The organism is Geodermatophilus sp. SYSU D00700 (genome assembly GCF_054050255.1).
On the sequence record NZ_JBJGZA010000024.1, the window covers coordinates 1 to 57,671 of the forward strand.

49 protein-coding genes and 1 riboswitch are annotated in these 57,671 nt (G+C 77.3%); of the genes, 27 read left to right on the forward strand and 22 right to left on the reverse strand.

The window, feature by feature from the left end; all coding sequences use genetic code 11:
• Positions 1-122: 122 nt before the first annotated feature.
• The 3 genes from ACI79V_RS16485 to ACI79V_RS16495 form a co-directional block, all read right to left on the reverse strand.
• Positions 123-1,004 carry a deoxyribonuclease IV gene (locus ACI79V_RS16485; RefSeq protein ID WP_456890840.1) on the reverse strand — a complete coding sequence of 294 codons (882 nt, stop codon included), beginning with the start codon at positions 1,002-1,004 and terminating at the stop codon, positions 123-125.
• Entirely contained in the window at positions 1,001-3,001 is a 2,001-nt protein-coding gene (pknB, locus tag ACI79V_RS16490; protein WP_456890842.1) for a Stk1 family PASTA domain-containing Ser/Thr kinase, read from the reverse strand. Before pknB ends, ACI79V_RS16485 begins: the two co-directional genes overlap by 4 nt.
• A gap of 205 nt (positions 3,002-3,206) precedes the next feature.
• Positions 3,207-4,664: a glycine hydroxymethyltransferase gene (locus ACI79V_RS16495; RefSeq protein ID WP_456890844.1), complete on the reverse strand. Its 1,458-nt coding sequence runs from the start codon at positions 4,662-4,664 to the stop codon at positions 3,207-3,209.
• Positions 4,665-4,690: 26 nt separating this feature from the next.
• Positions 4,691-4,775: riboswitch (ZMP/ZTP riboswitch) on the reverse strand.
• 52 nt (positions 4,776-4,827) lie between these two features.
• Between ACI79V_RS16495 and ACI79V_RS16500 the strand changes: the two genes are divergently transcribed.
• Positions 4,828-5,166, forward strand: coding sequence for an Rv2175c family DNA-binding protein (locus tag ACI79V_RS16500; RefSeq protein ID WP_456890846.1), 339 nt, complete (start codon positions 4,828-4,830; stop codon positions 5,164-5,166).
• A 58-nt stretch (positions 5,167-5,224) separates the two neighbouring features.
• On the opposite strand, the gene ACI79V_RS16505 is transcribed toward ACI79V_RS16500, so the two are convergent.
• The 3 genes from ACI79V_RS16505 to ACI79V_RS16515 are packed head-to-tail and all read right to left on the reverse strand — an operon-like array spanning position 5,225 to position 8,747.
• The gene (locus tag ACI79V_RS16505) at positions 5,225-6,154 is read right to left on the reverse strand and encodes a phytoene/squalene synthase family protein (protein WP_456890849.1); all 930 of its coding nucleotides are present in this window, start codon (positions 6,152-6,154) and stop codon (positions 5,225-5,227) included.
• Positions 6,151-7,641 (reverse strand): phytoene desaturase family protein, encoded by a 1,491-nt coding sequence (crtI, locus tag ACI79V_RS16510; RefSeq protein ID WP_456890852.1) that lies wholly within the window; start codon positions 7,639-7,641, stop codon positions 6,151-6,153. The genes ACI79V_RS16505 and crtI overlap by 4 nt, the downstream gene beginning before the upstream one ends.
• 2 nt (positions 7,642-7,643) lie before the next feature.
• Positions 7,644-8,747 carry a polyprenyl synthetase family protein gene (locus ACI79V_RS16515; RefSeq protein WP_456876107.1) on the reverse strand — a complete coding sequence of 368 codons (1,104 nt, stop codon included), beginning with the start codon at positions 8,745-8,747 and terminating at the stop codon, positions 7,644-7,646.
• A gap of 188 nt (positions 8,748-8,935) precedes the next feature.
• Between ACI79V_RS16515 and metF the strand changes: the two genes are divergently transcribed.
• The gene (metF, locus tag ACI79V_RS16520) at positions 8,936-9,868 is read left to right on the forward strand and encodes a methylenetetrahydrofolate reductase [NAD(P)H] (protein ID WP_456890855.1); all 933 of its coding nucleotides are present in this window, start codon (positions 8,936-8,938) and stop codon (positions 9,866-9,868) included.
• Between the two features lie 9 nt (positions 9,869-9,877).
• On the opposite strand, the gene ACI79V_RS16525 is transcribed toward metF, so the two are convergent.
• Positions 9,878-10,519, reverse strand: a complete 642-nt coding sequence (locus tag ACI79V_RS16525; protein ID WP_456890857.1) for a hypothetical protein — start codon at positions 10,517-10,519, stop codon at positions 9,878-9,880.
• A gap of 103 nt (positions 10,520-10,622) precedes the next feature.
• Between ACI79V_RS16525 and ACI79V_RS16530 the strand changes: the two genes are divergently transcribed.
• Genes ACI79V_RS16530 through ACI79V_RS16540 form a run of 3 tightly spaced genes read left to right on the forward strand, consistent with a single transcriptional unit; the run spans position 10,623 to position 13,443 of the window.
• On the forward strand, positions 10,623-11,723 hold the full coding sequence (locus ACI79V_RS16530; protein ID WP_456890859.1) for a transcriptional regulator: 1,101 nt from the start codon (positions 10,623-10,625) through the stop codon (positions 11,721-11,723).
• Entirely contained in the window at positions 11,720-12,637 is a 918-nt protein-coding gene (locus ACI79V_RS16535; RefSeq protein ID WP_456890860.1) for an ABC transporter ATP-binding protein, read from the forward strand. The genes ACI79V_RS16530 and ACI79V_RS16535 overlap by 4 nt, the downstream gene beginning before the upstream one ends.
• Positions 12,634-13,443 carry an ABC transporter permease gene (locus ACI79V_RS16540; RefSeq protein WP_456890862.1) on the forward strand — a complete coding sequence of 270 codons (810 nt, stop codon included), beginning with the start codon at positions 12,634-12,636 and terminating at the stop codon, positions 13,441-13,443. The genes ACI79V_RS16535 and ACI79V_RS16540 overlap by 4 nt, the downstream gene beginning before the upstream one ends.
• Here ACI79V_RS16540 and dapA read toward each other — a convergent pair.
• Positions 13,433-14,335 carry a 4-hydroxy-tetrahydrodipicolinate synthase gene (gene dapA, locus ACI79V_RS16545; protein ID WP_456890865.1) on the reverse strand — a complete coding sequence of 301 codons (903 nt, stop codon included), beginning with the start codon at positions 14,333-14,335 and terminating at the stop codon, positions 13,433-13,435. The two genes, ACI79V_RS16540 and dapA, sit on opposite strands and share 11 nt — an antisense overlap.
• A gap of 174 nt (positions 14,336-14,509) precedes the next feature.
• Positions 14,510-15,316: a lipase family alpha/beta hydrolase gene (locus ACI79V_RS16550; RefSeq protein ID WP_456890868.1), complete on the reverse strand. Its 807-nt coding sequence runs from the start codon at positions 15,314-15,316 to the stop codon at positions 14,510-14,512.
• A gap of 56 nt (positions 15,317-15,372) precedes the next feature.
• On the opposite strand from ACI79V_RS16550, the gene ACI79V_RS16555 reads away from it, so the two are divergent.
• Positions 15,373-16,056, forward strand: a complete 684-nt coding sequence (locus tag ACI79V_RS16555) for a CDP-alcohol phosphatidyltransferase family protein (RefSeq protein ID WP_456890872.1) — start codon at positions 15,373-15,375, stop codon at positions 16,054-16,056.
• A gap of 81 nt (positions 16,057-16,137) precedes the next feature.
• Positions 16,138-17,115: a carbohydrate kinase family protein gene (locus ACI79V_RS16560; protein ID WP_456890876.1), complete on the forward strand. Its 978-nt coding sequence runs from the start codon at positions 16,138-16,140 to the stop codon at positions 17,113-17,115.
• Between the two features lie 107 nt (positions 17,116-17,222).
• On the opposite strand, the gene ACI79V_RS16565 is transcribed toward ACI79V_RS16560, so the two are convergent.
• The 6 genes from ACI79V_RS16565 to ACI79V_RS16590 are packed head-to-tail and all read right to left on the reverse strand — an operon-like array spanning position 17,223 to position 22,585.
• A complete protein-coding gene (locus ACI79V_RS16565; protein ID WP_456890878.1) occupies positions 17,223-17,888 on the reverse strand; it encodes a flavin reductase family protein in 666 nt (221 codons plus the stop codon).
• A 19-nt stretch (positions 17,889-17,907) separates the two neighbouring features.
• Positions 17,908-19,008, reverse strand: a complete 1,101-nt coding sequence (locus tag ACI79V_RS16570; protein WP_456890880.1) for a glycosyltransferase — start codon at positions 19,006-19,008, stop codon at positions 17,908-17,910.
• Positions 19,005-19,811, reverse strand: a complete 807-nt coding sequence (locus tag ACI79V_RS16575; protein ID WP_456890882.1) for a carotenoid biosynthesis protein — start codon at positions 19,809-19,811, stop codon at positions 19,005-19,007. Before ACI79V_RS16575 ends, ACI79V_RS16570 begins: the two co-directional genes overlap by 4 nt.
• On the reverse strand, positions 19,808-21,451 hold the full coding sequence (locus ACI79V_RS16580; protein ID WP_456890884.1) for a phytoene desaturase family protein: 1,644 nt from the start codon (positions 21,449-21,451) through the stop codon (positions 19,808-19,810). Before ACI79V_RS16580 ends, ACI79V_RS16575 begins: the two co-directional genes overlap by 4 nt.
• 2 nt (positions 21,452-21,453) lie before the next feature.
• A complete protein-coding gene (locus tag ACI79V_RS16585) occupies positions 21,454-22,035 on the reverse strand; it encodes a GNAT family N-acetyltransferase (RefSeq protein ID WP_456890886.1) in 582 nt (193 codons plus the stop codon).
• Between the two features lie 13 nt (positions 22,036-22,048).
• Complete coding sequence (locus ACI79V_RS16590; RefSeq protein ID WP_456890888.1) at positions 22,049-22,585, reverse strand: YbaK/EbsC family protein; 537 nt, start codon at positions 22,583-22,585, stop codon at positions 22,049-22,051.
• Positions 22,586-22,804: 219 nt separating this feature from the next.
• On the opposite strand from ACI79V_RS16590, the gene ACI79V_RS16595 reads away from it, so the two are divergent.
• Positions 22,805-25,576 carry an AAA family ATPase gene (locus ACI79V_RS16595; protein ID WP_456890889.1) on the forward strand — a complete coding sequence of 924 codons (2,772 nt, stop codon included), beginning with the start codon at positions 22,805-22,807 and terminating at the stop codon, positions 25,574-25,576.
• Positions 25,577-25,789: 213 nt separating this feature from the next.
• Here ACI79V_RS16595 and ACI79V_RS16600 read toward each other — a convergent pair whose 3' ends face one another.
• On the reverse strand, positions 25,790-26,194 hold the full coding sequence (locus ACI79V_RS16600) for a hypothetical protein (RefSeq protein WP_456890890.1): 405 nt from the start codon (positions 26,192-26,194) through the stop codon (positions 25,790-25,792).
• Positions 26,195-26,629: 435 nt separating this feature from the next.
• On the opposite strand from ACI79V_RS16600, the gene ACI79V_RS16605 reads away from it, so the two are divergent.
• The 6 genes from ACI79V_RS16605 (at position 26,630) to ACI79V_RS16630 (ending at position 33,826) form a co-directional block, all read left to right on the forward strand.
• Positions 26,630-26,956 (forward strand): DUF6504 family protein, encoded by a 327-nt coding sequence (locus tag ACI79V_RS16605; RefSeq protein ID WP_456890892.1) that lies wholly within the window; start codon positions 26,630-26,632, stop codon positions 26,954-26,956.
• Positions 26,956-27,447, forward strand: a complete 492-nt coding sequence (locus ACI79V_RS16610; RefSeq protein WP_456890894.1) for an SAV_6107 family HEPN domain-containing protein — start codon at positions 26,956-26,958, stop codon at positions 27,445-27,447. Before ACI79V_RS16605 ends, ACI79V_RS16610 begins: the two co-directional genes overlap by 1 nt.
• Positions 27,444-31,196, forward strand: a complete 3,753-nt coding sequence (locus ACI79V_RS16615; protein ID WP_456890896.1) for a DNA polymerase III subunit alpha — start codon at positions 27,444-27,446, stop codon at positions 31,194-31,196. Before ACI79V_RS16610 ends, ACI79V_RS16615 begins: the two co-directional genes overlap by 4 nt.
• Positions 31,197-31,350: 154 nt before the next feature.
• The gene (locus ACI79V_RS16620; RefSeq protein WP_456890898.1) at positions 31,351-31,833 is read left to right on the forward strand and encodes a VOC family protein; all 483 of its coding nucleotides are present in this window, start codon (positions 31,351-31,353) and stop codon (positions 31,831-31,833) included.
• Positions 31,834-31,901: 68 nt separating this feature from the next.
• On the forward strand, positions 31,902-32,645 hold the full coding sequence (locus ACI79V_RS16625) for a class I SAM-dependent methyltransferase (RefSeq protein WP_456890901.1): 744 nt from the start codon (positions 31,902-31,904) through the stop codon (positions 32,643-32,645).
• On the forward strand, positions 32,642-33,826 hold the full coding sequence (locus tag ACI79V_RS16630; RefSeq protein ID WP_456890904.1) for an alkaline phosphatase family protein: 1,185 nt from the start codon (positions 32,642-32,644) through the stop codon (positions 33,824-33,826). The genes ACI79V_RS16625 and ACI79V_RS16630 overlap by 4 nt, the downstream gene beginning before the upstream one ends.
• Here the strand turns inward: ACI79V_RS16630 and ACI79V_RS16635 are convergent.
• The 3 genes from ACI79V_RS16635 to ACI79V_RS16645 all read right to left on the reverse strand — a co-directional run bounded on the left by ACI79V_RS16635 (position 33,823) and on the right by ACI79V_RS16645 (position 36,522).
• Entirely contained in the window at positions 33,823-34,794 is a 972-nt protein-coding gene (locus ACI79V_RS16635; RefSeq protein WP_456890906.1) for a sucrase ferredoxin, read from the reverse strand. The genes ACI79V_RS16630 and ACI79V_RS16635 overlap by 4 nt on opposite strands.
• A gap of 19 nt (positions 34,795-34,813) precedes the next feature.
• Positions 34,814-35,923: a cupin domain-containing protein gene (locus ACI79V_RS16640; protein WP_456890910.1), complete on the reverse strand. Its 1,110-nt coding sequence runs from the start codon at positions 35,921-35,923 to the stop codon at positions 34,814-34,816.
• A gap of 287 nt (positions 35,924-36,210) precedes the next feature.
• Positions 36,211-36,522 carry a BatC protein gene (locus tag ACI79V_RS16645; protein ID WP_456890912.1) on the reverse strand — a complete coding sequence of 104 codons (312 nt, stop codon included), beginning with the start codon at positions 36,520-36,522 and terminating at the stop codon, positions 36,211-36,213.
• A gap of 217 nt (positions 36,523-36,739) precedes the next feature.
• Between ACI79V_RS16645 and dinB the strand changes: the two genes are divergently transcribed.
• Together dinB and ACI79V_RS16655 are read left to right on the forward strand one after the other, a co-directional pair.
• Complete coding sequence (gene dinB / locus ACI79V_RS16650) at positions 36,740-37,951, forward strand: DNA polymerase IV (protein ID WP_456890913.1); 1,212 nt, start codon at positions 36,740-36,742, stop codon at positions 37,949-37,951.
• A gap of 129 nt (positions 37,952-38,080) precedes the next feature.
• Positions 38,081-38,482 carry a DUF3040 domain-containing protein gene (locus tag ACI79V_RS16655; protein ID WP_456876080.1) on the forward strand — a complete coding sequence of 134 codons (402 nt, stop codon included), beginning with the start codon at positions 38,081-38,083 and terminating at the stop codon, positions 38,480-38,482.
• Between the two features lie 146 nt (positions 38,483-38,628).
• Here ACI79V_RS16655 and ACI79V_RS16660 read toward each other — a convergent pair whose 3' ends face one another.
• Genes ACI79V_RS16660 through ACI79V_RS16670 form a run of 3 tightly spaced genes read right to left on the reverse strand, consistent with a single transcriptional unit; the run spans position 38,629 to position 43,454 of the window.
• Positions 38,629-41,079, reverse strand: coding sequence for a transglutaminase TgpA family protein (locus ACI79V_RS16660; RefSeq protein WP_456890915.1), 2,451 nt, complete (start codon positions 41,077-41,079; stop codon positions 38,629-38,631).
• Entirely contained in the window at positions 41,076-42,467 is a 1,392-nt protein-coding gene (locus ACI79V_RS16665; RefSeq protein ID WP_456890917.1) for a DUF58 domain-containing protein, read from the reverse strand. The genes ACI79V_RS16660 and ACI79V_RS16665 overlap by 4 nt, the downstream gene beginning before the upstream one ends.
• A 3-nt stretch (positions 42,468-42,470) precedes the next feature.
• The gene (locus ACI79V_RS16670) at positions 42,471-43,454 is read right to left on the reverse strand and encodes an AAA family ATPase (RefSeq protein WP_456890919.1); all 984 of its coding nucleotides are present in this window, start codon (positions 43,452-43,454) and stop codon (positions 42,471-42,473) included.
• A gap of 349 nt (positions 43,455-43,803) precedes the next feature.
• Here ACI79V_RS16670 and mraZ point away from each other — a divergent pair, with 349 nt between their 5' ends.
• From mraZ to ACI79V_RS16725, 11 genes are all read left to right on the forward strand, one after another.
• Entirely contained in the window at positions 43,804-44,238 is a 435-nt protein-coding gene (gene mraZ / locus ACI79V_RS16675) for a division/cell wall cluster transcriptional repressor MraZ (RefSeq protein ID WP_456876076.1), read from the forward strand.
• Positions 44,239-44,725: 487 nt separating this feature from the next.
• Positions 44,726-45,703 (forward strand): 16S rRNA (cytosine(1402)-N(4))-methyltransferase RsmH, encoded by a 978-nt coding sequence (gene rsmH, locus ACI79V_RS16680; protein ID WP_456890921.1) that lies wholly within the window; start codon positions 44,726-44,728, stop codon positions 45,701-45,703.
• Positions 45,700-46,335: a hypothetical protein gene (locus ACI79V_RS16685; protein ID WP_456890923.1), complete on the forward strand. Its 636-nt coding sequence runs from the start codon at positions 45,700-45,702 to the stop codon at positions 46,333-46,335. Before rsmH ends, ACI79V_RS16685 begins: the two co-directional genes overlap by 4 nt.
• Positions 46,336-46,337: 2 nt before the next feature.
• The gene (locus tag ACI79V_RS16690; RefSeq protein WP_456890925.1) at positions 46,338-48,323 is read left to right on the forward strand and encodes a peptidoglycan D,D-transpeptidase FtsI family protein; all 1,986 of its coding nucleotides are present in this window, start codon (positions 46,338-46,340) and stop codon (positions 48,321-48,323) included.
• Positions 48,324-48,426: 103 nt separating this feature from the next.
• A complete protein-coding gene (locus ACI79V_RS16695) occupies positions 48,427-49,992 on the forward strand; it encodes a UDP-N-acetylmuramoyl-L-alanyl-D-glutamate--2,6-diaminopimelate ligase (protein WP_456890928.1) in 1,566 nt (521 codons plus the stop codon).
• On the forward strand, positions 49,989-51,395 hold the full coding sequence (locus tag ACI79V_RS16700) for a UDP-N-acetylmuramoyl-tripeptide--D-alanyl-D-alanine ligase (protein ID WP_456890931.1): 1,407 nt from the start codon (positions 49,989-49,991) through the stop codon (positions 51,393-51,395). The genes ACI79V_RS16695 and ACI79V_RS16700 overlap by 4 nt, the downstream gene beginning before the upstream one ends.
• Positions 51,392-52,471, forward strand: a complete 1,080-nt coding sequence (mraY, locus tag ACI79V_RS16705; RefSeq protein WP_456876070.1) for a phospho-N-acetylmuramoyl-pentapeptide-transferase — start codon at positions 51,392-51,394, stop codon at positions 52,469-52,471. Before ACI79V_RS16700 ends, mraY begins: the two co-directional genes overlap by 4 nt.
• 95 nt (positions 52,472-52,566) lie before the next feature.
• Entirely contained in the window at positions 52,567-54,045 is a 1,479-nt protein-coding gene (gene ftsW, locus ACI79V_RS16710; RefSeq protein WP_456876069.1) for a putative lipid II flippase FtsW, read from the forward strand.
• The gene (gene murG, locus ACI79V_RS16715; protein WP_456890933.1) at positions 54,042-55,172 is read left to right on the forward strand and encodes an undecaprenyldiphospho-muramoylpentapeptide beta-N-acetylglucosaminyltransferase; all 1,131 of its coding nucleotides are present in this window, start codon (positions 54,042-54,044) and stop codon (positions 55,170-55,172) included. The genes ftsW and murG overlap by 4 nt, the downstream gene beginning before the upstream one ends.
• Positions 55,162-56,613 (forward strand): UDP-N-acetylmuramate--L-alanine ligase, encoded by a 1,452-nt coding sequence (gene murC / locus ACI79V_RS16720; RefSeq protein WP_456890935.1) that lies wholly within the window; start codon positions 55,162-55,164, stop codon positions 56,611-56,613. The genes murG and murC overlap by 11 nt, the downstream gene beginning before the upstream one ends.
• Positions 56,610-57,404: a cell division protein FtsQ/DivIB gene (locus tag ACI79V_RS16725; protein WP_456890937.1), complete on the forward strand. Its 795-nt coding sequence runs from the start codon at positions 56,610-56,612 to the stop codon at positions 57,402-57,404. Before murC ends, ACI79V_RS16725 begins: the two co-directional genes overlap by 4 nt.
• Positions 57,405-57,671 lie beyond the last annotated feature (267 nt).

Here is a 57,671-nt window from a genome sequence, read left to right on the forward strand (position 1 = left end):
CGGCCGGGGCCCCGCGGGGGGGGCGCCGCCCCGGCAAGGGGCCCCCCCCCGCCGCACGCCCCGCCCCCCGGCCGCCCCCCCCCCCCCCCCCCCCCCCCCCCCCGGGAGGGGCGGCCGCGGGCTCAGGCGGCGGTGGCCTCGGGGACGGCGCGGCCGTCGCGCAGGGCGCACAACAGGGCGATGTCGCGGGCGTGGCCGCGGTCGGCGCTGGGGGTCTCGACCACCACCGGCACGCCGGCCATCGACGGGTGGGTCATGAGCTCGGCGAACGCGGCCACCCCGATGGAGCCCTCGCCGATCGTGGTGTGCCGGTCGCGCTTGGAGCCGCACTCGTCGAGGGAGTCGTTGGCGTGCACCAGGCCCAGCCGGCCGGGGCCCACGGTGGCCTCCAGCGCGTCGAGGACCGCCGTCGTCCCGCCGGGGGTGGCCAGGTCGTGCCCGGCGGCCCACGCGTGGCAGGTGTCCAGGCAGACGCCGACCCGCGGGTGCATGTCCAGCGCCGCGAGGTAGGGGCCGAGGTCCTCGACGGTGGCCGCCAGCGACCGGCCGCCGCCCGCGGTGGGCTCGACCAGCAGCCGCGGGCCGTTGTCGGGGAGCGCGTCGAGCACCGGCAGCAGCCGCTCCCGCAGCTGCCGCAGCGCCGCCTCGTAGCGGTCCTCGTCGACGGCCGACCCGGCGTGCACGACGACGCCGCGCGCGCCGAGCTGCACGCCGCGGGCGAGGTCGGCGGCGATCACCTCGACGGAGCGGTCGACGGTGGCCGGGGTCGGGGAACCGACGTTGACCAGGAACGGCGTGTGCACGAACGCCGGCACACCGCGCTCGGCCAGCCCCGCGACGAAGGCCGCGTCCTGCGCGGGGTCACCGGCGCTGCGCCGCCAGCCGCGGGGATTGCCGACGAACACCTGCACCGCCTGCGCGCCGACGTCGTCGGTGTAGCGCAGCCCGCCGGTGGCCAGGCCCCCGGCCACCTGGATGTGCGCCCCGACGGGGGTCGCGCTCACCCGAAGCTGAGCAGCAGGCTGACCTCGCTGCCCTGGTCGACGACGGTGCCCCCGGCGGGGCTCTGCCGGTACACCCGGTCGCCGGTGATGAAGGTCGACGTGGTGACCTGCAGACCCGCCGCCTCGAGCGCGGCGGTGGCGTCGGCCGCCCGCTGCCCGGTCACGTCGGGGACGGTGACCTGCGGGACGCCGATCGACACCTGGATGGTGACCTCGCTGCCGTAGGGGGCCTCCTGCCCCGGCGCCGGGCTCACCGCCATGACCGCGCCGGTGGCGACGTCGGCGCTGCGGCCCTCGGTGCGCACGACGGTGAAGCCGAGGTCCTCCAGGTTGGCCTGCGCGGCGTCGGCGCCCTGGCCGACCACGTTCGGCACGCCGACCGGCGCCCGGCCGAGGCTGACCGAGACCGTGACCGGCTGGTCACGGCGCAGCTCGGTGCCCGGCTCGGGGTCGAAGCCGGTGACCGCGCCGGCCGGCACCTCCTCGTCGTACACCTCGGTCTCGGTGAGGACGATCGGGACGCCCCCCAGCCGGTCCCGGACGGTCTCGATCGGCTGGCCCACCAGCGCGGGGTCGACGGTGAAGCGCTCGGGACCCTTGGACACGACCAGCTCGACGTCGGTACCGCGGATGGCCTCGCCGCCCTCGGGGTCGGCGGAGATGACCACGCCCTCGGGCACGTCCTCGCTGAACTGGTCCTCGGCGAACACCGGGTCCAGGTCGGCGCCCTGCAGCAGGTCGACGGCGGCCGCGCGGTCGCTGCCCACGATCTCGGGCACCTGCGTCCAGCGGCCCGAGCCCATCCACCAGCCGACCGCACCGACGGTGACGGCGAGGAGCAGCACGACGGCCAGCGCCAGCCGCGCCCGGCGACGGCGCAGGTGCGGCGCCAGGCCCGGCCGCAGCGCCGGCGCGGGACGGCGGCCGCCGACGTCGGCGGTGGGGCCGGCGCCCATGCCGGGCAGCATGCTGGTGCGCCCGGCTCGGCCGCCCGCCGTCGATCCGGACCGGCCGCTGCCGAGCACCGCGGTGCCGGGTTCGTCGGACGCCGGCTCGCTCGGGTGCCGCCGGGCGGGCCGGTTGGTCGGGCGGATGGTGGCCGGGCCCGCCGAGCTGCGGCCGGTGGGCACCGGAACGCGGGCCAGGCCCAGGTCGGTGCGCACGTCCTCGAGGTCGGCGAGGAACGACCCGGCGTCCAGCGGCCGGACGGCCGGCTCGCGCCGGGTGGTGCGCTTGACGAGCTCGTCGACCTGCCACGGGACCGCCGGCACCTCCGAGGAGGGCAGCGGGACGTCGTGGTGCACGTGCTGGTAGGCCACCGCCAGCGGGGTGTCGCCGCCGTAGGGCGGGTGACCGGTGAGCATCTCGAACAGCACCAGCCCGGCGGCGTAGACGTCGCTGCGGGCGTCGGCGCGGCCGCGCTCGAGCTGCTCGGGGGAGAGGTAGGCGACGGTGCCGATGAGCACCCCGCCGGTGTGGCTGGTCTGGCCAGTGCCGGTGAGCGCCCGGGCCAGGCCGAAGTCGGCCACCTTGACCGTGCCGTCGTGGCCGATGAGCACGTTCTCGGGCTTGACGTCGCGGTGCACGATCCCGGCGCGGTGCGCCGCGGCCAGCCCGGCGAGCACCGGCTCGAGGACGGCGAACGCCTCGGCCACGGTGAGCCGGCCGCGCGCCTGCAGCAGGTCGCGCAGCGTGCGACCGCGGACCAGCTCCATGACGAGGAACACCAGGCCCTGGTCGCTGCCCTGGTCGCTGACCGAGACGACGTTGGGGTGGCTGAGCATCGCCGCGGCGCGCGCCTCGCGGGTGAACCGGCCGACGAAGGTCGGGTCGTGCGCCAGGTGCTCGGCCATGACCTTGACCGCGACGGTGCGGTGCAGCCGCAGGTCGGTGGCGGCGTAGACGGTGGACATGCCGCCGCGCGCGAGTCGCTCCTCGAGGCGGTAGCGCCCCTCGAGGACGAGGCCGACCACGGGGTCGGTCACGGCGGTGTCCACGCGACGAGTCTAGGAGCGACCGCCGCGGAAGCCGTCCGCACACGCGGACCGCCGTGCCGGTGGGCACCCTCCCGTCACACCGGTCACGGCAGGGCCCGCGGGGATCAGGGTCCCTGATCGTGCGGCGTCCTCCCTCACGGTGGAACGTGCGGGAGGACGCCCGACGATCAGGTCACCTGATCGTCGCGCGGGCGTCGTCGACGCCTCAGTCGAGCGTCAGGCCGGGGTAGAGCGGGTGGGCGGCGACCAGCTCGGCGGCGGCCGCGCGGGTCTTGTCGGCCAGACCCGCGTCGACGGCGTACTTCGCCTTCGAGGGCGAGCCGTCGCGTGTCGCCGTCGGGCTGGTGTGGGACAGCACGTCGACGACGAGCTCGGCGGTGCGGTCGAACTCGGCGGCGCCGAAGCCGCGGGTGGTCAGCGCCGGGGTGCCCAGCCGGACGCCGGAGGTGTACCAGGCACCGTTGGGGTCGGCCGGGATCGCGTTGCGGTTGGTGACGATGCCGGCGTCGAGCAGCGCGGACTCGGCCTGGCGGCCGGTGAGCCCGAAGGTCGACACGTCCAGCAGCACGATGTGGTTCTCGGTGCCGCCGGTGACCAGCCGGGCGCCGCGGCGGGACAGGCCCTCGGCCAGGGCGACGGCGTTGTCGACGACGGCCTGCGCGTAGCCGGCGAACTGCGGGCGGCGGGCCTCGGCGAAGGCAACCGCCTTGGCGGCCATGACGTGCGGCAGCGGCCCGCCGAGCACCATCGGGCAGCCGCGGTCGACCGAGTCGGAGTACTCCGGCTGGGCCAGCACGAACCCGCCGCGCGGGCCGCGCAGCGACTTGTGGCTGGTGCTGGTGACCACGTGGGCGTGCGGCACGGGGTCGAAGTCGCCGGTGAAGACCTTCCCGGCGACGAGGCCGGCGAAGTGGGACATGTCGACGACCAGCGTCGCGCCCACCTCGTCGGCGATCTCGCGCATCCGCGCGAAGTCGACCTTGCGCGGGTAGGCGGAGTAGCCGGCCATGAGGATCAGCGGGCGGAACTCGCGGGCCCGGGCGGCCACGGCGTCGTAGTCGAGCAGCCCGGTCGCGGCGTCGGTGCCGTAGGAGGACTGGGCGAACATCTTGCCGCTGATGTTCGGGCGGAAGCCGTGCGTGAGGTGACCGCCGGCGTCGAGGCTCATGCCGAGCATCCGCTGGTCGCCGAGGGCGTGCCGCAGGGTGGCCCAGTCCTCGTCGGTGAGGTCGTTGACGTGCCGGACGCCGGCCCGCTCGAGCGCCGGGGACTCGATCCGCTGGGCCAGCACCGCCCAGAACGCGACCAGGTTGGCGTCGATGCCCGAGTGCGGCTGGACGTAGGCGTAGGGGGCGCCGAACAGCTCGCGGGCGTGCTCGGCGGCCAGCGCCTCGACGGTGTCGACGTTCTGGCAGCCGGCGTAGAAGCGGTGGCCGACGGTGCCCTCGGCGTACTTGTCCGACAGCCAGTTGCCCATGGTCAGCAGCACCGCGGGCGAGGCGTAGTTCTCGCTGGCGATGAGCTTGAGCGAGGCGCGCTGGTCGGCCAGCTCGGCGCCGATCGCGTCGGCGACCCGCGGCTCGACCTCGGCGATGACCGACAGCGCGCTGCGGTAGGCGGTCGAGGCGGCGGTGGCGTCGAAGGCGGGGGTCACGTCGGTCATGGGAGGGCTCCTGCGCGGTCGGTGGTCGGCTCTGCCCAGGCGCCCGGCGGGGGAGGTGCAGGCCGCTCCCCGGTGGTGCCCCACCTCGATGCGCCAGTCACGGCCCGCTGCCGATCCTAGCCCGCGACGGCCCCGCGGCCGGGCTGCGTCCTAGGCTCGGACCGTGCCGTCCGACCAGATGCAGACGATGACACCGGCCGAGGTGGCCGACGTCCTGGGGGTCTCGCCCAACAAGGTCCGTCAGCTCGTGCGGGAGGGCAAGCTGCTGGCCGTGCCCGGCAGCGGCAACAGCCGCATCCCCGCGGACTTCCTGCAGGACGGCGCGGTGCTGCGGCACCTGCCCGGGCTGATCACCGTCCTGCGCGACGGCGGGTTCAGCGACGCCGAGGTGTTCGAGTGGCTCTTCCGCGCCGACGAGTCGCTGCCGGGGACGCCCGTCGAGGCGCTCCGCGGCGACCGGCACACCGAGGTCACCCGGCGCGCGCAGGCCCTGGCCTTCTGAGGACCAGGCACAGGAAGCTCTCCGCACGTATCGGCGACCGATACGTGCGGAGAGCTTCCTATGCCTGGCGGCGCCGCGTCCTGAGCCGCACGGCCTGGGCGCTCGCGAGCCGGCGGGCGAACACGCCGAGCCGGCGTGGTTTGGACACGGTCACCCGCCGGTCGAGCACCCGGTAGTCGGCCCGCTCGATCTCGGTGAGGATGCCGCCGTAGAGCGCGGTGGCCGCCCGTACGCAGTCGCGGGACTCCGGCGCGAGCATCGGCGTCCCGGGAGCGGCGTCGTCGTAGCGGCGGCGCACGATCGCGACCATCTCCTGCATCAGCGCCCGGAACCGGGCGTCGTACCGCTTGGCCTCGAGCTGCACGCGGGTCACGCCGTGAGCGGCCATGACGTCGGCGGGCAGATAGACCCGGCCGCGGTCGGCGTCCTCGGCGACGTCGCGCAGGAAGTTGGTCAGCTGGAAGGCCTCGCCCAGCGCGATGGCGTGCGGGGCGGCCTCCTCGCGGGTCACCCCGGGCGCGGTGCCCAGTACGGGGAGCACCTGCAGGCCGATCACCGCCGCCGAGCCCCACATGTACCGGTCGAGCGCGGCGATATCGGCGTAGCCGGTGACGGTGAGGTCGCTGGTCATCGCGGCGAGGAAGTCGACGAGGTGCTCGACCGGGATGGCGTACCGGCGGTAGGTGTGCACCGTGGCCAGCCGCACCGGGTCGTCGGACCAGCCGGCCTCCAGCTCGGCCAGCAGCGCCCGTGACCAGTCGGCGAGGTCGGCCTCGGGGTCGGCGCCGGGGTGGTCGACGAGGTCGTCGGCGGTCCGCGCGGCGGCGTAGAGCGCGTGGATCGCCGGACGGCGGTCGGCGGTGAGCAGCCGGGTGGCCAGGTGGTAGCTCTTCCCGTGCTCGGCGTTGACCGCCGCGCAGTACCGGTAGGCGGCGTCGAGCCGGGCCTGCCGCTCGGCCTGCGTGAGCGGCCGCTCGGTGGCGGTCATGCCCGCACCGGCCCGGTGATCCGCTCGGCGGCCAGCCGGCCGGAGATGACCACCATCGGGACGCCGACGCCCGGCTGCACCGACGAGCCGGCCAGCACCACGTTCTCCGGCCCGCGGCGGGGCAGCGTGGGCGTCCGGAACGGGCCGGTCTGCCCGAACGTGTGGGCCAGGGCGAACGGCGTGCCGGCGGCCATGCCCTGCCGGGCCCAGGTCAGCGGGGTGTCCACGTGCTCCACCTCGATCGCGTCGGTCAGTCCGGTCCAGCCGCGGGCCTCGAGCACGCCGAGCACCTCCTCGCGGTAGCGCGGGGTCAGCGCGTCCCAGTCGATGCCGGGGTTGCCGCCCGAGTGCGGGTCCAGGTTCGGCGCGGGCGCGACCACGCTGAGCACCTGCCCGCCGTCGGGGGCGAGCGAGCGGTCGGTGACCGAGGGCATGCTCACCAGCAGGCTGGGGTCGCTCATCGGCCGGCCGTCGCGGGTCAGCTCGTCGAACACCTCGCGCCAGGCGGCCCCGAAGCTGATGGTGTGGTGGGCCTGGCCGGGCAGCTCGCCGCGCACCCCGAGGTGCAGGGTGACGCAGGAGGGCGAGTACACCGGCCGGCGGCGGGAGAGGCCGGGCACCAGCCGCTCCGGGACGTCGGCGGTGACGACGACGGCGTCGGCGGGCAGCCGCTCACCGCCCGCGAGGCACACCCCGGTGACCCGCCGGCCCCGGACCTCGAGCTGCTCGACGGTCGTGCCGAACCGGAACACCACTCCGGCGTCCGCGGCCGCGGCGGCCATCGCCCGCGGCACCGCGCCGATCCCGCCCACCGGGTGCCAGACGCCGGCGCCGATGTCGAGCTGGGCGATGACTGCGTAGGCGGCGATGGCGCGGAACGGCGAGACCCCGGCGTAGAGGGCCTGGAAGCTGAACAGCCGCCGCAGCCGGTCGTCGTCGAAGAAGCGGGCCACGTGCGCCGACAGCCGGCCGAACCCGCCGCGCCGGACCAGCGCCCACAGCTGCGGGCCGAGCAGGTCCAGCGGGGTGTCGAGGTTGCGGTCGATGAAGGTGGTCAGCTGCAGCCGGTAGAGCTCGGCGAGGTCGGCGAGGTACCGGCGCAGCGCGGCGGCCTCGGCCGGGCCGGCCAGCGCCTCGACCTCCGCGGCGAACGCGTCGACGTCGGCGTGCACGTCCAGGTGCGAGCCGTCGGCGAACTGCGCCCGGTAGGTGGTCTCCAGCGGCACCAGGGTCAGCCGGTCCTCCAGCCGCTCCCCGACGGCGGCCAGCGTGTCGGCCACCAGCTCGGGTGCGGTGAACACCGACGGGCCGGTGTCGAGGACGTAGCCGTCGCGGGCGACGACGCCGGCCCGCCCGCCGGGCCCGTCGGCGCGCTCGACGACGGTCACCTCGCGGCCGGCGCCGCGCAGCCGCAGCGCCGTGGCCAGGCCCGCCAGGCCCGCGCCGATCACGACGACCCGGTCGGTCGCCCCGGGGACGGTGCGCACGCTCAGGCGGTCCGGGAGGTCGCGGCCACGGCGAGCGCGTCGAGCGCGGCGCGGGCCTCCTCGGCGATGGGCGCGTCGGCGATCGCGGCGCGGGCGGTGGCGGTGCGCTCGGTGATCCGCTCCTCCACCCGGGCCCGCGCGCCGGTGTCCTCGATGAGCCGGCGCAGCGCGTCGAGCTCGTCGGCACCGCAGTCGGGGTCGCCGAGGCACTCGCGCAGCAGTCGGAGCCCGGCCTCGTCGGCCTCCTCCTCGGCCAGCGCGATCAGCAGCGTCTGCTTGCCCTCGCGCAGGTCGTCGTCGGCGGACTTGCCGGTGACGGCGGGGTCGCCGAACACGCCGAGGACGTCGTCGCGGAGCTGGAACGCCTCGCCCAGCGGCAGGCCGACCGCGGTGTAGACGTCGGCGGCGCGCGGGCCGGCGCCGGCGAGGGCCGCGCCGAGCTGCAGCGGGCGCTGCACGGTGTAGCCGGCGCTCTTGTAGCGGGCGACGGTGAGCGCGCCCTGGGCGCCGGGCAGCCCGCCGGCGGCGCGCAGCAGGTCGAGGTACTGCCCGGCGGTGACCTCGGTGCGCATGGTGTCCCACACCGAGCGGGCGCGGGCCAGGGCCGGGCCGGAGATGCCCGAGCGGCGCAGCAGCTCGTCGGACCAGACCAGCGCGAGGTCGCCGACGAGGATCGCCGCGCCCACGCCGAAGGCGTCGCCGTCGCCGGCCAGGCCACCGTCGCCGTGGCGGGCGGCGAAGCCGACGTGCGTGGCCGGGCGGCCGCGGCGGGTGAGCGCGCCGTCCATGACGTCGTCGTGGACCAGGGCGCTGACGTGCACGAACTCCAGGGCGGCGACGGCGCGCAGCACCGCGGCGTCGTCCTCGGCCGGGCCGGTGACGTCCTCGGCCACCCCGCGCCAGCCCCAGTAGGCGAAGGCCGGGCGCAGCCGCTTGCCGCCGTCGGCCAGCGCGCACACCTCGTCGACGACGGGGGTGAGGGAGGGATCCATCCCGGCCAGCGTGGCCCGTTGCTCCTCGAGGAAACCGGTGAGCGCGGCCGACACCGCGCCCCGGATGCGGCCCAGGTCGGCGGCTGCCAGGGAGGGCGGCAGCGGCCGGACCACGGACCCTCGTTGCTCCGCCGCGCCGGTGATCACGCGGCCAGTATCGCCCCACCGAGTCGCGCGCGTCCTGTTCGGGTGGTCGCTCACGGGACCTCCTGCCGCTTCCGTACCGGTACCGATCTCCTTCGCCCCGGGCCGCGCGGACGGATGCAGGAGGCTCGACGGGGACGCCCGTACCCTCGGACCCCGTGACCGCCAGCGTCCGCGAGCTGCTCGCGACCTCCCGGCCGACCTGGTCGTTCGAGTTCTTCCCCGCGAAGACCCCCGAGGGCGAGGCCCAGCTGTGGACGGCGCTGCGCCGGCTGGAGCCGCTGCGGCCCTCGTTCGTCTCGGTGACCTACGGCGCCGGCGGCTCCACCCGGGAGGGCACCGTCGCGGTCACCGAGCGGATCGCCGCGGAGACCACGATGACCCCGCTGGCGCACCTGACCGCCGTCGGCCACTCCGTCACCGAGCTGCGCCACGTGGTCAGCCGGCTGGCCGCCGCCGGCGTGCACGACCTGCTGGCGCTGCGCGGCGACCCGCCGGGCCGCGACCCGCAGGCCGAGTGGGTCAAGCACCCGGAGGGCCTGCAGTACGCCGCCGAGCTGGTGGAGCTGATCCGGTCGATGGGCGACTTCTCGGTCGGCGTGGCCGCCTTCCCCGAGCGGCACCCGCGCTCCCCGGACTTCGACACCGACGTCGAGATGTTCGTGCGCAAGTGCCGGGCCGGTGCGGACTTCGCCATCACGCAGATGTTCTTCCGCGTCGAGGACTACCTGCGGCTGCGCGACCGGGTGGCCGCCACCGGCTGCGAGGTGCCGATCATCGCCGGGGTGATGCCGGTGACCAACGCCCGGCAGATCACCCGGATCGTGCAGCTGTCGGGCCAGGCTTTCCCCGAGGACCTCGCCGCCCGCTTCGCCGAGCTCGACGGCGACCGGCCCGAGGACCGGGCGGCGGTGCGCGCCTACGGCGTCGAGGTGGCGACGGCGATGTGCCGGCGGCTGCTGGACGAGGGCGTGCCCGGCATCCACTTCATCACCATGAACCGGTCGACGGCGACGCGTGAGGTGTACGCCAACCTCACCGACCCGCGGACCGGCACCTCGGTGCCCTCGCCGCTGGCCGCCACCCCCTGACACCGGTCCCTAGACCGGCACCCGGTTGCCGGGCGCGAGCAGCTCCGCGGTCATCCGCGCGGCCCGTCGCAGGGCCACCCGCTCGGCCATGTACCCGCCGACCACGCCGATGACGGGCAGCTGCGCGAGGGCCCGCGCGCCGATCCGGCCCTTGGGCCGGGCGTCGAGCGCCTCGTCGATGCGGGACAGCAGCCGGGCGGCCCGCCAGATGGTGCGGATCGCCCCGGCGAGCCCCGCCCGCTCCTCGCGGGCGCCGAGCGCGGCCTCGGTGTAGGCGCCGCGCACCCGCTCCAGCAACGGGCGCACCCGGTCGGGGGGCAGGTCGCGGGCCAGCAGCACCCGCGAGAGCAGCGACACCCGCTCGGCGGGGTCGGTCACCCCGTGCTCGCCCGCGACGCCGAGCACCACCAGCGACTGAACCGCCGTGCCGACGGTGTTCTGGAGCGGCAGCAGGTCGGCCAGCCGCCCGGCCAGCCGGGGCAGCCCGCCGGCCGCGGCGGCCACCATCGACGCGCGGTCGGCCCACCACGCGTCGCGCTCGGCCACCGGCGACCCGGGCGGGCGGCCCAGCCGCTGCACGAGGGGCGCGGTCAGCCGGTCGACCCGGCGCAGGACGTCGACGACGACGGCGTCGCTGAGGGGAGGGGCCATGGGGTGGAGGTACCCCTGACCGCGGTCGCTCCATGCGCGCCCGCTCCCTGCGCCGACCGACGTCGCACCGGAGGGCTGGCCCGGCGCTCGTACCGTGGCGCGCATGTCGGGGTACGGGCGCGCCCGCCGGTGGGGGGTGCTCGCCGCCCTGCTCACGGTCCTGGGCGCGCTGCCGGCCGTCGTCGCCGCACTGCCGGCCGAGGACTCCGACGTCCCCGCGGCCGCCCTGCGCGACGCCGTCCTGGCCAGCGCCGACGTGGGGTTCTCCGGCTACGCGGTCTCGGCCGGCGGGCTGACCCTGCCGGAGAGCGACCAGCTGCCGGCGGTGGCCGACCTGCTCAGCGACCGCGTCCAGCTGCGCGTGTGGTGGCGCGGTGAGGACGAGCACCGGGTCGACGTCGTCACCGCCGCGGGGGAGACCGGCGTGCACGTCGGCCCGGCCGGCACCTGGACGTGGGAGTACGAGTCGTCCACCGCCGAGCGCACCGGACCGGCGCCGCTCGCACTGCCCGCACCGCCGGACCTGGTCCCCGCCGCCCTCGGCCGGCGGCTGCTGTCGGAGGCCGCCGACGACGAGCTGTCGCGCATCGGGGCGCGCCGGGTGGCCGGCCGCGACGCGCTGGGCCTGCGGCTGGTCCCGGCTGCGGCCGCCGCGTCGGTGGCCCGGGTCGACGTCTGGGCCGACGCGGCCACCGGCCTGCCGCTGGCCGTGGAGGTGGTGGCCGACGGCGCCGACGCCCCCGCCCTCCACACCCGCTTCCTCGACCTCGACCTCACCGAGCCCCCGGCCCGGGTCGTCGCCTTCGCCCCGCCGCCGGGCGCCCGCGTCCGCGACGGGCAGGACGCCGGCGGGCTGCTGGCCGAGGCCGGGCGCCGGCTCGCCGAGGTGGCGCTGCCCGCGGAGCTGGCCGGCCTGCCGCGGCGGACGCTCGAGGGCGCGCCGTCGTCGGTCGCGGTGTACGGCCGCGGCGTCACGCTGCTCGCCGTCGCCCCGGTCCCCGCCCGGCTGGCCGGCGGGCTGCAGGCGGCCGTGCGCGCCAGCCCCGGTGCCGTCGTGGACCGCCGGGGCGCTCGGGTGGCCGCCGGGCCGCTGGGGCTGATGCTGGTGGAGCGGCCCGGCTCCGGCACGTACGTCCTGACCGGGACGGTGACGCCCGACGCGCTCGCCGAGGCCGCCGGGCAGGTCCCCGGCGGAGCGCCGTGACCGCGGTGATCCGCACCCGCGGGCTGGTGAAGCAGTTCGGCCGGGTGCGCGCCGTCGACGGGATCGACCTCGACGTCCGCGCCGGCGACGTCTACGGCTTCCTCGGCGCCAACGGCTCGGGCAAGACGACGACGGTGCGGATGCTGCTCGGGCTGGTGCTGCCCACCCGCGGCGAGGTCGAGCTGCTCGGCGGCCGCATGCCGCGCGCGGGCCGGCGGGTGCTGCCGCGCGTGGGCGCGCTCGTCGAGGGCCCGGCCCACCACCGGCACCTGTCCGGCGCGGCCAACCTGGCGCTGCTCGACGCCGCCGGCCCGGGCGGCCCGCGCCGCACGCGGAGGCGGCGGATCGCCGAGGTGCTCGAGCAGGTGGGCCTCGGCGGGGTCGGACGGCGCAAGGTCGGCGCGTACTCCCTCGGCATGCGCCAGCGCCTGGGACTGGCCGGGGCGCTGCTGCGGCGGCCGGAGCTGCTGGTCCTCGACGAGCCCACCAACGGGCTCGACCCGCAGGGCATCCACGAGGTCCGGCAGCTGCTGCTCGACCTGCACCGGGGCGGGACGACCGTGTTCCTCTCCAGCCACCTGCTCGCCGAGGTGGAGCTGCTGTGCAGCCGGGTGGGCGTGCTCGACCGCGGCCGCCTGGTGCTGCAGGAGGAGCTGGCGCGGTTGACCGCACCCACCGGCGCCACCGTCGTCGACACCCCGGCGCCCGAGCGGGTGCGCGCGGTGCTCGACGGCCGGGTGCTGCACGCCGACGGCGGGCGGCTGGTCGTGCGCGGGTCCGACCCGGCCGAGGTCAACGCGCTGCTGGTGGGCGCCGGCGTGCCGGTGACCGGCCTGGCGCTGCAGCGCCCCACGCTCGAGGAGGTCGTGCTCGCCGCCGCGGGCAGCAGCGCCGACCGGGTGGACCGGCCGTGATCGGGGTCGAGCTGGCGAAGACGTTCCGCCGGCCGCGGACCTGGACGACGATCGCCCTGCTCAACGCACTGCCGGTGCTCGTGGCGGTGCTGCTGCGGGTCACCGACCTCACCCCGCGGCCGGGGGAGGGGCCGCCGTTCCTGTCCGCCGTGCTGACCAACGGGGCGCTGTTCCCGCTGGCGGCGCTGGCCATCGTGCTGCCGCTGTTCCTGCCGATCGCGGTCGCGGTGGTCAGCGGGGACGCCGTCGCCGGCGAGGCGCAGGCAGGCACGCTGCGCTACCTGCTCGTCCGCCCGGCCGGCCGCACCCGGCTGCTGGTGGCCAAGCTCGTCGCGGTGATGGCCTTCGTGGTCGTCACCGTCGTGGTGGTGGCCGCGGTCGGCTACGTCGTCGGCACCCTGCTGTTCGACGCACGGCCCGCGGCCGGGACGTCGGTGTCGGGGACGTCGCTGACCACCCGGGAGCTGGCCGGCCGGACGCTGATGGCCGTCGGCTACGTCGCCGTCTCCATGCTCGGCGTCGCCGCGTTCGGGCTGTTCTTCTCCACGCTGACCGATTCGCCGCTGGCCGCCGCGCTCGGGGCGCTGGCGGTGCTGGTCACGTCGTCACTGCTGTTCACCCTCGACGCCGCCTCGCCGATCGCGCCCTACCTGCCCACGCGCTACTGGCTGGCCTTCGTCGACCTGTTCCGCGACCCGGTGCTGTGGCGCGACGTCGTCCGCGGGCTGGCGCTGCAGGGGGTCTACGTCGGCGTGCTGCTGACCGCGGCGTGGGCCAACTTCACCACCAAGGACGTCACGAGCTGAGGCCCGCCGCGGCCAGCCCCGCCCGGACCTCGGCGACCTCGGCGTCACCGGCCGGCACCTGCGGCAGTCGCACCGCCGCGGACGGCAGCCGCCCGAGCAGTGCCAGCGCCAGTTTCGAGCGCAGCGCCCCGTTGCCGGTGCCGCACACCAGGTCGACCACCGGCAGCACGTCCAGGAACACCTTCCGGGCGGCGGCGAGGTCGCCGGCCTCGGCCAGCGCGACGACCTCCGCCAGGCGGTCGCCCACCAGGTGGCCGCTCGTGCTGACCAGCCCGACGGCGCCCACGGCGAGGAAGGGCAGCAGCAGGTGGTCGTCCCCGCAGTACCAGGCCAGCCCCGTGTCGGCGACCAGCCGGGTGGCGGCCGCGACGTCGCCGGTGGCGTCCTTGACCGCCACCACCCGCTGGTGGCCGGCCAGCCGGTGGTAGGAGCCGGCGGTCAGCCGCACGCCGCTGCGGGCCGGGACGTCGTAGAGGGCCACCGGCAGGTCGGTGGCGTCGGCGACCGCCGTCAGGTGCGCGACCACGCCGTCCTGCGAGGGGCGGGAGTAGTAGGGCGTGACCGCCAGCAGCCCGGTGGCCCCGGCGTCGGCGGCCTGTCGGGCCATCGCCACGGCGTGCCGGGTGCCGTTGGACCCGGCGCCGGCCAGCACGGCGGCGCGGCTCCCGACCGCGTCGGTGACCAGGCGCACCAGGTCGGCCTTCTCCCGGTCGGACGTCGTGGGCGCCTCACCGGTGGTGCCGTTGACCACCAGGCCGTCGTGCCCGCGGTCGACGAGCTCGACGGCGAGGCGGGCGGCGGCGTCGAGGTCGACGGCGCCGTCGTCGGTCATCGGCGTGACCATCGCGGTCAGCAGGGCACCGAAGGGGCGGCGGGGGTCGGTCGAGGGCACGGCCGGCAACCTAGCGAGCCGGGCGCGCGGCGCCGTCCTGCCTCACCGGAGCGCGTCCTCCCTCACCGCAGCGCGTCCTCCCGCGCCGCAGCGCGTCCTCCCGCACATCCCACCGTGGGGGAGGACGCCGCACGATCAGGTCACCTGATCGTGGACGCGTACGCCGGACCGCCCTCAGCCGCCGAGGCGGGCGCAGTCGGCGGGGCCCAGCGGCACCGGGTCGCCGGCCGCCAGCTCGGCCACGACCATCGCCTGCACGAGCGGGTCGCGCGGCAGGTCGCCGTGCCCGACCTGCGCGCCGGCGCACACCGACTGCACCTCCAGCTCCACGGCACCCTCGAGCCGGGCGGACTCCGGCGGGGTGACGGTCTCGTCCTGCGCGGTCCAGATCGACACCCAGGTCGCCCCGTCCGGCGTCTCGTCGCCGGCGTTGAGCGCCGCCAGCAGCTCGCTGTCGGTGGCCAGCTGCCGGCACGCCTCGGGGCACTGGCCCGGGGCGAGGGTGACGGCGAGGTCGGCGAGCGTGGTGCCGTGGTGCGGCGACCCGAGGGTGACCACCCGCCGGGCGACGTCGGCGCCGCCGTCCGCGACCCACAGCCGGGCGACCACCCCGCCGGCGGAGTAGCCGACGACGTCGACGCTGTCCGCGCCGGTGCGGTCCAGCGCCGCGCCGGCGGCCTGGTCCAGCGCGTCGGCCGCGGCGGCCAGGTCGCCGGTGCCGTTGCCGGGCAGCGCGACGACGGTGGCGTCGCGGCCCTCCGCGGTCAGCCGGTCGGCCAGCGACGCCAGCGCGCCGGTGCCGCCGCCGTAGCCGGGTACCAGCAGCACCGGGCCCGGCTCCTCCTCCGACACGGGGGCGGCCGGTGCGGCGTCCCCGTCCCGGCCGGTGAGCACGAGCACGGTCGCGGCGACGGCGGCCGTGACGACGAGCGCCAGCAGGACCAGCAGCAGGCGGCGGGTGGAGGTCGGGCCGGCGGGCACGGGTCCACTGTCCCCGGTCGCGCCGGGCGGCGTCGGGGCTGGGAGAGACTGCCCGGGTGCTGAGCCGCGACGAGTACCTCGCCGAGTGGTCGCGCTGGCACGGCGGCACCGACCCCGCGGCCAGCCGGCTGGTCCGCGGCTGGCTCACGCTGGCGTACACGCTGGCCCGGGCGGTGTCGTGGCTGCCGCCGCTCGCGGCGACCGCGCTCGGGCTGCTGGTGGCACTGGCGGCGGTCGGCCCGGCGCTGGCCGGCGGGGCGTGGCTGGTCGCGGCGGGCCTGCTGGTCGGGCTCTCGGGCCTGCTCGACTCCCTCGACGGGGCGCTGGCGCTGGCCGGCGGGCGGGCCTCGCGCCGCGGCTACGTGCTCGACTCCGCCGTCGACCGGCTCACCGAGGCCGGGTACGCGGGAGCGCTGTGGGCCGCCGGGGCGCCGGGGTGGCTGGCCGCCGCCTTCGGCGCGCTGTGCTGGCTGCCCGACTACCTGCGCGCCCGGGCCGGGCAGGCCGGCGTCGCCGAGACCGGCGCCATCTCGGTGTGGGAGCGGCCCACCCGGGTGGCCATGACCGGCTTCACCGTGGGCGGTGCCGGGATCGTCGCCGTGACCGGGCTGGACGACCTCGCGGGGGTGGCCGGCGGCCCCGCGCTGGTGGTCACCGCCGGGACGGCCGTCGGCTGCCTGCTCGGGCTGGTGGGCACCGCCCAGCTGGGCGTCTCGCTGCGCCGCGCGCTGGCGGACTGAGGACGCCGGGGCGCGCGGGCGGCCCCGGTGCCTCTTAGGGTTGCGCTGCCCGCCGTCGGCCCGTCCTCCCCAGGAGCCCCCGTGCCCGTCCTCGTCACCGGCTCCATCGCCACCGACCACCTGATGACGTTCCCCGGCCGGTTCACCGACCAGTTCGTCGAGGGGCAGCTGGAGAACGTCTCGCTGTCGTTCCTCGTCGACGACCTCATCCAGCACCGCGGCGGGGCCGGCGCCAACATGGCCTACGGCCTGGGCCTGCTCGGTCTGGCCCCGGTGCTGGTCGGGTCGGTGGGCAGCGACTTCGCCGACTACGACGCCTGGCTCACCCGGCACGGGGTGGACACCCGCGACGTGCGGTGGTCCGAGCTCAAGCACACCGCCCGGTTCGTGTGCACCACCGACGCGGTCAACAACCAGATCGCGTCGTTCTACTCGGGGGCGATGAGCGAGGCGGGGGAGATCGAGCTCGGCCCGGTCTGCGCGCGGGTGGGCATCCCCGACCTGGTCGTCGTCGGGCCCAACGACCCGACGGCGATGGTGCGCCACACCCGCGAGTGCCGCGACCGCGGCCACGCCTTCGCCGCCGACCCCAGCCAGCAGCTGGCCTGGGCCGACGGCGAGATGATCCGTGAGCTGGTCGACGGCGCCGAGCTGCTGTTCACCAACGAGTACGAGTCGGCGCTGCTCATGCAGAAGACCGGGTGGGACGCCGCGGAGGTCCTCGCCCGCGTCGGCACGTGGGTCACCACGCGCGCCGCGCAGGGCGTGCTGGTCCGCCGGCAGGGCGAGGACCCGATCGAGGTCATCGCCGTCCCGGAGACCAAGCCGGTCGAGCCCACCGGCGGCGGGGACGCGCTGCGCGCCGGGTTCATCGCCGGCCGGATGTGGGGGCTGGACCTGGAGCGGGCCACCCAGCTCGGCTCGGCGGTGGCCACCGAGGCGGTCGAGGTGGTCGGCACGCAGGAGTACGAGCTGCGGCGCGGGCCCTTCGTCGAGCGGTTCGCCGCCGCCTTCGGTGACGAGGCCGCCGCGGAGATCGAGGCCCACCTGCCGGGCTGAGCCCAGGCACAGGAAGCCATCCGCACGTCCTGGGCGCCCGGACGTGTGGCCTCCCTGCAGGGTCCCGCCGCGAGCGTGCGAGTGGCGGGGGCAGGGAGGTCCTTCTGCTATGCCTCGCCGTTGCGGACGCGCTCGCCGATGGAGGGGTCCTCGGCCCACGTCGTGTAGGGGATCCGCGGAATGGTCCGGACCTCCCCGACCGTGCACCACTCGTTCCCGCCGAGACGGGCCAGCGGGCGCAGGTGCTCGATCCGCGGCCGGCCGTCGCGGACGGCGTCGGAGACGACGCTGACCCACTCCACCCGCCCGAAGACGACGGTGCTGTCGCCGAGCCGCAGCGTCGAGTGCAGCGTGCACTCGACGCTCACCGGCGACTGCGCCACCCGCATCGCGCCGACCTTCTGGCTGGGCTCCAGGCGGATGCCCGCGGCCTCGGCCTCGCTCTGGTCGGGCGGGAAGTCGGTGCCGGTGGCGTTGGCCTGCTCGAACAGCTCCTCGGGCACCAGGTTGACGGTGAAGTCGCCGGTGGCCTCGACGTTGGTGAGCGAGTCCTTGCGACCCACCGAGGTGAACTGCACGATCGGCGGCTCCACGCAGGCCACCGTGTAGAAGGAGTGCGGCGCCAGGTTGTGCACCCCCTCGGCCGAGCGGGTCAGCACCCACGCGATCGGCCGCGGCACGACGATCGAGTTCACCACCCGGTAGAAGTCGCGCGGGCGCATCCCCGCCGGGTCGAAGGACGTGCGCGGGCGGCCGGTCTCGGCGGAGGTCACGCCCCATCCTCGCCCGGGCTCAGCCGAGCGCGCGTCCGCGCCAGGTCAGCGTGCCCCGCCGGTGCCCGGCCACCGACCGGACCAGCAGCACGTCGAGGGCCAGCAGTGACACCGGGTGGGCCAGCGCGTCGGGCCACACCCGCCCGCCGGTGACCGCGGCGCTCACCGCCCGGCCGGCCACCCCGGCCACCCAGCCGAGCAGGCCGGCCCGCGAGCCGCGCAGCGCGGCCAGCGGCGGGACGACGCCGACGGCGGTCAGCACCGCCGCCGCGGTCAGCGACGCCGCCGGCGAGCCGCCGACCGACGCCCACAGCGACTTGCCGTAGCCCTCCCGCATCGCCGCCCAGCCGTCGTACATGCGGCACTCGGCCAGCGCGGCGCCGGCCGCGGGGACCGCCCGCCCGCCCGCCCGCTTGACCGCGCGGGCCAGGGCGACGTCCTCGACCACCTCGTCGCGCACCGCCGCGTGCCCGCGGGCGCGCAGGTAGCCGCGCCGGGTGAGGGCGAGGAACTGGCCGTTGGCGGCGGTCAGGGACGGCCGGCGGGAGCGCTCGGCGGCCCGCAGCGGCAGCGTGGTCAGCCACAGCCACGGCGAGAGGGGCTGCACCAGCCGCTCGGCCGCCGTGCCGGTCACCGGCCGCGGCCACGGGGAGACCAGGTCGAGCCCGTGCGCGTCGAGCAGCGCGACGGCGGCGGCGGCGGCGTCGGGCGCGAGTCGCACGTCGGCGTCCACGAAGACGAGGTACCCGTCGTCGGCCGCGCGCTGCGCCCCCACCCAGCAGGCGTGCGGCTTGCCCAGCCACCCCTCCGGCGGAGGCGGCGCGGCCAGCAGCCGCACCCGCGGGTCGGCGAACCCGCGGACGACGTCGGCGGTGCCGTCGGTGGAGCCGTCGTCGACGACCACGACCCGCAGGTCGGCCACGCCGCGCGAGGCCAGCAGCGCGGCGAGGCAGCCACCCACCTGGATCTCCTCGTCGCGGACCGGGACGACGACGGTGACCGGCCGGGTCACCGGCGGCGGGGACGGCGGCGGGCGGCGCAGCAGGACGGCGTTGACCCCGGCGTGCACGGCGCTGGCGACGGCCAGGCCGGACAGCACGCGGACGGCCGCGCCGCTCACCGCCGGCGGGCCTGCAGCGCGAGCACCGCCAGCACGACTGCCGACAGCGCCGCCCCCCACGCCGCCGAGCCGGGCAGGTCCAGCCACAGCGCGTGCGCCAGCGCGCCGCCGGGGACCATCCAGGCGATCACCAGCAGCGGCGCGGCGACGGCCGGCGTCCCGCCGGGCACCGCGGTGCGGGCGACGGCGAGCTCCAGCAGCGCCATGAGCACCAGCCCGGCGAGCAGCCAGCCGGCCAGGTTGGTCAGCGGCACGGTGTCGATGCCGGGCAGCCCCGGGGAGGGGTGCGCCCAGGTCCAGTAGCCGGCCTGCACCAGCTGCGGGTCGAGGACGACGTCCCAGCCGGCGAACACCGCCGCGGCGACGGCGACCCGCGCGGCCGGCCGGCGGGCGTCCCGCACCCGGCGCGTGAGCAGGTCGGCCAGCACCCGGCTCGGCCAGGCCATCATCAGCCAGGCCAGCGGGACGAGGAACGGCACGCCGAGCAGCGTCGGGCCGAGCACGTCGCTGTAGGTGTACTCGCCGTAGGGGTACCCGGTGGCCAGCCCGACCGACTCGAACGCCACCGAGGCGAGCACCACCAGGGCGAACACCGCCGCGCCGGTGCGGGCGCCGTGGGCGACGGTCGCGGCGGTGACCGAGACCCCCGACCCGAGCAGCACGATCGTCCAGGACACCGCGTCGCGGGCCCCGCCGTCGGTGAGCGGGTAGGCGATCGCGGCCAGCACCAGGAGCACGGCGAGGACCAGCGGCACCCGCGCCGGTGCGGGCGCCCGCCGCAGCGCCGTCGTCGCCGCGCTCACCGGGCCGCCCGCCGCAGCCGCCCGGCCGCGTCCTGGACGCGGGTGCGCGCGCGGGCCAGCGGGCGGCGGTCGGCGAGCACCGCGCGCGCCGCCGTCCGCCCGGAGTTGCCCGAGACCCCGCCGCCGGGGTGGGTGGAGGCGCCGGCCAGGTAGAGCCCGTCGAGGCCGGGCACCCGGTAGCCCGCCAGCGCCGGCGTCGGCCGGAAGGCGAACATGCTGGCCAGCCCCATCTCCACGTGCATCACGTTGCCACGCAGCAGCGACAGCTCCCGCTCCAGCAGCAGCGGCGTCTGGACGTACACCTGCTGCACCGAGGCGGCGAAGCCGGGCGCGAAGCGGTCGACGGCCGCCACCAGCCGCTGTGCCTCGGCGTCGGCGAGGGCGTCCCAGTCGCCGCCGTCGGCGAGGTCGTAGGGGTACCACTGCCCCCACACGGTGACCACGTGCCGCCCGGGCGGGGCGAGGGTGTCGTCGCTCGCGGAGAAGGACATCGCCAGCGGCACCGGCTCGCGCGGCAGCCGGCCGGCCAGCCAGTCGCCGTGCGCGGCGGCCAGCTGCGCCCGGTCGGTGCACAGCAGCTGCAGGCCCTGCGCCGACACCGCGGGGTCGACGCCGGGGTAGACCGGCAGCGCGTCGGTGAGGCAGCGCAGCACCAGGCCGAAGCCGTTGCCCACCGGCGGGGCGGCACCGGCCAGCGCGGGCGGGGCGTGCTCGCCGGCGAGGTCACGGGTGGCCAGGACGTGGCAGGCGGCGACGACGACCGGCGCGGCGACCCGCCGTCCCGAGACGGTCTCGACCCCGGTGACGCGGCCGCCGTCGACGAGCAGCCGCGCGGCGCCGTCGCCGAGCGTGACCCGCCCGCCGTCGGACTCCAGCCGGCGGCGCAGCGCCTCGGTGAGCCCGCCGGAGCCGCCCACCGGGTGGCCCGGCGGGGTGTCGTGCAGCAGCGCCACCCACGCGACCATCGCCGCGGTGCCCGGCTCGGACATCGGCGGTCCGGACTGGGCGCCGAACCAGGCCAGCGCGGCCTTGAGCCGCTCGCTGGTGAACCAGCGGTCGAGCAGCGCGTCGCCGGAGCCGAGGAAGTCGACGGCGAGGTCGCCGCCGGGGGTGCGCGGGGCGTCGCCGGTGGGGGCGCCCAGCGGCCAGAACGCGCGGGCCAGGCCCAGCGGGGTGGGCCGGCGGCCGAAGGAGTCGACGACGGCGCGGCTGCGCGGCCCCCAGACGCCGACGAACCGGCGGTAGGCGGCCGCGTCGGCCTCGCCGCAGGCGGCGGCGATGGAGGCGCAGGTGGCGTCGAGGTCGACGGAGAAGAGCAGGGGGCGGCCGTCGGGGCCGGGGTCGCCGGGAGCCGGGGCGGGCGCGAAGCCCCACGGGTCGCAGTCGAGGTAGCGCAGCCCGTGGGCGGCCAGGTCGAGCTCCTCGACGACGCCGCTGTGCCGGACGATCACGTGCGCGCTCGAGCCGCGGTCGACGCGGACGCCGGGCCAGCGCTCGACGGTGGACACCGCCCCGCCGAGGACCTCGTCGCGCTCGACCACCTCGACGGCCAGCCCCGCGCGGGCCAGGTAGCAGGCCGCGACCAGGCCGTTGTGGCCGGCGCCGACGACGACGGCGTCGGCGGTGGAGTCGGCGGGCACGCTCAGGTGCCGCTGCCCGGGACCGGCCGCAGGGGCAGTCGGGCGCCGAGGATGGCGAAGGGCCGGGTGTCGCCGGGGAAGTGGTGACCGCGGGCGAGGTCGACGAAGCCGTCGGCGTGGTAGAGCCGGAAGGCCTTCGTGTCGGCGTCGGGCGTGGACAGCAGCGCGACCGGGGCGTCGACGCCCTCGACCAGCGCGTGCAGCAGCCGCCGGCCGAGGCCGCGGCTCTGCGCGTCGGGGTGCACGTGCAGCTCGCACACCTCGAAGGCGCCCGGCAGCCACCGCTTGGCGGTGCGCCGGTCCAGGGCCGCGCGCACCTGGTCGTGCCACCACTGGCCGGGGGCGACGAGGTAGCCGTAGCCGAACCCGGTCAGCTGCTCGCCGTCCGGGCCGGGGGCGAAGGCGCCCACGGCGCGGAAGCCGGGGCGCTCGGTGTGCTGGATCGCGTAGCCGTAGCGGCCGGCCACCACCGAGGCGTCGTAGCCCATGGCCGCGCCGTAGATGGCCAGCGCCTCGTGCATGTGGTCGCGCAGCCAGCCGGCGGGCAGCTCGGTCACCCGCGCCGCGGGCGTCGTGCCGGTCACGGTCTCTCCTCGCTCACTGACCCGCGACGGCGGGGTCGGGGACGGCGGCTCCGGGGGCCGGGCCCGGCGGGCCGTCACCGACCTCGGCGGGGGTGCCCTCGGTCAGCCGCAGCAGCTCGTCGTAGGTGGTGGGGAAGACGGCCGACGGGTGGCCGGCGGCGGCCCAGACCTGCTCGTACCGGGCCAGCTCGACGTCGACCAGGGTGCCGATGGGCGCGGGGTGGCCGACCGGGGCGACGCCGCCGATCGGCTGGCCGGTGTGCTCGCGGACGAAGTCGGCCGGGGCGCGCCGCACGCCCGGGACGCCGAGCAGCGCGGCCACCCGGCCGGTGTCGACCCGGTGCGCGCCGCTGGTGAGCACCAGCAGCGGCTGCCCGCCGGCGTCGAAGACGAGGCTGTTGGCGATGGCGCCGACCGGGACGCCGAGCCCGGCGGCGGCCTCGGCGGCCGTGCGCGCGCCGGACGGGATGCCCCTGACCTCCCCCTGCACGCCGGCCGCGGCGAGCAGCTCGGCGATGGCGGCCACCCGGGGGTGGTCGGGTCGGCTCATACGTCGATCCTGCCACCGCATCCGGTCCGGCGCTGTGGCTGTGGACGTCACCTGTCCGGGAGCGCACCGTGGTCGCCCGATCGCCCGTCGTAACCGACGCGGACAACCGGGTCGGGGGTCCTGGCCTCCCGTGGGGCACGTCCTGACGATGGTCCGGTGACCTCGGGTAGCCACTCCGAGACAGATCGCGACGGGCTGTTGGACGAGGCCTCCCGCGCAATGGTGGGGCGCGACGGTGAGCTGCGTGCGCTGGCCGGCGCCCTGCAGGCGGCGGCGAACGGCGTCGGCCGGCTGGTGGTGGTGCAGGGCGACGCCGGAGTCGGCAAGACCTGCCTCGTCGAGGCGGTCACGGCCCTCGCCCGGGAGCAGGGCTCGCGGGTGCTGCGGGCGCGCGGCGGCATCCTCGAGGAGGACGTGTCCTTCGGGATCGTGCGGCAGCTGTTCGAGCGGCCTGTGGCGGCGATGTTCCCTGCCGAGCGTGAGGAGGTCTTCGCTGGAGCCGCCCGGCTGGCCCGGCCGTTGGTGGACGGAAGCCAGGCTCCGGAGGCGCCTGCCGCAGACGCTCACGGGCTCCTCCACGGCCTCTACTGGCTGACCGCCAACCTGTGTGGACGGGGGCCCGTCCTCCTGGTCGTCGACGACGCACACTGGGTCGACGCACCGTCGAACCGGTGGCTGGGCTACTTCGTCCGACGACTCGAGGGCCTGCCGGTTGCCGTCGTGCTCGCGCAGCGCCCGGTGCGGACACCGGCCTGGGACCCGGATGCCGTCCGCCTGGACCTGGTCGGACTGGACGCGGTGTCTGTCGGGACGCTCGTGCACGACGTGCTGGGGGAGCGGGCGACGCCCGAGGTGGTCGAGGCGTGCGTGGCGCAGACCGGTGGCAACCCGTTCCTGCTGCACGAGCTGCTGCGAGCGCTGCCGGCGGGCCGGGTGGACGTCCTGGCCGTCCGTCGGTGCGGCCCGGCGAGGCTGGGGGAGGCGCTCGCGGCCCGGACGGCGGCGGCAGGGCAGGCCGCCATGGCGCTCGCCGACGCTGTGGCGGTGCTCGGCGACGGAGTCGAGCTGCGCCTGGCCGCCCGGCTCGCCGGCCTGGAAGTGCGCGCGGCCGAGCTCGCCGCCGACGCGCTGGGGCAGGTCGGCGTGCTCGCGCGGGGACGACCCCTTGCCTTCGCCCACGCCATCGTCCCGCAGGCGCTCCACCAGCGGCGTCCGGCCGGCGAGCGGGCCCTCGCCCATGCGGCGGCCGCTCGCCTCCTGGCCCGGGCGGGCGCCGCGGACGAGCAGGTGGCCGCCCAGCTGCTGCGGACCGAGCCGGCGGGGAGCGGCTGGGTGGTGGAGCGGCTGCGGGCGGCGGCACGCCGGGCGCTGGAGCACGGCGCCCCGGACAGCGCCGTCACGTACCTGCGCCGTGCGCTGAGGGAGCCCCCGCGCCAGAGGGACGAGGTGCTGCTGGAGCTCGGCCGGGCCGAGGCGCGTGTCCTCTCCCCCGACGCACAGCTCCACCTGCGAGCCGCCATCGCCGGTGCGCGGGACCCGGAGCGTCGCGCGACCGCCGCGCTCGAGCTGGCCCGGCTCCTGCTGGCGTCGGGCCGACCCTCCGCGGCGGCCGACATCCTCGACCGTGCGATCGGCGGGCTCGGACCTGTCCGCGCCGAGCTCGTGCTGACGCTCGAGTGCGAGCGGATGGCCGCCGCGCTGGGATCGGTGTCCCGGGGGGCCGGAGCCGTGGAGCGCCTGGAGTCGGCGTGCGCGCGACTGCCGGCGGTCGGTGCGTCCCTCGGCCGTCTGGTGATGGCACAGCGGGCGATGGGCAGGGTGATCGTGGGCGAGGACCGGGGCGCGGCACTGGCGCTGGCGCGGGGTGCCCTGTCCGGCGGACTGCTGCTCGCCGAGTGGGGGTGTGAGTCGCTGAGCTACTACTTCGCCTGCGGGGCGCTCGTCGGCTGTGGCGAGATGGCGGAGGGCAGCGCGGCCCTGGGCGCCGCCGTGGAGGAGGCGCAGCGGGGGGCCTCCCGGCACGGTTACGTGTTCGCCTCGACCTGGCGCTCGTGGTCGCTGCTGCAGGCGGGGGACGTGCGGAGCGCCGAACTGGACGCCTCGGTGGTCGCCGAGCTCCCACCGGAGACCGGCGACGTGTTCAACCGGACGGTCGCGGTGACCGTGCTGGCAGAGGCGCGGCTCGAGCGCGACGACCCCGCGGGCGCACGCACGACACTCGCCCGCGCCCGGCTCGGGTCCACCCCGGACCAGGTCACCGACGTCGGCGGGCACTTCGTGGGCGCCCGTCTGCGGCTCCTCGCCGGTGATCCGGCCGGTGCGCTGGAGGAGGCGCTGGCCTCCGGTCTGCAGGCGAGGACGACGGGCTACGCCTTACCGAGCCTCCAGCCCTGGAGGAGCGCTGCGGCTGTCGCCCACCGGGAGCTCGGTCACCACGACGAGGCCCTCGCCCTGGTCGCGGAAGAGGTCGAGCTGACGCGCCGGTTTGGAGCTCCGCGAGGTCTCGGCATCGCGCTCCGCACCCAGGCGCTGGTGGGCCCGGCGGCCGAGCGCGTTGACGTGCTGCGAGCGGCGGTGTCTGCATCAGAGGGAAGTCAGGCACGGCTGGAGCACGCGCGGACGCTGCTCGAGCTCGGCGCCGCACTGCGCCGCGCCGGTCACCGCACCGAGGCGCGAGGGCCGCTCGGCGAGGCGCTGGACCTGGCGACCCGGTGCGGCGGCGTCCTCGTGGCACGGCGGGCCCGTGAGGAACTCGTGGCGGCCGGTGCCCGGCCTCGGCGAGCGTCCCGTCACGGTCCTGACGCTCTGACCCCTGCCGAACTACGGGTCGCCGGGTATGCGGGGCAGGGTCTCAGTACGCGAGAGATCGCCCAGGCCCTCTTCCTCACCACCAAGACCGTCGAGACGCACTTGACGAGGACGTACCGCAAGCTGGGTATCTCGTCGCGTCGAGAGTTGAGCAGCCTCCTGGATGCTCCTCCCGTCTCATGAGAGGCGATCGGCATCGAGGGGATCCGGAGTCGTCTGGCTGTCGAGGATCCCACGAGCTGCCTCGCTGAGAAGCGAGCACCACGGATGTGAGACGGCCGCTCTGGGAGGGTGCGCCGGAGTCGTCCTGACGCACCCTCCCCTGGACCGGGTGTCGGACGCGGTCCAGGGGAGGGGCCAGTGCTGGGTGGGGTGGTTGGAGTGGCGGCGCACCGGTCAGGAGAAGCCGAACTCCTTGCGCAGCTGTTCGTCGGAGACGCCAGAGGTCCCCGTGGGGACGAACGGCTTGAGGTGTACCTCGGCTCGCCATTCGTCTGTCGTGTCGCCAGGGCCGCCGGGGAACAACGGGAAGTCCTCGTCCAAGAACGACCTGTCGACCAGGGCCGAGATCTCTCGGTCGATCGCGTCGGTCGTGGCCAGGTCTGACCCAGTCGCAATGCGGCGGCGCCTGACGTCAGGGTCCCCGAGGCCGTCGACGTTCTGCAGGAAGACCTCGTAGTTGTACACAGTGCGGCTCTGGACCTCCTTCGGACTGAAGGACATGCGCCAGGTCACCTTGATCCGTGCCTTCTGGCTGTCCACGTTGTCCCCGCTCAACTTCACTCGGCTGACGGACGCCATGTCATCTCCCCTGGTCAGTTCACGGTTCTCTCGTGCCACGTCCGCTCGAGCAAGTGGCCCACATCGCCTTGCCGACAGACCACCAGGCTCGCTCAGTCGCTGGATCAGCTTGGGCCGATGTGGCTCCGCGGTCGTCAGGGGTGACTCCCTGACTTGTGCGCCATGGGTCCCTGATGCGGCGACGTCTGTTCTCCAGGAGGTGACGGCGGTCTGGTCCCCGACACCCTGCCTGTAGGCGGGCGGCATGGATCGTTTCGCACCAGTACGTCCTCAACGGGAACCCGTCTGCTTGACGTTGTGAGTGGTATCGGGTCTACTCGACTCGTTCGAACAGACGTTCGAACACCGCGGGCCTCCCACCGCACCCGGGTCCTTCCCCACCCGGTGCGGTGGGTCGGGCCGGTCGGTCAGCGGGCACGGGGTGGGGAGTCGGGCATGAGCCGGGTGCTGGGTGACGTCGGCGAGCGGGTCGGCGAGGAGGTGCAGGTCGAGCGCGGCCCGCTCGGGCCGGCGCAGTTCTGGCGCGGGCAGTGGCGCTACGTCGTCGGTGAGCTGCTCGACTCGTGGGTCGAGACCACGCCGTGGTGGCAGCGGCCGGCCGACGCCCCCGGCGGCGCCTCGGCCGACCTGGTCGCCCCACGCGAGGTCTTCCGGGTCGAGGCGGTGCGGGCCGGGCGCTCGCGGATGAGCTTCGCCGGGGTCTACGACCTGTGCTGGGACGCGGCGGACAACCGCTGGTCGCTCGTGCGGGTGCACGACTGATGGGCGCCGCGTACGCCATGACCCACGACCCGGCCGACCAGCTGCCCCTGCCGCCGCCGCTCCCGGCGGCCGCGGCCCAGCTGCTCGACCAGGCCACCCGGGCGCTGGCCGAGACCCGCCACGCTCCCGACGCGTGCCGGCGCTACGCCACCGCGCACCTGGCGGCGCTGCGCGCGGCCGCGGCGGTGCTCGCCGCCCGCACCCGGCCCCAGAGCGGCCGCCGCCGGCCGCGCAGCGCCTGGGTGCTGCTCGAGCAGGTCGCCCCGGAGCTGGGGGAGTGGGCCACCTTCTTCGCCGCCGGCGCGGCCAAGCGCGCCGCGGCCGAGGCCGGGCTGTCCCGCGCGGTCACCGAGCGGGAGGCCGACGACCTGGTCCGCGACGCCGGCACCTTCCTCGCCGTGGCCGAGGAGCTGCTGGCCAGCACGCCCGCGCCCGCGCCCCGACCCCGCGTGGTCGGCGGCACCGCCCACCGCCCCGCGCGCGGGCGGTGAGCGGCGACCCCTTCGTCCACCTGCACGTCGCCTCCGGCTACTCCCTGCGGTACGGGGCCAACCACCCGGCCGACCTGGTGGCCCGCGCCGCCGAGCACGGCATGGGTGCCCTCGCCCTGACCGACCGCGACGGTCTCTACGGCGCGGTCAAGTTCGCGCTGGCCTGCCGGTCGGCGGGGGTGCGGCCGGTGTTCGGGGTGGACCTGGCGGTCGCCCCCGCGGTGAGCACCACCGTGCCCCCGGCCCGGGCGCACGTGCTGGGGGAGGACGACGAGCTGTCGCTGCGGCGGGCAGGCGGGCGGAGTCCCCGGAGCGCCCCCGCGCGGCGCAGCCCGGTGCGGGGCGGCGCGAGCGTCGACCCGCGGCTGCCGCGGGTCACCTTCCTCGCCCGCGACGGCGCCGGCTGGCGCTCGCTGTGCCGGCTGACCAGCGCCACCCACCTGCGCGGCACCCGCGGCGAGCCGGTGAGCTCGCTGGCGCTGGCCGCCGAGCACGCGCCCGGGCTGGTCGCGGTGCTCGGGCCGGACTCGCCGGTGGGCCGCGCGCTGGCCGCCGGCCGGGCCGACGTCGCCGCGGCCCGGCTGGCCGCGTGGCGGTCGGTGTTCGGCCCCGGGTCGCTGGTGGTCGAGCTGGTGCACCACCGCGGCCGGGGCGACCGCCTCCGCGCGCAGCGGCTGATGCGCTTCGCCGCCGAGGAGGGCGTGCCGGTGGTGCTCACCAACGCCGTCCGCTACGTCGACGCCATCGACGCGCCGACCGCCGACGTCCTCGACGCCTCCCGGCGGCTGGTCGCCCTCGACCGCCGGCACGTCGACCGGCGCACCGCCGAGGGCTACCTGAAGTCGGGCAAGGAGATGGCCGAGGTCGCCGCCGAGATCGCCGGCCCCGACCGCGACGCGGCGCTGCGGCTGCTCGAGCGCACCGCCCGGCTGGCCGAGCAGTGCGCCGTCGACGTCCGCGACGACCTCGGCATCGGCACCGTGCGCTACCCCGAACTCGACGTCGTCACCGCGCCCGGCGAGCGGGGGATGAGCTCCTCGCAGGTGCTGCGGGCCCGCTGCGAGGCGGGGCTGGGCCGGCGCGGCGTGCCGCGCAGCGGGGAGGTCCTCGTCCGGCTGGAGGAGGAGCTGGCCGTCATCGACGCCCTCGGCTACCCCTCCTACTTCCTCACCGTCGCCGACGTCGTCGACCTCATCACGGGCCTGGGGGTCCGCGCCGCGGCGCGCGGGTCGGGGGCGGGCAGCCTGGTCACCTACCTGCTGGGCATCTCCGACGTCGACCCGATCCGCTACGGGCTGCTCATGGAGCGGTTCCTCTCCCCGCTGCGCCACCAGCTGCCCGACGTCGACATCGACGTGGAGTCCGCCCGGCGGATGGAGGTCTACGACGCGGTCATCGACCGCTTCGGCGCCCACCGGGTCAGCTGCATCTCGATGATGGACACCTATCGGGTGCGGCACGCCATCCGCGACGTCGGTGCCGCCCTCGGGCTGCCGCCGGCCGAGGTCGACGCCGTCGCGAAGGCCTTCCCGCACGTCCGGGCCAACCAGGTGCACGCCGCGCTGCGCGACCTGCCGGAGCTGCGGGCCAGCCGGCTGGGGTCCCGGCGCGGCGGTGGCACCGGCGACCTCGACCTGCTCTTCGACCTCGTCGCCCGGCTCGACGGGCTGCCCCGGCACATCGCGCTGCACCCGTGCGGGGTGCTGCTCTCCGACGCCACGCTGCTCGACCGCACCCCGGTGGAGAACAGCTTCCTGGGCTACCCGATGAGCCAGTTCGACAAGGACGACGTCGAGGAGCTCGGGCTGCTCAAGCTCGACCTGCTCGGCATCCGGATGCAGTCGGCGATCGCGCACGCCCTCGACGAGGTGGCCCGGGTCGACGGCGAGACCGTCGACATCGACGCGATCCCGCGCGACGACCCGACCACCTTCGAGCTCATCCGCAGCACCCGGACCCTCGGCATGTTCCAGATCGAGTCGCCGGGGCAGCGCGAGCTGGTCGGCAAGTTCGGGCCCGAGACGTTCGAGGACATCGTCATCGACATCTCGCTGTTCCGGCCCGGGCCGGTCAAGAGCGACATGGTGACGCCGTTCCTGCTGGCCCGGAACGGCTGGCAGGACCCGGTCTACCCGCACCCCGACCTGCGGCCGTTCCTCGAGCAGACCGCCGGCGTCGTCGTCTTCCACGAGCAGGTGCTGCAGATCGTGGCGCAGATGACCGGCTGCGACCTCGCCCAGGCCGACGAGGCCCGCCGGGCGCTGGGCGACCGGGAGCTGCACCCGGAGGTGCGGACCTGGTTCGTGCCCGAGGCGCTGCGGCGCTACCCGGTCGACGTGGTGGAGCGGGTCTGGGAGGTGCTGGTCGCCTTCGGCTCGTTCGGCTTCTGCAAGGCCCACGCCGCGGCGTTCGCGCTGCCCACCTACCAGTCGGCGTGGCTCAAGACCCACCACCCAGCGGCCTTCCTCGCCGGGGTGCTCACCCACGACCCGGGGATGTACCCGAAGCGGCTGATCCTCGACGACGCCCGCAACTTCGGCATCCGGGTGCTGGGCCTCGACGTCAACGCCTCCGCCGGCACCTACCGGGTGGAGCGGCTGGCGCCGGTGGACCGGCGGGCGGACTGGCGGCGGCCGGAGTGGATGCCGGCGTCGATGGCCGACCCGTCGGCCTACGGGATCCGGCTCGCGCTCTCCGACGTCAAGGGCATCGCCGAGGACGAGGTCGAGCGGATCGTGGCCGGGCAGCCCTACCGGTCGCTGACCGACTTCTGGTCACGGGCGTCGGTGTCGCGCCCGGTGGTCGAGCGGCTGGTGCTGGCCGGCGGGTTCGACTCCCTCTACGGCTTCGGGGTGCGCGACCGCGAGGCCGGCCGCCCCACCCGCTCGCGCCGGTCGGTGACCCGCCGCGACCTGCTGCTGCAGATCAGCGAGCTGGAGCGGTGGAGCCGCAGCGGGGCGCGGACCGGCTCGGTCGGGCAGCTCAGCCTCGACCTGCTCGGTCTGGAGCTGCCGGGGGAGGAGGAGCCGGGTCCCGGGGAGACGGGGCCGGAGTGGGCCGGTGGCAGCGGGCTGCCCGAGTTCACCGACGCCGAGCTGGTGCGCGCCGAGCTCGAGGTGCTCGGGCTCGACGCCAGCCGGCACGTCGTCGACTTCTACCGGCCGTTCCTCTCGGCGATCGGCGCGGTGCCGGCCGAGGAGCTGCTCGGCTGCCGCAGCGGCGCCGAGGTGCTGGTGGCCGGGGTCAAGGTGGCCACCCAGACGCCGCCGATCCGGTCGGGACGCCGGGTGGTGTTCGTGACCCTCGACGACGGCACCGGCTGCACCGACTCCACCTTCTTCGAGGACGTGCAGGGTCCCTACGCCGCGACGGTGTTCCACTCCTGGTTGCTGGTCATCCGCGGGGTGCTGCGCCGCACCGGCCCGCGCGGGATGTCGATCCGGGCCACCGGCGCCTGGGAGCTGCCGGCGCTGCACGAGGCGTGGGAGACCGGCGGTCCGGTCGCGGTGGCCGAGCACATGGCCGCGCCGGGGGAGTACACCGAGCGGGCCATCACCGGCGCGGCGGCCTCGCACGGCTCGCGGCCGGTGGTGGTCAAGCCGGTGCTCGTGCACCCGACCGGCTTCCGGATGTCGCCCTACGCCGACATCAAGCCCGCCGGGGACGACGCCGCCACCGCCGCCCGCCGCGCCGCGGCGTCCGCCCCCCGGAAGCTGTGGCACTCCAGCCCCGGCAGCCCCGGCCACTGAGGAAGGACCCCGCTGCCCCCCACCGCTCGCACGCTCGCGGCGGGACCCTGCAGCGGGGCCGTTCCAGCACCTCACCACCGATGAGTCCCGGGCGCGGCGGCGGTCGGAACCCGCGAGCGCCGGCGCCCCGCCGGCCTGTCCGGGGAGGACGGCCATGCCGAAGCAGATCCCGTGCCTGTGGTTCGACACCGAGGCGGAGGAGGCCGCGCGCTTCTACACGTCGATCTGGCCGGACTCCGAGATCCTCGGCACGGTCCGCTACGGCGCCGAGGACCCCGAGCGGGAGGGGCAGGTCCTCACCGTCAGCTGGCGGCTCGGCGACACCGAGTACGTCGGCCTCAACGGCGGCCCACAGGACTGGCACTTCAGCGAGGCCGTCTCCTTCCAGGTCCTGTGTGCCGACCAGGCCGAGGTCGACCACTACTGGGACCGGCTCACCGACGGCGGCGAGGAGGCTCCCTGCGGGTGGCTCAGGGACCGCTTCGGCGTCTCCTGGCAGGTCGTGCCCACCCGCCTGCTGGAGCTGCAGGGCGACCCCGACCCCGACCGCCGGCAGCGCGCGGTCCAGGAGATGTTCACGATGCGCAGGATCGTCGTCGCCGACCTCGAGCGGGCCGCCGACGCGGTCTCCGCCTGACGGCGCGGCCGGGCGGCGCGGGGGTGACCGCCCGGCCACCCCCGACGCCCGCCACTAGGGTCGGACGGGTGCCGCCGACCCCGCCCGACCCGTCCTCCGGCGAGCAGTTGCCCGTCCGGACCGCCGCGGTGTGGGCCGCCCTCGACCCGCTCGTGGGGGCCGGCACCCCGCTGCGGGTGCTCGACGTCGGCGGCGGCAGCGGTGGCTTCGCCGTCCCGCTCGCCCGGCTCGGTCACGAGGTCACCGTCGTCGACCCCAGCGCCGACGCGCTGGCCACGCTCGAGCGGCGGGCCCGGACCGCCGGCGTCGGCAACCGGGTCCGCGGCCTGCAGGGCGACGGCGACCTGCTGCACGAGCTGCCCCTCGACCACGAGGGCTACGACCTCGGCCTCTGCCACGCCGTCCTCGAGGTCGTCGACGACCCGGCGACCACCCTCGGCGAGATCACCCGCACCCTGCACCCCGGCGGCCAGGTCAGCGTCGTGACGGTCAACCGGGCCGGCGCCGTCCTCGCCCGCGCCCTCGGCGGCCACCCGAAGGAGGCCCTCGCGCTGCTCGAGGACCGCGACCCCGCGCCCGGCCGCACCCGCCCCGCCCGCCGCCGGTTCGCCCCGGCCGACCTGCTCGCGCTCGTCGAGGGCGCCGGGCTGCGGCCGGGGGAGTGGCGCGGCGTCGCCGTCGTCGCCGACCTCCTCGACACCGCCTCCGGCGCCGACCCGGCCGCGGTCCGCCACCTCGAGCTCGCCCTGGCCGGCACCTCGCCCTACCGCGACGTCGCCACCGGCCTGCACGTGCTGGCCACGCGTCCGTGACCGTGCCGCCGCCGCACGGGCTGCCCGCGGACCTGGTCCGCCCCGCCTACGGCCGGGCCACGCTCGCCGACGTCCTGCCCGGCGTGGCCGCCGCCCTCGGCGTCGACGTCGACCGCGCCGGCCTGTCGCCCGACCCGCTCGGGCTCACCGCCGCGCTGGCGGGGGCGCGGCGGGTCGCGGTGCTGCTCGTCGACGGGCTGGGTGCGCAGCTGCTGCGCGCGCACGCCTCCCTCGCGCCCACCCTCGCCGCGCTGGCCACCCCGGTCGGCGACCTCGACGCGCCCTGCCCGAGCACCACCCCGGTCAGCCTCGCCACCCTCGGCACTGGCGTGCCCCCGGGCGGGCACGGCGTCCTCGGCTTCGTCACCGCCGTCCCCGGCCAGGACCGGCTGCTCAACCACGTCGCCTGGAGAGACGACCCCGACCCGCGCGACTGGCAGCCCCGCCCGACCGTCTTCGAGCAGGCCGCCGCCGCCGGCCTCCCGGTCACCGCGGTCGCCCCCTACGCCTACGCGGGCTCGGGCCTGTCCACCGCCGCCTACCGCGGCGCCGGGTACCCGGGCACGGTCGGCGCCGGCGACCTCGCCGCGGTGCTGCTGCAGTCCCTCGCCGCGACCCCCACCGGCCTGGTCTACGGCTACACCCCCGAGCTCGACCTCACCGGCCACGTCCGCGGCGTCGACTCCGACAGCTGGCGCAACCAGCTCGCGCTCGTCGACCGCCTCGTCGAGCAGGTGGTCACCGGCCTGCCCGACGACGCCGCGCTCCTGATCACCGCCGACCACGGCATGCTCGACGTCCCCGCCGCCACCCGCGTCGACCTCGACGACGAGCCCGCCCTGCTCGACGGCGTCGCGCTGCTGGCCGGGGAGCCCCGCGCCCGCTACGCCCACGCCGTGCCCGGCGCCGCCGGCGACGTCCTCGACGCCTGGCGCGGGGTCCTCGGCGACCGCGCCTGGGTCGTCGGCCGGGACGAGGCGGTCGCGAGCGGCGTCTTCGGCGACGTCGACGCCGCGCTGGCCGACCGCATCGGCGACGTCGTCGCGCTCGCCCGCGGCCCGTGGGCGATCACCGCGTCGGCCACCGAGCCCGGTTCGAGCCGGCTGGCGGCCTACCACGGCTCGCTGACCGGCGCCGAGGTCGCCATCCCGCTGCTGCTGGCCCGCGGGCGCGCCCTCTAGGAGACCGCCAGCGAGACCGACAGCGCGGTCCACTCGCGCGGGTGCGCGGGGTGCACGGCCCGGCAGGTCAGCTGCGCCGCCTCGGGCGCCGGGCGGCTCTCCACCCGCACGACGACGTCGCCGTCCGGGCCGCCGAGCACGACGTCGAACCGCTCGACGCCGGCCGCCGCCTCGGCGTCGGTGCCCGGCAGCCGCTGCGCGCGGAGCAGCGGCAGGTCGTCGACGCCGAGCAGGCCCAGCCGCTCGCGGGCGGCCTGCTGGGCGGCCTGCGCAGCCAGCGGCAGCCCCGACCGGCCGCGCAGCCACGGCAGGGCCACCTGCCCGCGGGCGTGCGCGGCGACGAGGTCCGCGCCGTCGCCGGCCACCTGGGCGTAGGCGAAGCCGTGCGGCAGCACCAGCACGTTGGTGGCGAACCGGCAGCCGCCGAGGTGGCTGCACTCCCAGACGTCGGCCGGGCCGGGCGCGGGCAGCGCGCGGGCCAGCGGGCGGCCGCGCAGCGCACAGCAGGCGTCGTGCTGGCCGTGGGTGCAGACCAGGTAGACCGGGTCGGGCGCGCGCTCGCCGACCGAGCCGTCCCACGGCGCGTCGAGCAGGTCGGTGTCGGCGTCGCGGACCGACCACCACAGCCCCTCGCGGCCCGGCCGGCCGTCGGCGTAGGCCCAGCGCCGCCCGGACGCGGCCGGCCGCTCCCCGGGACGGCGCACCAGCAGCACCCGGACGCCCTCGGCGCGGGCGCGGGCGGCCAGGCGCGGGGCGACGCCGGCGTCGAGGCGGGACTGCAGGAGCGCGTCGCGGCCCCACGGCCCCGGCTGCTCGACCAGCAGCCAGCGCTGCGCGGGCCCCGCCGTGGCGACGGGGGAGTCGCCGCGGACCAGCGCGGTCACCGAGCAGCGGGTCGGGTCCAGCCGGCCGGTGCGGACCGGCCGGGAGGGCGTGGGGGCGGCGGGCTCGGCCGGTGCGGCACTCACCCGGGGGAGGGCTGCGGGCTCACGAGCCGGTCCCGAGGGCGTCGGCACGCTCCCCATCGTCCCCGCCCGCGTCCGGGGCGGGGGCACCCGGTCCGGCCGGGCCGGGCTCGGGCGCGGTGGCCGGCACCCCATCGATCCCGCCGTCGACGTGTGCGTCGGCCACCACCGCGATCGACTCGGTCACCAGCCGCCGGGCCAGGGTCAGCCGGTCGGCGGGGTCCAGGCCGGCCAGGTCGGCGACCTTGAGCTCCCCGGCGGCGAGCAGCCCGGCCAGCGCCTCGCGGGTGGCGGCGGGGAACTCGTGGGACCGCCGGCCGCCGATCAGGGTGACGCGGTCGCCGTCGGCGGCCGGGCGCAGCGCGACCCGCAGCCGGCGGCGCACCCGCAGCACGGTGTCGGGCGTGAGGGCCGCGGCGGCGGTCGCCTGGGCCAGCGGCGCGACCGGCTCCGGCCGCACCTGGGCCCAGGCGCGGCTGCGCACCCGGTCGGCCACCCGGTCGGGGTCGACCCGGCCCAGCCAGTCCTGCAGCGCGCCGAGCACGGCGGCGACGTCGTCGCGCAGGGCCGCCGGGTCGGCGAGGTCCACGCCCAGGGGCAGCGCGCGGCGCAGCTCGCGGTCCTCGGCGGCCAGCACCCGCACCAGGTCCAGCGCCGACTCGACGGCCGACCAGCGGGTGACCGAGTGGACGCCGACGGTCAGGTGGGCGCTGGTCTGGCCGAGCGCCACCGCCGAGTGCAGGTAGCCGCGGGGCAGGTAGAGCGCGTCGCCGGGGCACAGCACCGCGTCGACGACCGGCTCGCGCTCCGCGGCCGCGGCCACGGCGGCCGCGCGGTCGGTCCAGGGCTGGCTGCGCAGCGGCTCGGGGAGCACCGGCTCGTGGATCGTCCAGTGCTTCTCGCCGGCCACCTGCAGCACGAAGACGTCGTGCACGTCGTAGTGCGGGGAGAAGCCGCGCGAGGACGGCGGCGTGACGTACGCGTTGACCTGCGTCGGGTGCCCCAGGTCGGCGGCCAGCTGGTCGGCGAACTCGATCAGCGGCGGCCAGAGCCGGTGCAGGCCCTGCAGGACCACCGTGCTGCCGTCGGCGAACAGCCGCAGGACGGCGTCGGAGGAGACCTGGTCGGCCACCTCGGCGCCGGCGCCGCCGGAGGTGGTGAAGCGCCCGGCGTCGACGACGGCGCCGTCCTTGGCGATGCGCAGGAACGGCGTGCGCAGCCCGCGGCGGGAGAGCAGCTCGTCGACGTCGGCCAGCGTCAGCAGGTCGGCGAAGGACTCCCCGGTGTCCTCGGCGCGGGCCAGCAGCGGGCGGCGCGACCAGTGCCGCTCGGCGAAGACCGCGGGGTCGAGGTGCGTGCACCGGCGCAGGGCCGGGCGGGGGTCAGCCCCGCCCGGCCCCGCGACGGCCGGGTCCTGGCTCAGGCCGAACCGTCCGCGCCGCCGTCGGCACCGCCGTCGGCGCCCCCGTCCGAGCCGCCGCCCACCGCGCCGCCGTCGGCCGGGCCGTGGCCGGCACCGCCGTCGGCACCGCCGTCCGCGCCCCCGTCGGCACCGCCATCGGCGCCCCCGTCCGAGCCGCCGCCCACCGCGCCGCCGTCGGCCGGGCCGTGGCCGGCGCCGCTGTCCGCGCCGCCGTCGGCACCACCGTCGTGCTGGCCGGGCGTGCCCTCGCCGGCTCCGCTGTCGGCCGGACCCTCCGTGCTGGTCATGTCGTCGTCGTCGAGCGCCATCGAGCTCCTCCGGGTGCGGATCGGCGCCGGCCGCCGGACGGCGGTCGGTCGTGTCCCACCTACCTCGCCGGGGTGCCGGTCACACATGCGGGCGACCAGCCACTTCGCGGTGGGACGGGACACGCCGGGACGCACCGCGGACCACGCGCCGCGGACCCGCGGAGGCCGTTAGTCTCCCCGGGTCGGTGCGAACACGTGTTCGATCCAGGGAGGCGGCATGGCGGGGGGACGGGCGGCGGGGTGCACCGTCCTGCACGTCGACATGGACGCCTTCTTCGCCAGCGTCGAGGTGCGCCGGCACCCCGAGCTGGCGGGCACCCCGGTGATCGTCGGCGGCTCCGGCAACCGCGGGGTGGTCACCTCGGCCACCTACGAGGCGCGCGCGTACGGCGTGCACGCCGCCATGCCCACGGCCCGCGCGCTGCGGCTGTGCCCGACGGCCACCGTGCTGCCGGGGGACGTGGCCCTCTACGCCGAGGTCTCCCGGTCGGTCATGGCGCTGTTCCGGTCGGTCACCCCGCTGGTCGAGCCGCTCAGCCTCGACGAGGCGTTCCTCGACGTCTCCGGCGCCGGCCGGCGGCTGGGCGACGCCGCGCAGATCGGCGAGTACCTGCGCGCCCGCGTCTACGACGAGCAGGGCATCACCTGCTCGGTGGGCGTGGCCGGCACCAAGTTCGTGGCCAAGCTCGCCTCCACCCGCGCCAAGCCCGACGGGATGCTCGTCGTCCGCCCGGCCGAGGTCATCGACTTCCTGCACCCGCTGCCGGTCGGTGCGCTGTGGGGCGTGGGCGCGAAGACCGAGGAGGTGCTGCTGCGGCTGGGGCTGCGCACCGTCGGCGACCTCGCGCACGTGCCGGTCCGCACGCTGCAGCGGGCGGTGGGCCCGGCGGCCGGCGCGCACCTGCACGAGCTGTCCTGGGGGCGCGACCCCCGCCGGGTGGTGCCCGACGAGCCGGAGCGGTCCACCGGGCACGAGGAGACCTTCCCCACCGACGTCGACGACCCCGCCGTCGTCCACCGGGAGCTGCTGCGGCTGGCCGAGCGGACGGCGGGCCGGCTGCGCGCGGGCGGCTGGCTGGCGCGCACGGTCACGATCAAGGTCCGCTTCGCCGACTTCACCACGATCACCCGCAGCCGCACCCTCGACGTCCCCACCGACGTCGGGCAGGACCTCTACGAGACCGCCCGCGCCCTCTTCGACGCCCTCGGCCTGGACCGGGCGCGGCTGCGGCTGGTCGGCGTGCGGGCCGAGCGGCTGGTGGCCGCGGGCTCGGCGCCCCGCCAGCTCGAGCTCGGCGAGCGCGAGCACGGCCGCCGGGACGCCGAACTGGCCGCCGACCGGGCCGCCCGCCGGTTCGGCGCCGGGGCGGTCCGGCCGGCCACCCTGCTGCACCGCGACCGCGACCGGCGGGTGCGCGATCGCCCGTGAGAGTGGTCGCCGGTGATCACCGGCGGGTCGCCGCCGACTCGCCTTTCGCACCCCGCGAACGACTCGTATCCTCGTGGGCACCGCCGGGTAGAGACCGGCGGTATTGGCTCCGCCCACCTGGAGGTCTCGGTGCCGCTCTCCGAGCACGAGCAGCGACTGCTGGAGCAGATCGAGCGCGCCCTCGTCGACGACGATCCCAAGTTCGCCTCCTCCGTCCGCACGGGTGACCGCAGGCTCAAGGCCCGGCGGAAGCTGCAACTCGGTGCGCTGCTGGTGGTCGTGGGCCTGGCCGTCCTCGTGGGTGGCGCGGTCGTCCCGTCCGTGCCCCTGGGCGTCCTCGGCTTCCTGGTGATGTTCGGCGGCGCCGCGCTCGGCGTGCTCAACTACCGCAGCGCCACCGGCGCGGTCGAGCCCGGCCCGGCCGGTGCCCGCGGCGGGAGCACCGCCGCCCGCGGCCGCGGTGGGCGGGCCCGCCGCCAGCCGCTGAAGAACCGCCTCGAGGAGCGCTTCCGCCGCCGCTACGACCAGTAGCCCCCGCCGCGTCCACCGACGGCCGCCGTCCCACCCGGGACGGCGGCCGTCGGCGTTCCCGGGCCCGTTCGACGGTGTGCGCCGGCGCTGCATCCCCGCCGCCGGCGTGCCGCGTCAGCGCACACGCTCGGTCGACGGGTCCTCCGTCAGGCGGCGCGGCGGGGGAGCCGGCCGAGCAGCGTCCGCGCGGTGCTCCCGAGGCTCTCGGCCAGCGAGGCCGGCCACAGCAGCGCCCGCAGCCGCGTGCGCGCCGGGACCGCCGCCAGCAGCCCGCGCCGCGCCACCCGCAGCGCCGCCACCGCGTCGGGGTCGCCGGCGGCGCTGCCGGGACGGCCGTAGCAGGCGGTCTCCTCCGCGCGGGCCAGCCGCTCCACCGCGTCCGCCGCCCCCGGCGTCCCCATCCGGTGGGCGCCGCTCCCGCCGGTCCCGAGGGTGCGGGCCAGGGTGGCGGCCTGCTGGCGCGGGGTCTGCGCCGGGTCCCACACCAGGCCGAGGTCGCGGGCGGTGGCGGCCAGCTCGTCCCACAGCGCAGCCGGCCCGCCGTCGGCCACCCGGCGGCGGCGCTGCAGCGCCCGCGCGGCGGCCGGTGCGGCCACCAGCGCGGCCACCCCGAGCAGCATCCCTGCGCCGACCAGCACCGGCCGCGACGACGACGCCTGCGTGGCGCCCCCGGTGCCCGGCTGCGGAGCGCCGTCGACCCGGTCCTCCCGCGGCACCGGGACACCCTGCGGGGCGGTCGGGACGGTCGGGACGTCGGTCGGCCGCTCCAGCGCCTCCTGGTCGGTCGGCCGCGGCGCCCACGGCAGGTCGACGGCGCGCTCGCGGTCGATCGGGGTCGGGTCGAACGGGATCCAGCCGAGGTCGTCGAAGTAGACCTCCACCCAGGCGTGCGCGTCGTCGCTGGTGACCAGCCGGCCACCGCCGGGCTGCAGCCGGCCGGGGGTGTACCCGAGCGCCACCCGGGCGGGGATGCCGGCGGCGCGGACCATCGCCGCCATCGCCCCGGCGTACTGCTCGCAGTACCCCTGCTTGAGCCGGAGGAAGTCGGTGAGGTCGTCCCCGCTGGTGCCCGGCGCGGTCGACAGGCTGTAGACGAAGCCGTTCTCCCGGGAGAAGTGCCCGTGGATGGCGCGCACCGCCTCGTACGGGGTCGCCGCGCCCGCGGTCAGCCCGGCCACCAGGTCGGTGACCTCCGGGGACAGCGGCGGCAGCGCGGTGCCGCGCTCCAGCACCGGGTTCCCGCCCCGCAGCGGGCCGGCGGCCAGCAGCTCCTCCTCGGTGGGCCGGGGCTCCACCGAGCCCACCCGGTAGCTCACCGTGGTGGTGCGGACGTCGCGGCCGAACACGGTGCCCGTGGCGGGGTCGAACCGCCAGGCGTCGGGATCGTCGATCTGCACCCGCAGGGGAGAGGTGAGCACCGGCAGGAACCGGTCGTCGTGCCCGACGGCGGTGACCGTCGCCTCGACCCGGCGCCCCTCGCGCCGGCCGGGCAGCGGCGCGAGGTCCTCCGACTGCGCCACTGACGCCTCGCCGTCGAGGTTGCCGATCGTCCAGCCCTCCTCGACGTCGTAGACGTCGAGGGTCACCACCCGCAGGTAGCCGGGGTCGGGGACCGAGGCGTCGACGCGCAGCAGGGCGATCGGCTCGGGCAGGGTGAGCTGGCCCTGCAGGGCCGCCGCGGCGTCGAGGGCGGTGCCGGTCGACCCGCCGCCGGTACCGCCGGGCCCGAACCCCGCCGCCAGCCGGCCCTCGGGGAGGGTCGGCACCAGGCTGCCGACGACGAGCGCCGCCACCAGGGCGGCCAGCCCGGTGCCGGCCGCCGCCGCCGCGCCGGGGCCGGAGCGGCTCCCGGCCCGGCGCGCGCGGGTGGTCAGCTGCCGCGACTGGTCGGACCACAGCAGCAGCGCCAGCCCGGCCGCCGGGGCGGCCAGCGCGACCAGCCCGACGTCCCCGGTGACGGTGCTGACCGGCACGCAGAAGAGGACCAGCAGGCCCAGCCCCGCCAGCGCCGGCTGCCGCCCGCCGACGGCGATGAGGTCGACGGTGACCGCGACCATCCCGACCAGCAGGACGGTCAGCGCGAGCAGCCCGGTCAGCGGCAGCGCCGGCGTCGACTGCTCCCGCAGCTCGGCCGACCCCACCGTGAGGACGTCGCCCAGCCCGCGGAGGCTGGCCGGCGTGGGGAACCACCCCCCGATGGCGTCGTCGGGGGCGAACAGCGCCGTCATCAGGCAGGTCAGCACCGCCAGCTGGGCCAGCGGGACCAGCGGCACGCCGGCGGCCGCGGTGCGGGCGGGCAGCGGCCGCCCGCCCGACGCCCACGCCCACAGCGCCGGCCCGGCCGCGCGCAGCGCCAGCCCGGTGAGCGCCACGACGGTGACGGCCGCCAGGGCCGGGGGCAGCCACGCCGGGCGGGTGAAGACCGGTGCCAGCGCGCAGGTGCCCAGGGCGGTCGCCACCGCGGCGGCCAGGGCGGTGCCGCCCTCGTGCCGGCCCGCCGGAGCCGGCTGCACGCGGGCCTGGCGGCCGGCCGGGACCGGGGGACCGGGTGGCGGCAGCGGGGCCGAGGGGGCCGGCGGCGGGGCGAGCGTCGTCATGCCGGCACCGCCACGGGCCCGCCGGGGCGGGGTCCGGTGCCGCGCTGCGCGGCCAGCTCGGCCCACACCGCCTCGACCGGGCTGGTGGCGCCGGCGACGGCGACCTGCCAGCCCGCGCCGCGCAGCAGCGCCGCGGACTCCTCGACCTGCGCGGCCAGGTGCGCCCGCGAGGTGGCCGACAGCGCCCGGCGGGTGCGCGTGCCGGCGTCGGCCCAGCTCGCCACGTCGAGCAGGACCGCGGCGTCGCGGTGCGGCCCGGAGCGGGCGGCGACCAGGTCGGCGACGTCGTCGGGGGCGACGGCGCCGAGCACCGCCACGACGGGGCCGTCCCCGGCCACCCGGTGCAGCTGCTCCACGGCCGGCCGCAGGGACGAGCCGCGCGCCGGGGCCAGCACGGCCAGCCGGTCGAGCAGCTCGCTGGGGCCCAGCCCGCCCGAGCCCTCGGCCGGGCGCAGCTCGCCCTCGGCGGTGAGCACGCGGAGGACCGCACCCCGCCGGGACAGCGTGGTCCCGATGCTCGAGGCGGCCTCCACCAGCCACTCGAGGCTGTCCGGTGGCGGTGCCGGGTCACCCGGCGGCCCGGGGACGGCGCCCGTCGCGGCCGCCCCCGGAACGGTGGCCCGGGTGAGCAGGTGGGCGTGCACCCGCGTGTCGAGCAGCAGGGCGGCCTGCGCGCGCCACGGCCGCTCCTCCATCCGCACCATCAGCTCCCCGGTGCGGGCGGTCGCCCGCCAGTGCACCTTGCGCAGGTCGTCGCCGTGCCGGTACGCGCGGGTGCTGACGTCGTCCTCGCCGTGCACCGCGATCGACCGGCGGGCGCCCTCCCCGCCGCCGCCGTGCCCGCCGGCCGGGCCGCCGGGGCCCAGCGGCCGCACCCGGGGGACGACGACCAGCGGCGCGCCGTCGCTGCCGCTGGTGGTGCGCTGCACCAGCCCGAAGGGGTCGACCAACCGCAGCTGCAGCGGGCCGAGGCGGTACCGGCCCCGGCGTCCGCCGTGCACCCGGTAGGGCAGCGCGACCGACCGGCCGCCGGGCAGCCGCTCGACGACGTATCCGGGCGACCGGCCGAGCTCGGCCGGCAGCTGCTCGGACAGCAGCCACAGCCGGCCGGTGCGGCGGTCGGCGTTGGTGACCTCGAGCAGCACGTCGGCGCCCTCCCCGCGGGGGACCCGCGCGGGGGTCACCGTGCGGCGCACGCCCACCCGGAAGCGCTGGCGGGCGACCGCGAACGCCGACAGCAGGGGCAGCGCGAGCAGGAAGACGGCGATCTGCACCAGCGGCCGCTCACCGAGCAGCGCGCCCAGCGCGAGCAGGGTCAGGCCCGCCGCGACCAGGCAGCGGCCGCGCAGGGTGAGCGACGTCAGCGCCGTGCGGAGCGGGCCGCCCACGGCTCAGCGCCCGCGGGGGACGGGCACGGTGCCCAGCAGCCCGCGCACGACCTGCTCCGGGCTGCGCCGGGCGGCCGCCGCGTCGGCGGTCATCAGCAGGCGGTGGGCCAGCACCGGCAGCGCCATCGCCTGGACGTCGTCGGGCAGCACGTGGTCGCGGCCGGCCAGCGCCGCGGCCGCCCGGGCGGTGCGCAGCAGCTGCAGCCCGGCCCGGGGCGAGGCGCCCAGGCGCAGGTCGGGGGAGCGGCGGGTGGCCTCCACCAGCGCGACGACGTAGCGGCGGAGGGCGTCGGAGACGTGCAGCGTGCCGACGGCGGCGACGAGGGCGCGGACCGTGGCGGCGTCGGCCACCGGCCCGAGGGTGGTCAGCGGGTCGCCGGTGCCGCGGTCGTCGAGCATGGCGACCTCGGACTCGCGGTCGGGGTAGCCCATCGACACCCGCGCGGTGAACCGGTCGCGCTGCGCCTCGGGGAGGGGATAGGTGCCCTCCATCTCCACCGGGTTCTGCGTGGCCATCACCAGGAAGGGCCGGGCCAGCTCGTAGCTGACGCCGTCGACGGTGACCTGCCGCTCCTCCATGCACTCCAGCAGCGCCGACTGCGTCTTGGGCGAGGCCCGGTTGATCTCGTCGGCGACCACGACGTTGGCGAACACCGCGCCCGGCCGGAACTCGAAGGCCCGGGTCTCCTGGTCGTAGATCGACACCCCGGTGACGTCGCTGGGCAGCAGGTCGGGCGTGAACTGGATGCGGCGCACGCTGGCGTCGATCGAGGCGGCGAGGGCCTTGGCCAGGGTCGTCTTGCCGGTCCCGGGCACGTCCTCGACGAGCAGGTGGCCCTCGGCGAGGAGCACGACCAGCGCCAGGCGGACGACGTCGGGCTTGCCCTGCACGACGCGCGAGACGTTGGCCGAGATCCGTGCGCCCTCCGCCGCGACGTCGACCGGCAGCCCGGCCGTCCCGTCCGCCGCACGCATCGTGTCGGTCACCCGGCCCACGGTACGTGCCCGTCGCCGTTCCGCAGGCGGGTCCGTGCGCCCCGCCGGGTCGGTTCTCCGCCCTCCTCCGCGCCCCCCACCGGAGCGGCCGTGCCGGGGTCCCCGGCGCCCCCCGTGGTGGTCGTGCGCCCCACCGCGCCCCACCCCGGCTCCCTCCGGGCCGGGCACCGCGCCGACCCGGCGCTGACCTGCACGGGGAGCGGTGGGGAGAACCGGTCACGACATGGTGTCGAGTGGTGTTCGGTGGGGCGTAGTGGGTTAGTGTGTGGCGCGGTGGGGAGCCAGGGCCCGTCCCGGGTCCGCGGTGGACGCGAGGAGGGCGCATGGGGGAGGTGATCCGGTGTTCGTCGGCAGCTACTCGTTGCGGCTCGACGAGAAGGGCCGGCTCGCTCTCCCGGTGCGCTTCCGTGACCAGGTGGCCGACGGCATGGTGATCAAGAAGGGCCAGGAGCGCTGCATCTACGGCCTGACCATGGCCCGGGTCGCCGAGCAGAGCCGCGCCGCCGCCGCCATGGCGCCCGCCGACACCGCCGAGGCCCGCATGCGGGCCCGCCTGAGCTTCGGCTCGATGGTCGAGGTCGAGCCGGACAAGGCCGGCCGCATCACCATCCCGGCGGGCCTGCGCCAGTACGCCGGCCTCGACCGCGACGTCGTCGTGGTCGGGGTCGACACCCGCTTCGAGATCTGGGACCAGGCCACGTGGGACGCCTACGAGGCCGAGCAGGAGGCGGCGTTCGCCGCCATGGAGAGCGAGGGGATGCCCACGCTGTCCTGACCCCGTCCAGCCGGTCGCCCCGGCCGCCGCGCGCCCGACCGCGAGCCGACTTCCCCGCGGCTCGACCGGGTCCGGCCCGAACCGCCTTCCCCGCGGCTCGGTCCCCGCGCGGACCCCGGCGTCCCCACGCCACCGGCCCCGCCGGTGACCGGCATCGGCGGCCCTCGCCCCCCGCGGGCGCCTCCTGACGCACTTCCCCGGCGCCAGGCGGCCCCGCGGGGGGTGGGGGTCCCCACCCCCTCCCCACCCCGTCCCACGATCCCCACACCGCCCTACCCGGCGCGTCCCGCCCGGGTGGCATCCGGCCTGCCCGCAGCCCGCCGCGCGGCGTCACTCCCGTCCCGTCCGTCCCACGGCACGCCGCCGAGCTCCCCCAGCCGACCGGCTGCCCGCGTCACCATGGGCGCACCGGACCGGCGCCCGCCGGCGAGGTGCACGCCGACGGGGACGCCGTCCCGCGCGGGAGCCCGACCCGAGGAGTCCGACGATGAGCACGCCCGAGCCCACCCGGCCCGCGGTGCACGTGCCCGTCCTCCTCGACCGCGTCACCGACCTGCTGGGCCCCGCCTGCAGCCGCGAGGGCGCCGTCCTCGTCGACGCCACCCTCGGCCTGGCCGGACACTCCACCGCCCTGCTGCGCGCCCACCCCGGGCTGCGCCTGGTCGGGCTCGACCGCGACCCCGACGCCCGCGCCGAGGCGACCCGCCGGCTCACCGACGCCGGTGTGGCCGACCGGGCCACCGTGGTGCCCGCCGTCTTCGACGAGCTGCCCGACGTCCTCGACCGGCTCGGCCTGCCCGAGGTGCAGGCGGTCCTGTTCGACCTCGGCGTCTCCTCGCTGCAGCTCGACCGGGCCGACCGCGGCTTCAGCTACGCCGCCGACGGCCCGCTGGACATGCGCATGGACCCCGCCGCCCCGCGGTCGGCCGCCGACGTCGTCAACACCTACTCGGCCGCCGAGCTCACCCGGGTGCTGCGGGTCTACGGCGAGGAGCGCTTCGCCGCCCGCATCGCCGGGGCGATCGTCCGCGAGCGCGCCCGCGAGCCGTTCACCGGCACCGAGCGGCTGGCGCACCTGGTGCGCGACGCGATCCCCGCCGCCACCCGGCGCACCGGCGGCCACCCCGCCAAGCGGACCTTCCAGGCGCTGCGGATCGAGGTCAACGACGAGCTCGGCGTCCTCGAGCGGGCGCTGCCGGCCGCACTCGACGCGCTGGCGGTCGGCGGACGGCTGGCCGTCATCACGTTCCACTCGCTGGAGGACCGCATCGTCAAGCAGGTCCTCGCTGCGGGGGCGACCGACCGGACGCCGCCCGACCTGCCGGTGCGGCTGCCCGAGTACGGCCCGGTGCTGCGGCTGCTCACCCGCGGCGGGGAGACCGCCTCCGAGGAGGAGCTCGCGGCCAACCCGCGGGCGGCCTCGGCCCGCGTCCGCGCCGCCGAGCGCATCCGGAGGGCCGCGTGAGCGCCGCCGCCCGCGCGCCCCGCGACGGCGCCGCCCGGACCCCCGCCGCGCCGGCGAAGCCCGCGACGGCGACCACCGGGTCCGCGGCGACCGCCGCGCCGCACGCCGTCCCGTCCCGGCCGCTGCGCGCGCTGCCCTCGCGGCCGGTCCGCACGCTGCCCCCGCGGCCGGCGCGCGGCGTGCCGGCCCGGCCCGCGCGCGCCCGGGCCACCGGCCCGGCACCCCGTGTGGCCCCGGTGCCGGAGCTGCGGCTGGTCCCCGGCGGGACCGGCCGCGCCCGCGCTCCCGGCGCCGGCACCCGCCGGGCGCCGTTCGTGCTGCTCGTCCTGCTGCTCCTGGTGGCCACCACGATCGGCCTGCTGGTCCTCAACACCGCCATCGCGGTCAACTCGCTCAAGGCCACCGAGCTGCGCGCCGCCAACGCCGAGAAGGCCGAGGAGGTCCAGGACCTGGAGAAGCAGGTGATCGCCGGCGGCGCCCCCGCGCAGCTCGCCGCGGCCGCCGCGGCGGCCGGGCTGGTGCCCGCCGGCGCCGCGGCCTACCTGGTCGTCGGTCCCGACGGCACCGCCACGCTGCGCGGCACCCCCGAGCCCGCACCGGGCGCCGCCCCGCCGGCCGGGGACGGGGGCTGACCGTGGGTCCCCGGGACACCCCGCGCGAGCGGCCCCGCGGCCTCCCCGGCGATGCCCGCCGCGAGCGCGCACCCCTGGGCCGGGGCGCCGTGCCGCGCACCGGCGCCGACCGCGCCGCGACCGCCCGCTCGGGTGCCGGTGCCTGGCGCGGCGGTCCCCGCGGCGGGGGAGCGACCCGCGCGGGCGCCTTCGTCCCGCGCCGTCCGCAGGGCCGCCGGCACAGCGGCCGCACCCTGACCCCGCGCCCGGCCCGGCTGCGGTGGGGGCTGGTGCTCGTCGTCGTCCCGCTGCTGCTGGTCACCGGCCGGCTGGTGCTGCTCCAGGGCGTCGACAGCGCCGACCTCGCCTACCGCGCCGAGCAGGACCGGCTCGCCGACGTCCCGATCTCGGCGCTGCGCGGCGCGATCGTCGACCGCGACGGCCACCCGTTCGCCTACACCGTCGACGCCTCCCGCGTCACCGCCGACCCCACCGTCGTCGAGGACCCCGAGCGCACCGCGCTGGCCCTGACCGCGCTCCTCGACGTCCCGGTCGACGAGCTGACCGAGCGGCTCTCCGCCGAGGGCCGCTACGTCAGCCTCGCCCGGCAGGTGCCGCCGGAGACCGTGGAGGCGATCGAGGAGCTCGACCTGCCCGGGGTCTTCTTCGAGGACGACCCGGTGCGGCTCTACCCGGCCGGTGCCGTCGGCGGGCAGGTGGTCGGCTTCATCGGCCGCGACGGCACCGGCCTCGGCGGCGTCGAGCTGCGCTTCGAGGACGCCCTCGCCGGCACCGACGGCCGCCGCCGCGTCGAGGTCGGCAGCGGCGGCAACCCCATCCCCGCCGGCATCGACGAGTCGACGCCGGCCACCGACGGGAGCACCGTCGAGCTCACCGTCGACCAGGACGTGCAGTACGTCGTGGAGCAGCGGCTCGGCCAGGCCTGCGCCGACGGCGCCACCACCCGCGCCTCGGCCGTCGTGCTCGACGTGCAGACCGGCGAGGTGGTGGCGATGGGCTCCTGCCCCGGCTACGACCCCGCGCAGGCCGGCCGCACCGACCCCGAGCTGCTCGGCAACCCGATCGTCAGCGGCGTGTTCGAGCCCGGCTCGGTCATGAAGGCGGTGACCCTGGCCGCCGCGCTCGAGGAGGGGGTGGCCACCCCGGACGAGGTGCTGACCGTCGACGGGCACATCCAGGCCGGCGACGCCGTGGTCACCGACGCCCACGACCACGAGCCGATCGACTGGACGGTGACCGGGATCCTCGCCAAGTCGAGCAACGTCGGCACGATCATGCTGGCCCGCGAGGTGGGCGACGAGACGCTCGAGCGGTACCTGCGCGCCTTCGGCGTGGGGGAGGAGACCGGGGTGGAGCTGCCGGGCGAGAGCTCCGGGATCCTGCAGGACGCCGCCGGGTGGGAGGAGAGCCGCGCGGCCAACATCGCCATCGGCCAGGGCGTGTCGGTCACCACCCTGCAGATGGCGTCGATCTACCAGGCCATCGCCAACGACGGCGTCCGCGTGGCCCCGCGGGTGGTCTCCTCGGTCACCGCCCCGGACGGGACGACGAACACGCCGGACGCGCCCGAGCCCACCCGGGTGGTCAGCGAGGCCACCGCGGACGACCTCGCGCACATGCTCGAGGCCGTCGTCGGTCCCGGCGGCACCGCGCCGCTCGCGCAGGTCGAGGGCTACCGGGTGGCCGGCAAGACCGGCACCGCGCAGCGCCCCAACCCCGAGTGCAACTGCTACGACGGCGGCGGCTACGTGACGACCTTCGTCGGGTTCGCCCCGGCCGACGACCCGCAGTACGTCGTCGCCGTCGACCTCGAGCGGCCCACCAGCTCGGCCGAGGGCGGCCAGGTCGCCGCGCCGGTGTTCGCCGACGTGATGCGGCACGTCCTCACCTCCGCCGGGGTGGTGCCCTCCGGCACGCCCCGCCCGGACTTCGCGCTGACCCGCGAGGACCTCCCCGAGGCGGCCACCGGCGGTCCGGCCGGCGATTAGGCGGCTCCATCCGTGCACGTCCGCGGAAGTGCACGGCCCGGGACACCGCCGAGGGGCCGCGGGTGCGCGGGGGAGGAACGGGGCGCCGGTAGATTGGCCCGACGTGAGCCCGACCGGACCCGGGTCGGCGCCCCGGCCCGCGGGGACCCGCCCGCTCGCCCTCAGCGCCCTCGCCGACCTCGTCGGCGACCCCGTGCAGGGCGACCCCGCCACCCCGGTCCGCGGCGTCACCCTCGCCTCGACCGAGGTGCTCCCCGGCGACCTGTACGCCGCCCTCCCCGGGGCGCGCACCCACGGTGCGCGCTACGCCGCCGACGCCGCGGCGCGGGGCGCGGTCGCCGTCCTCACCGACCCCGCCGGCCGCGAGCAGGCGGCCGCCACCGGCCTGCCGGTGTGCGTGGTCGAGGACCCCCGCGGCCGGCTCGGCGCGGTCGCCGCCCGCGTCTACGGCGAGCCCGCCCGCCGGCTGCCGGTCATCGGCATCACCGGCACCAACGGCAAGACGACGACGAGCTACCTGGTCGAGGCGGGCCTGGCCGCCGCGGGCCGCGGCACCGGGCTGATCGGCACCGTGCAGTCGCGCACCCGCGGCCGCGACGGCGCCGAGACCACCTTCCCCAGCGTCCGCACCACGCCCGAGGCCCCGGTGCTGCACGCGCTGCTGGCCACCATGGCCGAGTCCGGCGTCGACGCCGTCGTCATGGAGGTCTCCAGCCACGCGCTGGTGCAGGGCCGGGTCGGCGGGGTGCCCTTCGCCGCCGCCGGGTTCACCAACCTCAGCCAGGACCACCTCGACTTCCACCGCGACCTCGAGGACTACTTCCAGGCCAAGGCGCTGCTCTTCGACGGCCGCGCGGCCACCGAGGTGGTCGTCGTCGACGTCGACCACGGCCGCCGCCTGGCCGGGATGCTCGGCGAGCGCGCGGTCACCGTCTCCGCCGACGGCGCGGCCGCGCACTGGACCGCCACCGACGTCGCGCCCGCCCCCGACGGCGGTTCCGCCTTCACCGTGACCGGCCCCGGCGGCAGCTGGCCCGCCGGCGTGCGGCTGCCCGGCCGGTTCAACGTCACCAACGCCGTCCTCGCGGTCGCGCTGCTCGACGCCATCGGCGTGCCAGTGGCGCAGGCACTCGAGGGCATCGCCGCCACCGTCGTCCCCGGCCGCATGGAGCCCGTCGACGCCGGCCAGCCGTTCACCGCCGTCGTCGACTACGCGCACACCCCCGACGCCGTGACCACCGCGCTCGCCGCGCTGCGGGCCTCGACGCGGGGCAGGCTGGTCACCGTGATCGGCTGTGGCGGCGACCGCGACCAGGGCAAGCGCCCGGCGATGGGCGCGGCGGCGGCGCTGGGCAGCGACCTCGTCGTCGTCACCGACGACAACCCGCGCTCGGAGGACCCGGCCGCCATCCGCGCCGCGGTGCTGGCCGGGGTGCCGGCCGACCGCCGCGCCGCCGTCGAGGAGGTCGGCGACCGCCGGGCGGCCATCGCCCGCGCCGTCGCGCTGGCCCGCCCCGGCGACACGGTGCTGGTGGCCGGCAAGGGGCACGAGCCGGGACAGGAGGTCGCGGGCACCGTGACGCCCTTCGACGACCGGGCCGTGCTGCGCGAGGCGATCGCCGCCCTGCACCCGCAGGCGTCGGCCCCCGCCGGGGCGGCCCCCCGGTGATCACCCTCTCCCTCGCCGAGGTCGCGCAGGCCGTCGGCGCGTCCGTGCCGCCCGGCGCCGGGGACGTCGCGGTCACCGGCGTCACGCTGGACTCCCGCGCCGTCTCGGCCGGTGACCTGTTCGTCGCGGTCGCCGGAGAGCGCGTCGACGGGCACGACTTCCTCGACGCCGCCGCGGCCGCCGGCGCCGTCGCGGCGCTGACCACCCGTCCCGGCGGCCCGCTGCCGGCCCTGGTCGTCGACGACACCGTGGCCGCGCTCGGCCGGCTCGCCGCACTGGTGCACACCCGGCTCGCCGCTGCCGGCCTGCTGACCGTCGGCATCACCGGGTCCTCGGGCAAGACCTCCACCAAGGACCTGCTCGGCCAGGTGCTCGCCGCGGCCGGGCCCACCGTCAGCCCGCCCGGCTCCTACAACAACGACATCGGCCTGCCGCTCACCGTGCTGTCGGCCGACGCGACCACCCGCTTCCTGGTGCTCGAGATGGGCGCCCGCGGCGTGGGCCACATCGCCCGCCTGTGCGCGGTGGCCCGCCCCGACGTCGGCGTCGTGCTCAACGTCGGCTCGGCCCACCTCGGCGAGTTCGGCTCGGCCGACGCGATCGCCGTGGCCAAGGGCGAGCTGGTCGAGGCGCTGCCGGCCACCGGCACCGCCGTCCTCAACGCCGACGACGCCCGCGTGCTCGGGATGGCGCCGCGCACCCGCGCCCGGGTGGTCACCACCGGGCGGTCCGCGGACGCCGACGTCCGCGCCACCGGTGTCACCCTCGACGACGCCGCCCGCGCCCGCTTCACCCTCGTCGCCGGCGGCGAGCAGCACCCGGTGGCGCTGCAGGTCGTCGGCGAGCACCAGGTCGCCAACGCGCTGTCGGCGGCCGCCGCCGCGCTCGCTGCCGGGATGACCCCGGCCGCCGTCGCCGCCGCCCTGTCCGACGCGCAGCCGCGCAGCCGGTGGCGGATGGAGGTCACCCGCCGGGACGACGGCGTGACCGTGGTCAACGACGCCTACAACGCCAACCCCGAGTCGATGCGCGCGGCGCTGGCCGCCCTCGCCGGGCTCCCGGCCACCCGGCGGGTCGCCGTCCTCGGCGGGATGGCCGAGCTGGGCCCGGACGCCACGGCCGAGCACGAGCGCCTGGGCCACGACGCGGTCGCCGCGGGGGTCGACCTGCTCGTCGCCGTCGGACCCGATGCGGTAGGGATGGTGGCGGGTGCCACGGCCGCCGGTGCCCGCCACGGGGAGGGCTCCGGGACGAACGTGGTCTCCGTGCCCGACCGGGCGGCCGCACTCGACCTGCTCTCGGAGGTACTCGTGCCCGGTGACGTCGTGCTGGTGAAGGCCAGCCGGTCGAACGGGCTGGAGGTCCTGGCCGAGGGCCTGCTCACCGCCGGGGCAGGCGCGTGAAGTCCGTCCTCATCGCCGCGGCGTTCGGGCTGTTCATCTCCATCCTCGCCACGCCGCTGGCCGTCCGGGCCTTCCGGCGCCGCGGCTTCGGTCAGGAGATCCGCGACGACGGCCCCGAGTCGCACCTGTCGAAGAAGGGCACGCCCACCATGGGCGGCACCGTCATCGTCGGGGCCACCGTCGCGGGCTACCTCATCGCCCACCTCTTCCTCATCGGCCAGCCCGGCCGCGGCGTCACCGCCACCGGCCTGCTGCTGCTGTTCCTCATGGTGGGGCTGGGCACCGTCGGGTTCCTCGACGACTACCTCAAGATCCGGTACCGCCGCAGCCTGGGCCTGAACAAGACGGCGAAGCTGGTCGGGCAGCTGGTCGTCGGGCTGACCTTCGCCATCCTGGCGCTCAACTTCCCCGACGAGGCCGGGGTGACGCCGGCCTCGGAGTTCGTCTCCTACGTCCGCGACATCGAGCCGCTGTTCGTCAGCGCCATCGGCTTCGTCGTGCTGGCCTACCTGTTCATCGCCGGGTTCTCCAACGCCGTCAACCTCACCGACGGCCTCGACGGGCTGGCCGCCGGCTGCTCGGCGATGGTGTTCGGCGCCTACGTGGTGATGAGCTTCTGGCAGTTCACCCACGACTGCGCCACGGCCGCGGTCGACGGCTGCTACCAGGTGCGCGACCCGCTCGACGTCACGCTGGTGGCGGCCGCCGCGCTGGGCGCGTGCCTGGGCTTCCTGTGGTGGAACACCAGCCCGGCGCGGATCTTCATGGGCGACACCGGCTCGCTGGCCCTCGGCGGGCTGATGTCCGGCATCGCCATCGTCACCCGCACCGAGCTGCTGCTCATCGTCCTCGGCGGCCTGTTCGTGGCGGTGACGCTGTCGGTGGTGATCCAGGTGGCCTTCTTCCGCGCCACCCGCCGGCGGGTGTTCCGCATGGCCCCGCTGCACCACCACTTCGAGCTCGCCGGGTGGGCGGAGAACACCGTCATCGTGCGGTTCTGGCTGGTGACCGGGATGGCCGTGGCCTTCGGGCTGGGCCTGTTCTACGCCGACTGGCTCGCCCTGACCGGGCTGTGAGCGCGCCCTCACGCACCCGGCGGCCGGCCGCCCGCCCGTCGCGACACGCGGCGTCCCTGCCGGGACCGCACGCGCGACTCGGCGACGATGTCCGGATGGACGGCCGCAGCGAGTCCACCCGCGCCCGCCGCACGGCCCGCCGGACCTCCCCGGCGGCGCCTCCCCGGCGCCGGCTGCGCGGCCCGGCCTGGCTCGACGGGCCGATGACCAGCTGCCACCTGGTCATCGGCGCGGCCGGTCTGCTGCTGGCCATCGGGCTGGTCATGGTGTTCTCCGCCTCCGCGATCGAGGCGGCCCTCGACGACCAGCCGGCCTGGCGCCCCGGCGTCGACCAGCTCGTGTTCGCGGCGCTCGGCCTGGTCGCGCTGGGCATCGCGGTGCGGCTGCCCGCGGGCCTGGTCCGCCGCTGGTCGCCGGTCGCGCTGGTCGTGGTCGTCGTGCTGCTGGTCGCCGTGCTCGTCCCCGGGATCGGGGTCGAGTACAACGGCTCGCGGGCCTGGATCAGCCTCGGGTTCACCGACTTCCAGCCCTCGGAGCTGTCCAAGCTCGTCGTCGCGCTGTGGGGCGCGCACGTGCTGGCCCTGCGCGGCCGCCACCTGACGGTCCGGACCCTGCTGGTGCCGCTGCTCCCGGTCTTCGTGCTCATGGCCGGCCTGCTCATGCTCGAGCCGGACTTCGGCGCGGTGGTCAGCCTGCTGCTGGTCGTCGCCGGGCTGCTGTGGGCCGGCGGCCTGCCGGGGCGGCTGTGGGGGATCGGCATCGCCAGCGCCGCCACGCTGGCCTGGCTCATGGTCAGCACCTCGCCGTACCGCATGGAGCGGGTCACCTCGTTCCTGCACCCCTTCGACGACCCCACCGACTCCGGCTTCCAGGCCATCCGCGGCTTCTACGCGCTGGCCAACGGCGGACTGTGGGGCGTGGGCCTGGGCAACAGCGCCATGAAGTGGAACCTGCTGCCCGAGGCCGAGTCGGACTACATCTTCGCGATCATCGGCGAGGAGCTCGGCTTCCTCGGCTGCCTGGTCGTGGTCACCCTCTACGCCGTGCTGGCCTACGCCGGCTTCCGCATCGCCCGCCGCACCACCGACCGCTTCGTGTCGCTGGCCAGCGTGGCGATCACCGTCTGGCTGGTCGGCCAGGCGGCCATGAACATGGGCTACGTGGTGGGCGTCCTCCCGGTCACCGGGGTCACCCTGCCGCTGGTCTCCGCCGGTGGCACCTCGCTGGTGCTCACCCTCTTCATCGTGGGGATCCTCATCCGCTTCGCCCGATCCGAGCCCGACGCCATCGAGTACGCCCGCAGCCGCGACCGCGGCCGGCTGGCCCGCTGGCTGCTGCCGGTGCCGGCGCTCGCCGTCGACCCGGTCCGCCCGCGGCGGTCCCGGCCCGAGCCGGCCGCCGCCCGCCCGGCGGCCCGCCGGCCGGTGGAGGCCCACCCCGTCCGGCGGCCCGTCACCGACCGCGGTGCCGACCGCCGGGCCGAGCGCCGGGTGCCCCCGCCGGCGGCCCGGCGCCCGGACCGCGACCGCGTGCCCGCCCGGCCCGCCGACGACCGCCCGGGACGGTCCCGGTGACCGGCCCGACCGGTCGCCCGGGCGGCGCCGGCCCCGGCAGCGTCGTCCTGGCCGGCGGCGGCACTGGCGGCCACATCGAGCCGATGCTCGCCCTCGCCGACGCGCTGCGGCGGCGCGACCCCGCCCTGCGGATCACCTGCCTGGGCACCGCCCGCGGCATGGAGACCCGGCTGGTGCCCGCCCGCGGCTACGACCTGCGGCTCATCCCGCCGGTGCCGCTGCCGCGCAAGCCCACGCCGGACCTGCTGCGCGTGCCCGGCCGGGTCCGCCGCGCGGTCGCCGACACCCGCGCGCTGCTCGGCGAGCTCGCCGCCGACGTCGTCGTCGGGTTCGGCGGGTACGTGGCCCTGCCGGCCTACCTGGCCGCGAAGCGCGCCGGCGTGCCGGTCGTCGTGCACGAGCAGAACGCGCTGCCGGGCCTGGCCAACCGGATCGGCGCCCGGGTCGCCGCCCGGGTCGCGGTCACCGTGCCGGGCACCCCGCTGCACCGCGGCGAGCACGTCGGCATGCCGCTGCGCTCGGCCATCACCACGCTCGACCGCGCCGCCACCCGGCCCGCGGCCCGCGCCGAGTTCGGCCTCGACGCCGACCGCCCGACGCTGCTGGTCTTCGGCGGGTCGCAGGGCGCGGCCTCGCTCAACCGGGCCGCGGTCGCCGCGGCCGACGCGCTCACCGCCGCCGGGGTCCAGGTGCTGCACGCCCGCGGCCCGAAGAACACCGACGTCACGGTGCCGCCGCGCCCGGCCGGGTCGGCGCCCTACGTCGTCGTCGACTACCTCGAGCGGATGGACCTCGCCTACGCCGCCGCCGACCTCGCGCTGTGCCGCTCGGGCGCGGTCACCGTCGCCGAGCTGTCGGCGGTCGGGCTGCCGGCGGCGTTCGTGCCGCTGCCCATCGGCAACGGCGAGCAGCGCCGCAACGCCCTGCCCGTGGTCGAGGCCGGCGGCGGCCTGCTCGTCGACGACGCCGACCTCTCACCCGCCTGGATCGAGGCGACCCTGGTGCCGCTGCTCACCGACCCCGCCGCGCTCGCCGGGTACGCCGCCCACGCCGCCGCGGCCGGGGTGCCCGACGCCGACGACCGGCTGGCCGACATCGTGCTGGAGGTGGCGGCCGGTGACCGCTGACGCGACCGCGGCCTGGACCGGGCCCGTCCCCACGCTCGAGCAGCTCGGCGCGGTGCACTTCGTCGGCATCGGCGGCGCCGGGATGAGCGGCATCGCGCGGATCCTGCTCGCCCGCGGGGTGCCGGTCTCCGGCAGCGACCGCAGGGACAGCCCGACGGTGATGGCGCTGCGGGCCCTGGGTGCGCGGGTGGAGACCGGCCACGACGCCGCCCACCTCGGGGATGCCGACTCGGTCGTCGTCTCCTCGGCCATCCGCGAGGACAACCCCGAGCTGGCCGCCGCCCGGGCCCGCGGGCTGACCGTGCTGCCCCGCGCCGTCGCGCTCGCCGCGGTGATGGCCGGGCGGCGCAGCGTCGCCGTCGCCGGCACGCACGGCAAGACCTCGACCACCTCGATGCTCACCGTGGCCGTGCAGGCCTGCGGGGTGGACGCCTCCTTCGCCATCGGCGGCACGCTCAACGAGTCGGGCAGCAACGCGCACGCCGGCGCCGGCGACGTGTTCGTCGCCGAGGCCGACGAGAGCGACCGCTCGTTCCTGCTCCTCGCGCCGTACGGGGCGGTCGTCACCAACGTCGAGGCCGACCACCTGGACAACTACGGCGACCTGGCCGCGGTCGAGGCCGCGTTCGACCGGTTCCTCGCCACCGTGGCGCCCGGCGGCTTCGTCGTCGTGTGCGCCGACGACCCCGGCTCGGCCCGGCTGCGCGGCGTCCCCACCCCGGCCCGCATGCGCACCTACGGGACCGCCGAGGACGCCGACCTGCGCCTGGTCGACCTCGACGTCGGCCCGGACACCACCGCCTGGACCGCGGTCCTCGACGGCGCCGTGCTCGGCCGCGTGCGCATCCGGGTCCCCGGCGATCACATGGCCCGCAACAGCGCCGCCGCCCTGCTGGCCGGCCTGGAGCTGGGCCTGCCCGCCGAGGGGCTGATCGCCGGGCTGGAGCGCTTCGGCGGGGTGCACCGCCGCTTCGAGCTCAAGGGCGTCGCCGCCGGGGTGCGGGTCTACGACGACTACGCCCACCACCCGACCGAGGTCACCGCGCAGCTGCGCGCCGCCCGGGCGGTGGCGGGGGAGGGCCGGGTGGTCGTGGCGTTCCAGCCGCACCTCTACAGCCGCACCCGCGAGTTCGCGACGGCGTTCGGCGAGGCGCTCGGGCTGGCCGACGAGGTCGTGGTCATGGACGTCTACGGCGCCCGCGAGGACCCCGTGCCCGGTGTCACCGGCGCGATGGTCGCCGACGCCGTCCCGTTGCCGCCCGAGCGGGTGCACTTCGAGCCCTCGTGGTCGGCGGCCGCCCCGGCCTTGGCGGCGCGGGCCCGGCCCGGCGACCTGGTCATCACGATGGGCGCCGGCAACGTCTCGATGGTCGGCCCGGAGGTGCTCGCCGCGTTGTCCGGCCCGGGCGGCGCCGAGCCCGGTGGGGACGCCGTCCGGTGAGCCGCGCGGGCCTGACCACGGCCGACCGCGAGCGCGGCACGCCGGTCGAGGTCGCCCGGCCCGCCCGCCGGCGCCGGCGGGAGACCCCCCGCGACCGGCGCCGGCGGCGCCTGGTCGGCGGCGCCGTGGCGCTGCTCGTGCTGGCGGGCGCCTGGTGGGCCGTGTGGGCCAGCCCGCTGCTGGCGGTGCGCGACGTCCGCGTCGACGGGGCCACCACGCTGACCGCCGAGCAGGTCCGCACCGCCGCCGGCGTGGCCGAGGGGACGCCGCTGCTGCGGGTCGACGTGGACGCCGCCGAGGCCCGGGTCGCCCGCCTGCCGCAGGTCGCCTCGGTCCAGGTCGCCCGCGGCTGGCCGGGCAGCGTCGTCGTGACCGTGGCCGAGCGGCGGCCGGTCGCCGTCGTGGAGCAGGCCGGCACGCGGTCGCTGGTCGACGCCTCCGGGGTGCTCTTCGACACGGTCACCGGCGAGGCCCCGGCCGGCGTGGTGCCCCTCGACGTCGCCGCTCCCGGCCCCGACGACGCCGCCACCCGGGCCGCGCTCGACGCGCTCGTCTCGCTGCCGGCCGAGGTGCGCGCCCGGGTCGCCGCCGCGGCGGCCGGTTCCGGCGAGGACGTCACGCTCACGCTCACCGACGGCACCACCGTCGTGTGGGGCGGTGCGGGCGACGGCGCCGACGACGACCGGCGGGCCGCCACGCTGGTGGCGCTGCTGGACCAGATCGCCGCCGACGCACTCGAGCCGGCCACGACCATCGACGTCAGCGCGCCGGACGCCGTCGTCCTCCGGTGATCAAGGGCCCTCCTGCCCCCCACCCCTCGCTCCGCTCGGGGCGGGGCCCTGCAGGAGGGCCGTGCCAGCACCTCACCTTCGCGCTGCGTGCGTGCCCGGGTGCGGACCGCTGATCGACCGGCGCGCCGCCGACACGCCCGCCTCCGCGACACGCCCGACACGACGTCCGGCCCGGATCCGTCCGCGTGTGTCGCTCGCCGCTGGTCTCGACGCCCACCTGAGGGATCGGCGCCGCGGGTCGTCACCGAAAGTGGTGCAGATGTGACC

What these genes read in the sequence shown, in the direction of transcription:
- ftsW (WP_456876069.1), top strand. Translation starts at nt 52,567, where the DNA reads ATGGACGGCCGCAGCGAGTCCACCCGCGCCCGCCGCACGGCCCGCCGG.
- ACI79V_RS16605 (WP_456890892.1), top strand. Translation starts at nt 26,630, where the DNA reads ATGAGCCGGGTGCTGGGTGACGTCGGCGAGCGGGTCGGCGAGGAGGTG.
- ACI79V_RS16620 (WP_456890898.1), top strand. Translation starts at nt 31,351, where the DNA reads ATGCCGAAGCAGATCCCGTGCCTGTGGTTCGACACCGAGGCGGAGGAG.
- ACI79V_RS16505 (WP_456890849.1), bottom strand. Translation starts at nt 6,154, where the DNA reads ATGACCGCCACCGAGCGGCCGCTCACGCAGGCCGAGCGGCAGGCCCGG.
- ACI79V_RS16590 (WP_456890888.1), bottom strand. Translation starts at nt 22,585, where the DNA reads ATGAGCCGACCCGACCACCCCCGGGTGGCCGCCATCGCCGAGCTGCTC.
- ACI79V_RS16530 (WP_456890859.1), top strand. Translation starts at nt 10,623, where the DNA reads ATGTCGGGGTACGGGCGCGCCCGCCGGTGGGGGGTGCTCGCCGCCCTG.
- ACI79V_RS16595 (WP_456890889.1), top strand. Translation starts at nt 22,805, where the DNA reads ATGGTGGGGCGCGACGGTGAGCTGCGTGCGCTGGCCGGCGCCCTGCAG.
- ACI79V_RS16600 (WP_456890890.1), bottom strand. Translation starts at nt 26,194, where the DNA reads ATGGCGTCCGTCAGCCGAGTGAAGTTGAGCGGGGACAACGTGGACAGC.
- ACI79V_RS16610 (WP_456890894.1), top strand. Translation starts at nt 26,956, where the DNA reads ATGGGCGCCGCGTACGCCATGACCCACGACCCGGCCGACCAGCTGCCC.
- ACI79V_RS16645 (WP_456890912.1), bottom strand. Translation starts at nt 36,522, where the DNA reads ATGGCGCTCGACGACGACGACATGACCAGCACGGAGGGTCCGGCCGAC.
- rsmH (WP_456890921.1), top strand. Translation starts at nt 44,726, where the DNA reads ATGAGCACGCCCGAGCCCACCCGGCCCGCGGTGCACGTGCCCGTCCTC.
- ACI79V_RS16525 (WP_456890857.1), bottom strand. Translation starts at nt 10,519, where the DNA reads ATGGCCCCTCCCCTCAGCGACGCCGTCGTCGTCGACGTCCTGCGCCGG.
- ACI79V_RS16495 (WP_456890844.1), bottom strand. Translation starts at nt 4,664, where the DNA reads ATGACCGACGTGACCCCCGCCTTCGACGCCACCGCCGCCTCGACCGCC.
- ACI79V_RS16660 (WP_456890915.1), bottom strand. Translation starts at nt 41,079, where the DNA reads ATGACGACGCTCGCCCCGCCGCCGGCCCCCTCGGCCCCGCTGCCGCCA.
- dinB (WP_456890913.1), top strand. Translation starts at nt 36,740, where the DNA reads ATGGCGGGGGGACGGGCGGCGGGGTGCACCGTCCTGCACGTCGACATG.